Source organism: Micromonospora sp. NBC_00389, assembly GCF_036059255.1.
Taxonomy (GTDB): Bacteria; Actinomycetota; Actinomycetes; order Mycobacteriales; family Micromonosporaceae; genus Micromonospora.
Genome location: NZ_CP107947.1, coordinates 168,549 through 226,219 on the forward strand (window position 1 = coordinate 168,549; position 57,671 = coordinate 226,219).

Annotated in this window: 50 protein-coding genes and 1 pseudogene (2 of these 51 cut by a window edge); 17 read left to right on the forward strand and 34 right to left on the reverse strand. The window is 70.9% G+C overall.

Going from position 1 to position 57,671, the window contains the following annotated elements; genetic code table 11:
• A protein-coding gene (locus OG470_RS00855; protein ID WP_328419763.1) for a glycoside hydrolase family 6 protein crosses the window boundary here: on the reverse strand, positions 1-85 show its 5' portion. It extends 1,694 nt beyond the left edge of the window; only the first 85 of its 1,779 coding nucleotides appear in the window; its start codon is at positions 83-85; the stop codon falls past the left edge of the window.
• Positions 86-703: 618 nt separating this feature from the next.
• Here OG470_RS00855 and OG470_RS00860 point away from each other — a divergent pair.
• Together OG470_RS00860 and OG470_RS00865 are read left to right on the forward strand one after the other, a co-directional pair.
• Positions 704-1,711, forward strand: coding sequence for a hypothetical protein (locus OG470_RS00860; RefSeq protein ID WP_328419765.1), 1,008 nt, complete (start codon positions 704-706; stop codon positions 1,709-1,711).
• Between the two features lies 1 nt (position 1,712).
• Positions 1,713-2,420: a class F sortase gene (locus OG470_RS00865; RefSeq protein WP_328419767.1), complete on the forward strand. Its 708-nt coding sequence runs from the start codon at positions 1,713-1,715 to the stop codon at positions 2,418-2,420.
• 70 nt (positions 2,421-2,490) lie between these two features.
• Here the strand turns inward: OG470_RS00865 and OG470_RS00870 are convergent, their stop codons facing one another.
• Positions 2,491-7,572: an NAD-glutamate dehydrogenase gene (locus OG470_RS00870; RefSeq protein WP_328419769.1), complete on the reverse strand. Its 5,082-nt coding sequence runs from the start codon at positions 7,570-7,572 to the stop codon at positions 2,491-2,493.
• Between the two features lie 288 nt (positions 7,573-7,860).
• On the opposite strand from OG470_RS00870, the gene OG470_RS00875 reads away from it, so the two are divergent.
• Positions 7,861-9,828 (forward strand): penicillin-binding transpeptidase domain-containing protein, encoded by a 1,968-nt coding sequence (locus OG470_RS00875; protein WP_328419771.1) that lies wholly within the window; start codon positions 7,861-7,863, stop codon positions 9,826-9,828.
• Positions 9,829-10,028: 200 nt separating this feature from the next.
• Here OG470_RS00875 and OG470_RS00880 read toward each other — a convergent pair whose 3' ends face one another.
• The 7 genes from OG470_RS00880 to OG470_RS00910 all read right to left on the reverse strand — a co-directional run bounded on the left by OG470_RS00880 (position 10,029) and on the right by OG470_RS00910 (position 17,641).
• On the reverse strand, positions 10,029-11,345 hold the full coding sequence (locus OG470_RS00880) for an arginase family protein (RefSeq protein ID WP_442931026.1): 1,317 nt from the start codon (positions 11,343-11,345) through the stop codon (positions 10,029-10,031).
• A gap of 66 nt (positions 11,346-11,411) precedes the next feature.
• Positions 11,412-12,335, reverse strand: coding sequence for a tetratricopeptide repeat protein (locus OG470_RS00885; protein ID WP_328419773.1), 924 nt, complete (start codon positions 12,333-12,335; stop codon positions 11,412-11,414).
• 182 nt (positions 12,336-12,517) lie between these two features.
• Positions 12,518-14,206, reverse strand: a complete 1,689-nt coding sequence (locus tag OG470_RS00890; RefSeq protein WP_328419775.1) for an acyl-CoA mutase large subunit family protein — start codon at positions 14,204-14,206, stop codon at positions 12,518-12,520.
• A gap of 280 nt (positions 14,207-14,486) precedes the next feature.
• Positions 14,487-14,744, reverse strand: coding sequence for a hypothetical protein (locus tag OG470_RS00895; protein WP_328419777.1), 258 nt, complete (start codon positions 14,742-14,744; stop codon positions 14,487-14,489).
• A 112-nt stretch (positions 14,745-14,856) separates the two neighbouring features.
• A complete protein-coding gene (locus tag OG470_RS00900) occupies positions 14,857-15,267 on the reverse strand; it encodes an Asp23/Gls24 family envelope stress response protein (protein WP_328419779.1) in 411 nt (136 codons plus the stop codon).
• Positions 15,268-15,381: 114 nt separating this feature from the next.
• Complete coding sequence (gene meaB, locus OG470_RS00905; protein ID WP_328419781.1) at positions 15,382-16,386, reverse strand: methylmalonyl Co-A mutase-associated GTPase MeaB; 1,005 nt, start codon at positions 16,384-16,386, stop codon at positions 15,382-15,384.
• A gap of 55 nt (positions 16,387-16,441) precedes the next feature.
• A complete protein-coding gene (locus OG470_RS00910; RefSeq protein ID WP_328419783.1) occupies positions 16,442-17,641 on the reverse strand; it encodes an acetyl-CoA C-acetyltransferase in 1,200 nt (399 codons plus the stop codon).
• Between the two features lie 62 nt (positions 17,642-17,703).
• Here OG470_RS00910 and mce point away from each other — a divergent pair, with 62 nt between their 5' ends.
• From mce to OG470_RS00930, 4 genes are all read left to right on the forward strand, one after another.
• Positions 17,704-18,177 (forward strand): methylmalonyl-CoA epimerase, encoded by a 474-nt coding sequence (gene mce, locus OG470_RS00915; protein ID WP_328419785.1) that lies wholly within the window; start codon positions 17,704-17,706, stop codon positions 18,175-18,177.
• 377 nt (positions 18,178-18,554) lie between these two features.
• Positions 18,555-19,910: a crotonyl-CoA carboxylase/reductase gene (ccrA, locus tag OG470_RS00920; protein ID WP_328426059.1), complete on the forward strand. Its 1,356-nt coding sequence runs from the start codon at positions 18,555-18,557 to the stop codon at positions 19,908-19,910.
• Between the two features lie 285 nt (positions 19,911-20,195).
• Complete coding sequence (locus OG470_RS00925; RefSeq protein WP_328419787.1) at positions 20,196-21,458, forward strand: DivIVA domain-containing protein; 1,263 nt, start codon at positions 20,196-20,198, stop codon at positions 21,456-21,458.
• A 177-nt stretch (positions 21,459-21,635) separates the two neighbouring features.
• The gene (locus OG470_RS00930) at positions 21,636-23,891 is read left to right on the forward strand and encodes a hypothetical protein (RefSeq protein ID WP_328419789.1); all 2,256 of its coding nucleotides are present in this window, start codon (positions 21,636-21,638) and stop codon (positions 23,889-23,891) included.
• A gap of 124 nt (positions 23,892-24,015) precedes the next feature.
• Here OG470_RS00930 and OG470_RS00935 read toward each other — a convergent pair.
• Positions 24,016-24,373: pseudogene (locus tag OG470_RS00935) on the reverse strand (hypothetical protein).
• Positions 24,374-24,672: 299 nt separating this feature from the next.
• Between OG470_RS00935 and OG470_RS00940 the strand changes: the two are divergent.
• The 3 genes from OG470_RS00940 to OG470_RS00950 are packed head-to-tail and all read left to right on the forward strand — an operon-like array spanning position 24,673 to position 26,850.
• A complete protein-coding gene (locus tag OG470_RS00940; RefSeq protein ID WP_442931168.1) occupies positions 24,673-25,452 on the forward strand; it encodes a helix-turn-helix domain-containing protein in 780 nt (259 codons plus the stop codon).
• Positions 25,443-25,631 (forward strand): DUF397 domain-containing protein, encoded by a 189-nt coding sequence (locus OG470_RS00945; protein WP_328419793.1) that lies wholly within the window; start codon positions 25,443-25,445, stop codon positions 25,629-25,631. The genes OG470_RS00940 and OG470_RS00945 overlap by 10 nt, the downstream gene beginning before the upstream one ends.
• 13 nt (positions 25,632-25,644) lie before the next feature.
• Entirely contained in the window at positions 25,645-26,850 is a 1,206-nt protein-coding gene (locus OG470_RS00950; protein WP_442931027.1) for an AI-2E family transporter, read from the forward strand.
• A 13-nt stretch (positions 26,851-26,863) separates the two neighbouring features.
• Here the strand turns inward: OG470_RS00950 and OG470_RS00955 are convergent, their stop codons facing one another.
• From OG470_RS00955 to OG470_RS00975, 5 genes are all read right to left on the reverse strand, one after another.
• Positions 26,864-27,673: an alpha/beta hydrolase gene (locus OG470_RS00955; RefSeq protein ID WP_328419795.1), complete on the reverse strand. Its 810-nt coding sequence runs from the start codon at positions 27,671-27,673 to the stop codon at positions 26,864-26,866.
• A 66-nt stretch (positions 27,674-27,739) separates the two neighbouring features.
• A complete protein-coding gene (locus OG470_RS00960; RefSeq protein WP_328419797.1) occupies positions 27,740-28,063 on the reverse strand; it encodes a hypothetical protein in 324 nt (107 codons plus the stop codon).
• A 78-nt stretch (positions 28,064-28,141) separates the two neighbouring features.
• Complete coding sequence (locus OG470_RS00965) at positions 28,142-29,932, reverse strand: 3-hydroxyacyl-CoA dehydrogenase family protein (protein WP_328419799.1); 1,791 nt, start codon at positions 29,930-29,932, stop codon at positions 28,142-28,144.
• 147 nt (positions 29,933-30,079) lie between these two features.
• Entirely contained in the window at positions 30,080-31,144 is a 1,065-nt protein-coding gene (locus OG470_RS00970; RefSeq protein ID WP_328419801.1) for an alpha/beta hydrolase, read from the reverse strand.
• A gap of 97 nt (positions 31,145-31,241) precedes the next feature.
• On the reverse strand, positions 31,242-31,607 hold the full coding sequence (locus tag OG470_RS00975) for an FHA domain-containing protein (RefSeq protein WP_328419803.1): 366 nt from the start codon (positions 31,605-31,607) through the stop codon (positions 31,242-31,244).
• Positions 31,608-31,912: 305 nt separating this feature from the next.
• Between OG470_RS00975 and OG470_RS00980 the strand changes: the two genes are divergently transcribed.
• Entirely contained in the window at positions 31,913-33,403 is a 1,491-nt protein-coding gene (locus tag OG470_RS00980) for an aldehyde dehydrogenase family protein (RefSeq protein ID WP_328419805.1), read from the forward strand.
• A gap of 3 nt (positions 33,404-33,406) precedes the next feature.
• On the opposite strand, the gene nucS is transcribed toward OG470_RS00980, so the two are convergent.
• Positions 33,407-34,066, reverse strand: coding sequence for an endonuclease NucS (gene nucS, locus OG470_RS00985; RefSeq protein ID WP_328419807.1), 660 nt, complete (start codon positions 34,064-34,066; stop codon positions 33,407-33,409).
• A gap of 71 nt (positions 34,067-34,137) precedes the next feature.
• Between nucS and OG470_RS00990 the strand changes: the two genes are divergently transcribed.
• Positions 34,138-34,755: a DUF4126 domain-containing protein gene (locus OG470_RS00990; protein ID WP_328419809.1), complete on the forward strand. Its 618-nt coding sequence runs from the start codon at positions 34,138-34,140 to the stop codon at positions 34,753-34,755.
• A gap of 117 nt (positions 34,756-34,872) precedes the next feature.
• On the opposite strand, the gene OG470_RS00995 is transcribed toward OG470_RS00990, so the two are convergent.
• Positions 34,873-35,430 (reverse strand): hypothetical protein, encoded by a 558-nt coding sequence (locus tag OG470_RS00995; protein ID WP_328419811.1) that lies wholly within the window; start codon positions 35,428-35,430, stop codon positions 34,873-34,875.
• A 1,200-nt stretch (positions 35,431-36,630) separates the two neighbouring features.
• Between OG470_RS00995 and OG470_RS01000 the strand changes: the two genes are divergently transcribed.
• The gene (locus tag OG470_RS01000; protein WP_328419813.1) at positions 36,631-36,927 is read left to right on the forward strand and encodes a DUF1540 domain-containing protein; all 297 of its coding nucleotides are present in this window, start codon (positions 36,631-36,633) and stop codon (positions 36,925-36,927) included.
• Between the two features lie 18 nt (positions 36,928-36,945).
• On the opposite strand, the gene OG470_RS01005 is transcribed toward OG470_RS01000, so the two are convergent.
• On the reverse strand, positions 36,946-38,952 hold the full coding sequence (locus tag OG470_RS01005) for a protein meaA (RefSeq protein ID WP_328419815.1): 2,007 nt from the start codon (positions 38,950-38,952) through the stop codon (positions 36,946-36,948).
• 151 nt (positions 38,953-39,103) lie between these two features.
• Here OG470_RS01005 and OG470_RS01010 point away from each other — a divergent pair, with 151 nt between their 5' ends.
• Positions 39,104-39,955, forward strand: coding sequence for an ABC transporter ATP-binding protein (locus OG470_RS01010; RefSeq protein ID WP_328419817.1), 852 nt, complete (start codon positions 39,104-39,106; stop codon positions 39,953-39,955).
• Positions 39,952-40,797, forward strand: coding sequence for an ABC transporter permease (locus OG470_RS01015; RefSeq protein ID WP_328419819.1), 846 nt, complete (start codon positions 39,952-39,954; stop codon positions 40,795-40,797). Before OG470_RS01010 ends, OG470_RS01015 begins: the two co-directional genes overlap by 4 nt.
• Positions 40,798-40,850: 53 nt before the next feature.
• On the opposite strand, the gene OG470_RS01020 is transcribed toward OG470_RS01015, so the two are convergent.
• Positions 40,851-41,699: a 3-hydroxyacyl-CoA dehydrogenase family protein gene (locus OG470_RS01020; RefSeq protein ID WP_328419821.1), complete on the reverse strand. Its 849-nt coding sequence runs from the start codon at positions 41,697-41,699 to the stop codon at positions 40,851-40,853.
• A 109-nt stretch (positions 41,700-41,808) separates the two neighbouring features.
• Positions 41,809-43,248 (reverse strand): UDP-N-acetylglucosamine 1-carboxyvinyltransferase, encoded by a 1,440-nt coding sequence (murA, locus tag OG470_RS01025; protein WP_328419823.1) that lies wholly within the window; start codon positions 43,246-43,248, stop codon positions 41,809-41,811.
• Between murA and OG470_RS01030 the strand changes: the two genes are divergently transcribed.
• A complete protein-coding gene (locus tag OG470_RS01030) occupies positions 43,247-43,819 on the forward strand; it encodes a cob(I)yrinic acid a,c-diamide adenosyltransferase (protein WP_328419825.1) in 573 nt (190 codons plus the stop codon). The two genes, murA and OG470_RS01030, sit on opposite strands and share 2 nt — an antisense overlap.
• A 485-nt stretch (positions 43,820-44,304) precedes the next feature.
• Here OG470_RS01030 and OG470_RS01035 read toward each other — a convergent pair whose 3' ends face one another.
• The 13 genes from OG470_RS01035 to glyA all read right to left on the reverse strand — a co-directional run bounded on the left by OG470_RS01035 (position 44,305) and on the right by glyA (position 55,286).
• Positions 44,305-44,760: a DUF2550 domain-containing protein gene (locus OG470_RS01035; protein WP_328419827.1), complete on the reverse strand. Its 456-nt coding sequence runs from the start codon at positions 44,758-44,760 to the stop codon at positions 44,305-44,307.
• Positions 44,761-44,772: 12 nt separating this feature from the next.
• The gene (locus OG470_RS01040) at positions 44,773-45,054 is read right to left on the reverse strand and encodes a F0F1 ATP synthase subunit epsilon (RefSeq protein ID WP_328419830.1); all 282 of its coding nucleotides are present in this window, start codon (positions 45,052-45,054) and stop codon (positions 44,773-44,775) included.
• Between the two features lie 89 nt (positions 45,055-45,143).
• Positions 45,144-46,286: an LCP family protein gene (locus tag OG470_RS01045; RefSeq protein WP_328419832.1), complete on the reverse strand. Its 1,143-nt coding sequence runs from the start codon at positions 46,284-46,286 to the stop codon at positions 45,144-45,146.
• A 221-nt stretch (positions 46,287-46,507) separates the two neighbouring features.
• Positions 46,508-47,944, reverse strand: coding sequence for a F0F1 ATP synthase subunit beta (gene atpD / locus OG470_RS01050; protein ID WP_328419834.1), 1,437 nt, complete (start codon positions 47,942-47,944; stop codon positions 46,508-46,510).
• Positions 47,944-48,873, reverse strand: coding sequence for a F0F1 ATP synthase subunit gamma (locus OG470_RS01055; protein WP_328419836.1), 930 nt, complete (start codon positions 48,871-48,873; stop codon positions 47,944-47,946). Before OG470_RS01055 ends, atpD begins: the two co-directional genes overlap by 1 nt.
• Positions 48,874-48,877: 4 nt before the next feature.
• A complete protein-coding gene (gene atpA, locus OG470_RS01060; RefSeq protein WP_328419838.1) occupies positions 48,878-50,530 on the reverse strand; it encodes a F0F1 ATP synthase subunit alpha in 1,653 nt (550 codons plus the stop codon).
• Positions 50,531-50,647: 117 nt separating this feature from the next.
• Entirely contained in the window at positions 50,648-51,469 is an 822-nt protein-coding gene (locus OG470_RS01065) for a F0F1 ATP synthase subunit delta (protein WP_328419840.1), read from the reverse strand.
• The gene (locus OG470_RS01070; protein ID WP_328419842.1) at positions 51,469-52,008 is read right to left on the reverse strand and encodes a F0F1 ATP synthase subunit B; all 540 of its coding nucleotides are present in this window, start codon (positions 52,006-52,008) and stop codon (positions 51,469-51,471) included. Before OG470_RS01070 ends, OG470_RS01065 begins: the two co-directional genes overlap by 1 nt.
• A gap of 26 nt (positions 52,009-52,034) precedes the next feature.
• Positions 52,035-52,277: a F0F1 ATP synthase subunit C gene (locus OG470_RS01075; RefSeq protein WP_328419844.1), complete on the reverse strand. Its 243-nt coding sequence runs from the start codon at positions 52,275-52,277 to the stop codon at positions 52,035-52,037.
• A gap of 66 nt (positions 52,278-52,343) precedes the next feature.
• Positions 52,344-53,141 (reverse strand): F0F1 ATP synthase subunit A, encoded by a 798-nt coding sequence (gene atpB / locus OG470_RS01080; RefSeq protein WP_328419846.1) that lies wholly within the window; start codon positions 53,139-53,141, stop codon positions 52,344-52,346.
• Positions 53,142-53,152: 11 nt separating this feature from the next.
• The gene (locus OG470_RS01085; protein WP_030488045.1) at positions 53,153-53,389 is read right to left on the reverse strand and encodes an AtpZ/AtpI family protein; all 237 of its coding nucleotides are present in this window, start codon (positions 53,387-53,389) and stop codon (positions 53,153-53,155) included.
• A gap of 189 nt (positions 53,390-53,578) precedes the next feature.
• The gene (locus OG470_RS01090) at positions 53,579-54,004 is read right to left on the reverse strand and encodes a hypothetical protein (RefSeq protein ID WP_328419849.1); all 426 of its coding nucleotides are present in this window, start codon (positions 54,002-54,004) and stop codon (positions 53,579-53,581) included.
• Positions 53,997-55,286, reverse strand: a complete 1,290-nt coding sequence (gene glyA / locus OG470_RS01095) for a serine hydroxymethyltransferase (protein WP_328419851.1) — start codon at positions 55,284-55,286, stop codon at positions 53,997-53,999. The genes OG470_RS01090 and glyA overlap by 8 nt, the downstream gene beginning before the upstream one ends.
• A gap of 35 nt (positions 55,287-55,321) precedes the next feature.
• Between glyA and OG470_RS01100 the strand changes: the two genes are divergently transcribed.
• Entirely contained in the window at positions 55,322-56,785 is a 1,464-nt protein-coding gene (locus tag OG470_RS01100; protein ID WP_328419853.1) for an SDR family oxidoreductase, read from the forward strand.
• On the opposite strand, the gene OG470_RS01105 is transcribed toward OG470_RS01100, so the two are convergent.
• Positions 56,782-57,671, reverse strand: the 3' end of a protein-coding gene (locus OG470_RS01105; protein ID WP_328419855.1) for a transglycosylase domain-containing protein. It continues 1,225 nt past the right edge of the window; the window shows 890 of its 2,115 coding nt (coding positions 1,226-2,115); its start codon lies beyond the right edge, outside the window — the gene reads right to left on this strand; its stop codon occupies positions 56,782-56,784. The two genes, OG470_RS01100 and OG470_RS01105, sit on opposite strands and share 4 nt — an antisense overlap.

Here is a 57,671-nt window from a genome sequence, read left to right on the forward strand (position 1 = left end):
TCACCAACCCGCCGGCGACCAGGACGCCCGCGCCGGCGAGCGCGAGGGCCCGGCGTTGGCCGGACAGCCTTCTCCACACATTCATGCCACTGATCTCCTTGGGCGAGACCGGGCTCGCGTACGGCCCGGCGAGACGGCCCGGTGGGCGTCCTGGACGGACGGCCGCCGGCGCCAAACGGGATTCTTCGGGGGTGCCCGACCCGGACCGGGCGTGGTGGTGGTGGTGAACGACCGGCACGCGGCCGGGCGGTCAATCGGCGGCGGGATGTCGTCCGGTGGACCGGATGCCCTCGACTCCCTGCCTGCGCGGTGTGGCTCCCCGAACCGCGTGCGCCGATTCTTGCATGGGAGCGCTTCCATGGCAATGGCTCGATGCGTTCCCATGGTGAGGCCCGTGACCCGAGTCGGACGATACCGCCGAGCCGGGCCCGAGCGGCACGAGCGGCACCGTGCTCACCCCTACCGGATGAGCACGACGGGCAGGGCACAGCGAGCGCGGAACAGCGCGGGCCGCTCGCAACGGCGTGCCGCGCCTGAGACGGCACTCACTGCGGCGAAAGCCGCGCAGCGCTTCCTTTGCCACCTACCAACAGCAAACGCCAAAACACGAATCTTTCGCTTCAAAAGTCATGAAACGGTCTAACGTCGGTCGTAGCTCGGTTGTCGCCGGGCTCAGGACAACAGGGATGGAGTGACGCAGGTCATGGCTAAGAAGATGCTCGGGAAGGTCGTTGCGGGCGCCGCGCTCGGGAGCGCGTCGCTGCTGGTGCTCGCGCCGGGGATCGCGTTCGCTGACGGTCACCACGACGACGGCAAGGACCGTGACGGCAAGGTGTTCGCCAAGCCGCACGTGGTCAAGGCCGGCGACGAGGTCAAGCTCCTCGAGATCTGCTCGGAGCGACAGGAACACGCGTTCGTGTGGTCCAAGGTCACCGGCAAGGTCAAGCTCAAGCCGGTGCACGACGAGCACGGCAAGGACGACAAGGACAAGGACGAGCACGGCAAGGACGAGCACGGCAAGGACGACAAGGGCAAGGACCACGAAGGCAAGGACGAGCACGACAAGGACAAGGACAAGGACGAGCACGGCAAGGACGACAAGGGCAAGGACCACGACGGCAAGGACGAGAACGGCACGGGCAAGCCGCAGCCGCCCAACGGTGAGCGGTACGGCCAGGGCGGCGGCGCTGCCGCCGACGAGGGCAGCAAGGACTGGAAGGGCGAGGAGCACGGCCAGGACGCGGAGGACAGCCGCGACAAGAAGGACTGGGAGTCCAAGGACGAGGACAAGAAGGACCGGGACTCCAAGGACCACGACAAGAAGGACTGGGACTCCAAGGACCACGACAAGAAGGACTGGGACTCCAAGGACCACGACAAGAAGGACCGGGACTCCAAGGACCACGACAAGAAGGACCGGGACTCCAAGGACCACGACAAGAAGGACTGGGAGCACAAGAAGGACTTCGTCTACTACGGCGAGGCCAAGGTCGACAAGGACGCCCGTCCGGGTCGCCACGAGCTCAAGGGCTCGTGCGGCGAGGGTGAGCTCGTCGTCCTGCCCCGCGGCGGGGTCGACGGTGGTGACGGTGGCGCCAGCACCGGCACCGACCGTGGCCTGGCTACCGGTGGGGCGAGCCTGCTCGGCGCTGCCGCGCTGGGCGGGATCGTGCTGATGCGTCGTCGGCGGACCGATGGTTCGCTCGTCTGACGTGACGACGACACGGGCCGGCGGCCGTCACGGGAAACCGTGGCGCGCCGCCGGCGCGGCCGTCGCCGTCGTCACCCTGGCCATGATCGGCGCCGGCATGATCGGCGCCTCCCTGAAGACCACGCCCGCACCCCGCCCGCCGCAGCCACTGGCCCAGGCCGGTCCCGAGGTCACCGGGCCGACGGTCACCGCCACCGGCGTCCCTCCGGTCGACGGGGAATCCGTCGCGCAGGCAGAGGCTCCGGCCGGACTGGCCCGCTCCGCAGCGACCACGATCGAGATCCCCCGGATCGGCGTCAACGCGACGATCATGTCGCTGGGCACCAACCCGGACGGCACCGTCCAGGTCCCTCCGCTGAGCAAGGCCGACCAGGCCGGCTGGTACGAGCCTGGCGTGAGCCCCGGCGAGACCGGTAACGCGGTCATCGTCGGGCACGTGGACTCGGCGAAGCTCGGCCCGGCCGTCTTCTTCGACCTCGGCTCCCTCGTCCCGGGCGACAGGATCACCGTGGGGCGGGCGGACGGAAAACCGGTCGCCTTCCGGGTCGACTCGGTGAAGTCGTATCCGAAGACGTCCTTCCCCACCGAGCTGGTCTACGGGCCGAACGACCGGGCCGGTCTGCGCGTGGTGACCTGCGGCGGTCAGTTCGACGAGACCGTCAAGAGCTACCCGGACAACGTGGTCGTCTTCGCCACCCTGGTGGAATGACCAGCCAACACCAACGCGGTCCGGCCGGTCGGGGTTACCCGACCGGCCGGACCGCGTCCGGCGTACCGACTCAGGCTGCGGCGGAGGTCCGCACCAGGGTGCGGATCTGGCGCAGCAGCACGGACAGGGCGGCGAGATCCGCCCGCGACTCGTCGAACTCCCCCATGGCTCGGCGGGCCCGGTGGATCGAGGTGGCGTTCGACTGCTCCCACTGCTGCACCCGCTCGTGCGGCGGCAGCTCGTCCGGGGTCGAGTCGAGCACCTCCGCGGTGAGCGCGGCCAGCGCGGCGTACAGGTCGTAGCGCAGCGCCATCCGGGCCAACGTCTGCCAGCGGTCCTCCCGCGGCAGCAGGGAGATCTTCGACAGCAGCGAATCCACCCGGAACAGGTCGGAGAGCACGAAGTAGACCGAGGCCACCTCGCTGACGTCCCGCCCGCTGCCGGTCGCGGTCTCCACCACGTCCATCAGACCGAAGCTGTACATGAGCCGGGTCGCGCGTTCCGCCAGCTCCCGGGGCAGGCCACGCTCGGTCATCGAGTCGATGTGCGCCACGATGCCCTGCCGCTCGGTGCCGTAGAACAGCTCCTCCAGCCCCGGCAGCAGCCGGGCCACCCCGTCGCGCAGCCGGGCGATCTCGGCCGGCACGTCGATCGGCGAGCGCCGGTTGGACACCAGCCACCGCACCGCGCGGTCGAGCAGCCGCCGGGTGTCCAGGTAGACGCTGGTCTGCAGTTCCGGCGCAACCTTGTTGTCCAGCGCCTCGACCGCGTCCCACAGCTCGCGCAGCCCGAACACCTCGCTGACCACCACGTAGGCCCGGATCACGTCGGCCGCGCTGGCCGCGGTCTCCTCGACCACCCGGAAGACGAACGAGATGCCGCCCCGGTTGATCGCCTCGTTGACCAGCACGGTGGTGACGATGTCCCGGCGCAGCCGGTGCCGGCCCATCCGGTCGGCGAACCGCTCGCGCATCGGCGTCGGGAAGTAGTTGACCAGAACCTCGGTCGTCCACTCCTCGTCGGCCAGCCCCTCGGTGAGGATCTCCCGCTCCAGGACGATCTTCACGTACGCGAGCAGCACCGCGAACTCCGGCGCGGTCAGCCCCGACTCGCTGCGGACCGCCAGCTCCTCGTCCGGCGGCAACGCCTCCAGTGCCCGGTCCAACGCGCCCGAGCGCTCCAGGTCGTTGATCATCCGGCGGTGCACCGGGAGCAGCGAGGCGGCCTGGGCCTGGGCGTTGTTGATCGCCCGGGCCTGGTCGTAGTTGTCCCGCAGCACCAACTCCGCGACCTCGTCGGTCATCTCGGCCAGCAACTCGTCCCGCGCAGCCGTGGTCAGCTCCCCGTCGGCGACCGCGGTGTTCAGCAGGATCTTGATGTTCACCTCGTGGTCGGAGGTGTCCACGCCGGCCGCGTTGTCGATGAAGTCGGTGTAGATCCGGCCACCGGTCAACGCGTACTCGATCCGGCCGAGCTGGGTCCAGCCCAGGTTGCCGCCCTCGCCCGCCACCCGGCAGCGCAGGCTACGCCCGTCCACCCGGATCGCGTCGTTGGACTTGTCGCCCACTTCGGCGTTGGTCTGGCTCGACGCCTTGACGTAGGTGCCGATGCCGCCGTTCCAGAACAGGTCGACCGGCGCGGTGACGATCGCCTTCATCAGCTCCTGCGGCGAGATCTGCGTGACGTCGTCGTCCAAGCCGATCGCCGCGCGGACCTGCGGGGTGATCGGGATGGACTTGGCGGTACGCGAGAAGATGCCACCGCCGGCCGAGATCAGCTCCGGGTTGTAGTCCTCCCAGGATGATCGGGGCATTTCGAACAGCCGCCTGCGCTCGGCGTACGAGGTGGCCGCGTCCGGGGTCGGGTCGAGGAAGATGTGCCGGTGGTCGAAGGCGGCCACCAGCCGGATGTGCTCGGAGAGCAGCATCCCGTTACCGAACACGTCACCGGACATGTCGCCGACGCCGACCACGGTGAAGTCCTGGGTCTGGGTGTCCAGGCCCAGCTCCCGGAAGTGCCGCTTGACCGACTCCCAGGCGCCCCGGGCGGTGATGCCCATCCTCTTGTGGTCGTAGCCGGCCGAACCGCCGGAGGCGAACGCGTCACCCATCCAGAAGTTGTGGGTCTTGGAGATCTCGTTGGCGATGTCGGAGAACGTCGCGGTGCCCTTGTCCGCCGCCACGACCAGGTACGGATCGTCGCCGTCGTGCCGGACCACGTCCTCGGGCGGCACGATCTGCCCGCTGACGATGTTGTCGGTGACGTCCAGCATCGCGCCGACGAACGCCTGGTAGCAGGCGACCGCCTCGTCCCGGTCGCCCGGCTTCTGCTTCAGCACGAAGCCGCCCTTGGCACCCACCGGCACGATCACGGTGTTCTTCACCATCTGCGCCTTGACCAGGCCGAGCACCTCGGTGCGGAAGTCCTCCCGCCGGTCGGACCAGCGCAGCCCGCCCCGGGCCACCGGCCCGAACCGCAGGTGCACGCCCTCGAACCTGGGTGAGTAGACGAAGATCTCGAACTTCGGTCGCGGCGCCGGCAGGTCCGGGATGGCCTGCGGGTCGAGCTTGAAGGCCACGTACGCCTTCGGCCGTCCGTCGGCGCGCTTCTGGTAGAAGCTGGTCCGCAGGGTCGCCTCGATCAGCGTCAGGTACGAGCGCAGAATGCGGTCCTGGTCGAGGCTGGCCACGTCGTCCAGCGCGCCCCGGATCGTCTCCACCAGCTCACCGCTGCGCTGCTGACGCTGCTCGGTGCTCAGCTCGCCCGGCGCGAACCGGGTCTCGAAGAGCTCCACCAGCAGCGCGGCGAGCTTCGGGTACGCGATGAAGGTCTGCTCCATGTAGTCCTGCGAGAAGACCGTGCCGGCCTGCCGCAGGTACTTCGCGTACGCCCGCAGCACCACCACCTGCCGCCAGGTCAGCCCGCCGCGCAGCACCAGCTCGTTGAACCGGTCCACCTCGGCCTCGCCACGCCAGGCGGCCGCGAACGCGTTCTCCACGTGCGGGCGTACCTCGGCCAGCTCCTGGTGCGCCTCGGGCAGCATCAGGCCGAAGTCGTAGAGGTACACCCGGCCGTCGATCCGGTCCACCTCGTACGGGTGCTCGTCGACCACCCGGACACCGAGCGAGTGCAGCACCGGCAGTACGGCGGAGAGCATCATCGGCTCGCCGTACCGGTAGACCTTGAACCGGACGTCCATCGCCTCGGTCGGGTCCGCCCCCGGCACGCGGGTGCCGGGCCGGGGCGGGAGCTGCTTGCGGAACAGGTGCATCTCCAGCTGGCCGGGCTCCTCCAGCAGCTCCAGCTTGGCCAGGTCCTTCATCGCCTCGTACGGCGTGTGCCCGTCCTTGTAGCCCTCCGGGAACGCGTCGGCGTACCGGGCGAAGAGGTGCTTGGCCTGCTCGTCGCCGAGCTTGCGCTCCAGCACCAGCCGGTAGTCGTCGTCCCAGAGCCGGGTCGCGTCGGCCAGCTCCTCGGCGAGCAGGTCGGCGTCGATCTCACCGGGCGGCCGGGTGGGGTCGGTACGGACGATGAAGTGGACCCGGGCCAGCATCGACTCGGTCACCCGGGTGGTGTAGTCCACCCCGACACCGTTCAGCTCGCGCAGCAGGATGTCCTGCATGCGGAGCCGGTTCTGCGTGGTGAACCGGTCCCGGGGCAGGTAGATCAGGCAGGAGATGAACCGCCCGTACGCGTCCCGGCGCAGGAAGACCCGCAGCTGCCGCCGGCCCGCCATCCGCAGCACGCCGATCACCGCGTGGTACAGGTCGTCGGTCTTGATCTGGAACAGCTCGTCGCGCGGGTACGTCTCCAGGATCTGGAGCAGGTCCTTGCCGGAGTGGCTGCGCCGGCTCAGGCCGGAGCGGTCCAGCACCTCGGCCACCTTGCGGCGTACCACCGGCAGTTCCCGCACGCTGGTCCGGTACGCGGCGGTGGAGAACAGGCCCAGGAAGCGCCGCTCGCCGATCACCTCGCCGGCCTCGTTGAAGATCTTGAAGCCGATGTAGTCCAGGTACGCAGAGCGGTGCACGGTAGCGCGCGAGTTGGCCTTCGTGATGATCAGCAGGCGCTTCTCCAGCACCTTCTCGTGCGCCTCGGGCGTCATCGACGACAGCGACCGGGCCTCCGGCGAATCCGAACGCAGGATGCCCAGACCGGTGCCGAGCACCGCCTCCAGGGCCTTGCCGTCGACCATGTCCGCGCCGCCGCCACCGGCGGCGTCCACCAACCGGTACTCGCGGTAGCCGAGGAAGGTGAAGTGGTCCTGGGCGAGCCAGCGCAGCAACTCCACCGAGTCGGTGATGTCCTTCTCCGGCACCGGCGGACGGTTGTCCGAGGTGCGGGCCGAGGCCAGCTCGTCGGCGAGCGCGAGGGCCCGCTGACGCATCTTCGGCCAGTCCTCCACCGCCTCCCGCACGTCGGTGAGCACCCGTTGCAGCTCGCGGCGCAACCGATCCCGCTCGGCGGCGTCCCGGACCGGATCGATCTCGATCCGCATCCAACTCTCGATGATGTCACCGGCGATCGCGTCGTCCGGTTCGACGTCCGCGGAAACCTCGGTGAGCCGGCCCAGCGGCTCGCGCCGGACCACCACCAGCGGGTGCACCAGCAGGTGCACGTCCAGGTGGTACGAGTTGAGCAGCGCGGTCACCGAGTCGACCAGGAACGGCATGTCGTCGGTGACGAACTCGACGACAGTGTGGTGCTGGTCCGCGTGCGGTTCGTGGATCCGCAGCTTGAGCTCTCCCGGCACCCGTTGCTGGGCGAGGTCCCGGTGCGCGCGGGCCGCGTCGAGCATCTCCTCCGCCGTGAAGCCGACCAGCTCCTCGTCCGGGGCGAACCGCCAGAAGCGGCCTACCAGGGTCGCCGCGTCGTGATCGTCTCCGGCGAGCGCGACGGCCTGGGCTACCAGGCGCTCCGCGTTGGGCACCGGCTCGTCGAGCTCGGCGTCCTCCACATCGTCGGCCAACGCCTCTGTCGGCAGGCCCAGATCGTAGATCGTGTCGATACTCGACCCGGTCAGCCCGGTCGCTCCCGTGTCGAGGCGGCCGTAGCCGTCCCCGTCGGTCGCCGAATCGAAGCTGTCGTCGTCCCGGCCAGAGTCATCCTGCCGGAGGTCGGGTTCCGGTTTGATCGCCGGACGCCGGTCCATCGGTGCCACTCCCCTCGACCCACCACGTTGTGGGTCACTCAGCCCAAGCCTAGGCCCTGCCGTTCTGCACGATCGTCGGCGGACCACCGGCCAGACGTCCGGATCGGGACTCTGTCCTTTCACCCGTTGCGGGTCATGAGGTTGGCCGGTTGCGGGATACCCCGCCACGCGATGTTCATCACACCGGCACGGACCGTCTTTCCGCACGTAGGGCCGCATCACGGGACGTTGAGGACACCATCCGCGTACTACCGTGCAGGGCAGTCCGAGATTGGAAGGACCCGCTTCATGCCCCTGTCGTACCCCCGGCCCCACCGGCCGAACCATGCCCGCCGGCGCATCGCCGCCCTCACCGCGACCCTGGTCGCCGCCGGTCTCCTGGCCGCCTGCTCCGGCGACGACGGGCCGCAGCGCAGCGTCGACGCGTTTCTGGCCGGCTGGCGCAGTGGCGACCTCCAGGCGGTCGGCCTGGTCGACACGACCGGCGCCAAGGTGCCGGCGGCCGAGGTGAGCCGCGAGATCAAGGAGCTCTCCGGTGAGCTGGCGGCCACCCCGCCCACGCTGACCCGCCGGGGCGAGCCGAAGGTCACCGCCGACATCGCGACCGTGCCGATCCGGGTGGAGTGGACCCTGCCCGGTCAGACCCGCTGGGCGTACGACCGGGAGGTGCGGCTCGTCCAGGGCGACGACGACCAGTGGCAGGTGACGTGGGAGCCCCGGGTGCTGCACGAGCAGCTCACGAAGGGTGACCGGCTGGGTCTGCGCCGCGACACCGGTCCCCGGGCCGGACTGCTGGACGCCGCCGGGCAGCCGATCGTGTCACCGCGTCCGGTGATCCGGGTGGGCGTGCAGCCGAACGGGGTCGCCGACATCAATAAGCTGGTCAAGGATCTCGACGCGGCCTTCAAGGCGATCCGCCCGGCGCTGGTCCCCGCGATCGACCTGACCGATCTGCCCTCGCGGGTGGCGAAGGCCGAGCCGGGCGCCTTCGTCGAGGTGGTGTCGCTGCGCGAGGAGGCGTACCTCCAGATCAAGCCCCGGATCTACGACCTGCCCGGCACCAAGTTCCAGTCCGACAAGATCGACCTGGCGCCCACCCGGGAGTTCGCCCGGGCGCTGCTCGGCTCGGTCGATCAGGCGCAGGCCGACGACCTCGCCGCGCACCCGGACCGGTACGTCGCCGGCGACCTGGTCGGGCACGGCGGCTTGCAGGGCCGCTACGACGAGCGGCTGCGCGGCAACCCCGGGCTGACCGTGGTGGTCGAACGCCCGGACGAGGGCGGCAAGCTGGCACCCACCGGCACCGAGTTGTTCCGTCGGGAGCCGCAGCCCGGGCAGGCGCTGAAGACCACGCTGGACGTGGCCGCTCAGAACGCGGCCGACGGGGCACTGCGTGCGGAGCCCCGCCGATCGTCCCTGGTGGCGGTACGGATCAGCGACGGTGCGGTGCTCGCCGTGGCGAACGGCCCCGGGCCGGCCGGGGAGAACCTGGCCTTCACCGCCCAGGTGCCGCCGGGCTCCACGTTCAAGATGGTCAGCGCGCTGGGCCTGCTGGACCGGGGCGCGGTGACGCTGGACGGGCCGGTGAACTGCCCGAAGACCTTCACCGTCGACGGTCGCTCGTTCAAGAACTCGGACAATTTCCAGCTCGGCTCGGTGCCGTTCCGCACCGACTTCGCCAAGTCCTGCAACACCGCGTTCGCGGCGCTGGCGCCGAAGCTCGGCGGCGACGGGCTGGCCGCTGCCGGCCGCTCGCTGGGCCTGGAGGGGCAGTGGGACCTCGGCGCGGACGCGTTCACCGGCAAGGTGTCGACCGGCGGCAGCCCGGCCGAGCAGGCCGCCGCCTCGTTCGGGCAGGGCACCACGCTGGTCAGCCCGCTGGCCATGGCCGGCGCCACCGCCGCGGTCGCCCGAGGCCGGTTCGAGCAGCCGAAGCTGCTGATCGACCCGGCACCGGCCAAGCCCGCCGCAGCCGGCGAGCAGCTCAAGCCGGAATCGGTCGCGGCGCTGCGCACGATGATGCGCGAGGTGGTCACCGTCGGCACCGGCAGCGCGCTCAAGGACGTGCCGGGCGGCGAGGTGTACGGCAAGACCGGCACCGCCGAGTACGACGACAACCCGGCCCACACGCATGCCTGGTTCGTCGGTTGGCGGGGCGACGTCGCGTTCGCCGTCTTCGTGGAGAAGGGCGGCGCCAGCACCGCCTCGGCCGTGCCGATCGCCGAGCGCTTCCTGCGCGCCCTGCCGGCCCGCTGACCCGCCCAGGCACTGCGGTGATCCACTCGCGAGGTCGCTGATGTTGGGGTGTCCGAGCCACTGGACACCCCAACATCGCCGATATCGTCTCGATCACGGCCACCGGCCGCCCCCGCGTTGGGGCGGTCGGTGGGTCAGGCCGTGTCGACGTTGGGGCGGTCGGTAGGTCAGGCCGTGTCGGCGTTGGGGCGGCCGGTTGGTCAGGCCGTGTCGACGTTGGGGCGGTCGGTGGAGTCCGGGGCGGCTGGCGAGGGCCGCCGCAGCAGACCCGGGCCGGCCGATGCGGGCGGGCCGACCGGTTCCCGCTCGACCGGAGGCGCGACGCCCGCCGGCTCCGCGTGCACCGACGCCAGGGTGCCGAGCGGCTCCGGCTCGGCGGGGGCCGGAACGCCGCGCGGCCGGCCCGACGGGCGGACGCCGGAGGGGCCGTCGGCGGGCGAACCGGCAGCGGCGGCGAGGTCGAGCGCGGCGGACTGCGCCTCGTCGACGGGCGCGGGACGCGCTCCGTCGGGCCGCTCGGGGGCAACCGCTGGCCGCCCCTTCCCGCGCCGCGGGGTGGGGGCGGCGGGGCGGGCCGACAGCAACCGGGGCGGTACCGCCTCCGGGGCGGTGACCGGGGCCAGGCCGGCCACCACGGTGTTGACGATCTCGGCGGCGTAGGAGCCGTCCGGGTCGTAGTCGGGGTCGAAGACGGTCAGCTCGACGCCCAGGCAGTGCGGAGTGTCCACCAGGCCGGCGAGCAGGATCTCCAGCTCGGCGAAGGCGATCCCGCCCGGGTCGGGCGCGTCCACGGCGGGCATCACGGCCGGGTCGAGCACGTCCACGTCGATGTGCACCCAGTAGCCCGCGCAGTCGGCGAGTTGCTCGTGCGCCCACTGAGCCGTCCGGGCGGCGCCCTCGGCGCGCAGCGCGGGCACCGGCCGGGTGATGATCCCGGCCGCCTGGAGGTCGAGCCGGTACTCGTCCTGCGCCCGGATGCCGAGCACCACCACGTCGATGTCACGGAAGTAGGGTCGGCGTCCCTCCAGGGCGGCCAGGTCGGCCTGCCCCCGCCCGGTGACCAGGGCCAGGTCCTCGCCGGCCGCAGCACCCACGTAGGAGGCGTTGCCGGGGTGCCGGAAGTCGGAGTGCCCGTCCACGAAGACCAGCCCGATCCGCCCGCCGACCGCCTCACCGAGGCGGTGCATGGCCAGCGCCGAGCCGAGCAGCACCGAGCAGTCGCCGCCCAGCACCACCGGGAACTCGCCCCGGTCGATGATCGAGCCGATCCGCTCGGCGAGCGCCATCGAGTAGTCGGCGATCTCCCGGGCGTGGCACACCCCGTCGCCGGGCCGCCAGTCGCCCGGGTCGTACCGGGGCGGGGTGAGGCAGCCTGCGTCGCGGGCCCGCAGCCGGGCCAGCAGGTCGTGGTCCCGCAGCGCACCGGGCGCCTTGCCGCAGCCCGGGACCGAGGTGGACGTGGGCGGCCGCAGACCAAGATTTGTCGGCGCGTCGAGGACGGCGATCCGGCGCATCATGAGCTCCCGTCCTCGGTGGTCGGGCGGGCCGGCCGGAACGCCGGCCCGCGCTGGCGTGCTACGAACTCAGAACAGGGCGCTGGCCAGAGCCCGGCGCGCCGAGGCGACCGCCGGATCGTCGGGGCCGGCGATGGTGAACAGCGAGACCAGGTGCTGGCGTGCCGTCTCGCGGTCCTCGCCGGCGGTGCGCCGGACCAGGCCGACCAGCCGGGCGTACGCCTGCTCGGCCATGCCGCTGAGCACCTCGATGTCGGCGGCCAGCAGTTGGGCCGCAACGTCGTCGGGAGCGCTCTCGGCGGCGGCCAGCGCGGCGGTCGGGTCGGCGCCGGCCACCCGGCGGGCCACCCCGACCTGGGCCAGACCGGCCTCGGCCGCGGCATCCGCCGGGGAGTCGGCCAGGATCTTGCGGTACGCCCGCTCGGCGGCGTCCAGGTCGCCGCTCATCAGCGCGTCGTCCGCCTCGTCGAGGCGCGGGTCCTCCGGCTCGGCGACAGCCACGCCACCGGCCTTGAGCACGGCCTGGAGCCACTGGCGCAACTGCGCCTCGGGCACCACGCCGGAGAAAGCGTCGATCGGCTGGCCGCCGACCACCGCGTAGACCATGGGGATGCCCTGGACCCGGAACATCTGGGCGATCCGCGGACTTTCCTGCACGTCGACCCGGGCGAGCACCCACGCGCCGCCACTCTCGGCGGCCAGCCGCTCCAGCACCGGGGCGAACTCGTCGCTCTCCGGGAAGCCGGCCGCGCCGAAGAAGACGATGACCGGCAGGGCCATCGACCGTTCGAGCACGTCGGCCTGGATGGTGGCCTCGGTGACGTCGACGATGGCGGCGTTACCGCCAGCGGTGGGCGCGCCGGGGGCGCCTGCGGACGGGCCGCCCTGCGGGGGTGTGCCGGGACGGGTACTGGCTGGTGCGGGGCCGCGCAGCGTGCTGAGGTCGACCGCGCCGCGGGTGAAGATCGACGAGGTGATCCGTGGGTCGCTCATGGTTACCTAGTCTCGCACGTGAGCCCGCGATCTCAGCTCACCCGCAACCCCGACGTTGCAACTCTCACGCCCACCAACCTGCGCCGCCCCCAACCCCCGTGATCATGCACTTTCTGTCCCCGAGACGCGGCATATGTCGGGGCAGAAAATGCAAGATCACGGGGGGTCGGGGCGGTGGAGGGTCAGAAGCGGGCGGGTTCGCGGTAGGTGCCCCATTCGGCGCGCAGAGCGTCGCAGATCTCGCCGAGGGTGGCTTCGACGCGGACCGCGTCCAGCATGGCGGGGATCATGTTCTGGTCGGTGCGGCCGACCTCGACCATCCGGGCCACCGCCGCGCGGACCGCCGACTCGTCCCGGGCGCTCTTGCGCTCGGCGAGCACCCGGCGCTGCTCCAGCTCCACCTCGTGCGAGATGCGCAGGATCTCCAGCTCCTTGGCGACCGTGCCGGTGTGGCAGTTGACGCCGACGATCTTCTTGTCGCCCTTCTCCAGCGCCTGCTGGTAGACGAAGGCCGACTCGGCGATGTGCCCGGTGAACCAGCCGTCCTCGATGCCGCGCAGGATGCCGGAGGTCATCGGGCCGATCTGGTGCGGGCCCTCGCCGCCGAGCTGCCTGATCCGGGCGAAGATCTCCTCCGCCTCGGCCTCGATCTTGTCGGTGAGCGCCTCGACGTACCAGGAGCCGCCGAGCGGGTCGGCCACGTTGACCACACCGGTCTCCTCCATCAACACCTGCTGGGTACGCAGGGCGATCTCGGCGGACTCGTCGGTGGGCAGCGCCAGGGTCTCGTCCAGCGCGTTGGTGTGCAGCGAGTTGGTCCCGCCGAGCACCGCGGCCAGCGCCTCGACGGCGGTGCGTACGACGTTGTTGACCGGCTGCTGGGCGGTCAGCGACACCCCGGCGGTCTGCGTGTGGAACCGCAGCCAGAGGGCCTTCTCGCTGGTCGCGCCGTAGACCTCGCGCAGCCAGCGGGCCCAGATCCGGCGGGCAGCCCGGAACTTGGCGATCTCCTCGAAGAAGTCGACGTGCGAGTCGAAGAAGAAGCTCAGCCCCGGCGCGAAGACGTTGACGTCGAGCCCTCGGCTCAGCCCCAGCTCCACGTAGCCGAACCCGTCAGCCAGGGTGTACGCCAACTCCTGCGCGGCGGTCGAGCCGGCCTCGCGGATGTGGTAGCCGGAGACCGACAGCGGCTTGTAGCGCGGGATCTCCCCGGCGCAGTACTCCATCAGGTCGCCGATGAGGCGCAGGTGCGGCTCGGGGTCGAAGAGCCACTCCTTCTGCGCGATGTACTCCTTGAAGATGTCGGTCTGCAGGGTGCCATCCAGCTTGGACAGGTCGGCGCCCTGCCGCTCGGCGGCGACCAGGTACATGCAGAACACCGGCACGGCCGGGCCGGAAATGGTCATCGAGGTGGTGACGCTGGCCAGGTCGATGCCGTCGAAGAGCGCCTCCATGTCGGTGGCGGTGTCGATGGCGACGCCGCAGTGGCCGACCTCGCCGAGCGCCTGCGGGTCGTCCGAGTCGCGGCCCATCAGGGTCGGCATGTCGAACGCGACCGAGAGGCCACCACCGCCGGCACCGAGGATCATCTTGTAGCGCTCGTTGGTCTGCTGGGCGTTGCCGAAGCCGGCGAACTGCCGGATCGTCCAGGTCCGCCCGCGGTAGCCGGTCGGATGGAGACCCCGGGTGTACGGGTACTCGCCCGGCCAGCCGATCCGCTCGAAGCCCGGGTACGCGGCACCCTCCGGCGGTCCGTAGACCGGGTCGACCGGCATCCCGGAGAGCGTGGTGAAGTCCGCGTCCCGCTTACGCGCGGAGTCGTACCGGGCCTGCCAGCGTGCCCGTCCGGCGGCGATCTCGTCGGCGTCCATGCGCAGGGCTCCTCCTCGGGTCCTCGACTGCACATCGAGTGTAGAGCCCTCGCCTGAACGATCGCTAAGTCACGCCGTACCCGTGGGTAACGTGAGCTGGGCGGTTTCCATTCGACGGCAGGCCGAGTGCGTGGACCGAGTCGGTGAGGGTGCCGGCGCGACGGTGGCCGTTGCCACCGTCGCACCGGAATGAGAGGCCGCCGGTGGCACGGCGGGCGATTGTCATCCCCCTACGATGGCCACCTGCGGCCCACCGCCAGCCGAGGTCAGGAGACTGATCTCAGTAGCGGGTCTTCACGAGGAACTGGTAACCAAGCAACTTGGTGCCGTTGTAGTTGTACATCGGCCAGCACTGCTGGGGCGACGTCCACGACGAGACGTACGTCGGCCTCGCCGCTTTGCACGCCGACATCGTCGGGTACATCGGGCTGTTGTAGTCCGCAAGAGCGGGCGAGGCGGTGCCCAGCACCAAGCCGCCAGCCAAGGCGACAGCAGCGATGAGGGTGCGGGGGCGGGGGTGACGCGAGTTCTTCGCCATCCTTACTCCATTCCTGGTGAACCGTCCATTATGGATCTTGACACCAGGAGCTTAAGGCACCCACCGGGACGCGCACGCCGGGCGTCTACCTCTGCGGCCGCCCTGTCGGAGGTCAGGCCGTCGGAGCCGCGGCCCCGCCCATCTCCACGTCGTCGACCCGAATGTTGACCTCGTCGACCCGCAGCCCGTACGCCTCGACCGCCTCGGTGACCCGGGCCCGCACCTGGCCGGTCACCTCCGGCACCGGCTGGCCGGCCTGGATCACCAGCACCAGGTTGACCACAGCCGCGTTCCCGGTCACGTGGGCCGAGCAGCCCCGCCGGGCATCGCCCACCTCATCCAGCCCCACCTTGTCGAGGAACGAGTTGAAGAACCGGGCGACGTCCCCACCAAGCTCGGCCACCCCGGGCACCGCGCGGGCCGCCGCTACGGCGATCTTCTCGATCACCTCGTCGGAGACCTGCGTCGACCCACCGGCCGCCGCCGACACCGTGGTCAGCTCTCGCGTCGCCTCGTCACTCACGTCCCGCTCCCCTGCTCTTCGCGCCACCGCACTGGCACACGCCCGACCCCCACCGCCGTGGGGCGGTGCGAGCCTACAAGGGCGCCGGGATGTCGGGGTGTCCCTGGTGGACGGTCAGCGGGCGAGCTGGGAGAGCAGGGTATCCGCCGCCGCGTACGGGTCGAGCGCGCCCTCAGCCACCTTGGCGGCGAGCGTGGGCAGCTCCGTACCGTCGCGCAGTGAGCCGATCCGGGCACGGAGCACGCCGAGCGCGATGGCCTCGATCTCGGCGGCGGCCCGCGTCTCCTGGCGGTGGCGCAGCTCGCCGTGCTCGACCAGCCAGCCACGGTGCTTGTCGATCGCGGCGGCGATGTCGTCGATGCCCTCGCCCCGCGCGGCGACCGAGCGGACCACCTGCGGCCGCCACTGCCCCGGGCCGCGCTCACCGAGGGCGATCATGCCCTGGATGTCGCGGACCGTGGCGTCGACGCCGTCCCGGTCGGCCTTGTTGACCACGAACACGTCGGCGATCTCCAGGATGCCGGCCTTGACCGCCTGGATCGCGTCGCCCATGCCGGGGGCGAGCAGCACCAGCGTGGTGTCGGCCAGCGACGCGACCTCCACCTCAGCCTGGCCGACGCCGACGGTCTCCACCAGCACCACGTCGCAGCCGGCGCCCTCCAGCACCCGGACCGCCTGCGGCGTCGCGGCGGCCAGCCCGCCGAGGTGCCCACGGCTGGACATCGACCGGATGTAGACGCCCGGGTCGGTGGCGTGGTCCTGCATCCGCACCCGGTCGCCGAGGATCGCCCCGCCGGTGAACGGGCTGGACGGGTCGACCGCCAGCACGCCGACCCGGTGCCCGCGCGCCCGCAGCGCGCGGACCAGCTCATTGGTGGTGGTCGACTTGCCCACCCCGGGCGAACCGGTCAGCCCGACCACCTGGGCCTGCCCGGCGTAGGGCGCGAGCGCCGCCGCGATCTCCGGCAGCAGATCGTCGCCGTTCTCCACCAGCGTGATCAGCCGGGCCACCGCGCGGGGGTCGCCCGCGCGGGCCCGCTCGACCAGCAGCGGTACGTCCCGGCTACGGCGCACCGACGAGGCGCCCGGCGCCGGAACGTGCTCGACCGCTTCGCTCACTGTGCCATTTTCGTTCACGACTGCGGGGCTCGCAGAACCGGCTCGCTCCTCGCGCTCACTGGTTGGTCTCAGCCTTACCCGGAACATGGATGATCAGGGCGTCGCCCTGGCCACCGCCGCCGCAGAGCGCCGCCGCGCCGGTGCCGCCGCCACGCCGCCTCAGCTCCAGCGCGAGGGTGAGCACCAGCCGGGCACCGGACATGCCGATCGGGTGCCCCAGCGCGATGGCACCACCGTTGACGTTGACCTTGTCCGGGTTGATCCCGAGGTCACGGGTGGACTGCACGCCGACCTGGGCGAAAGCCTCGTTGATCTCGATGAGGTCCAGGTCCTCGACGCTCAGGCCGCCCTTCTTCAGGGCGTGGTTGATCGCGTTGGACGGCTGCGAGTGCAGGGAGTTGTCCGGGCCCGCCACGTTGCCGTGCGCGCCGATCTCGGCCAGCCAGGTCAGCCCCAGCTCCTTGGCCTTGGCCTTGCTCATCACGACCACCGCGGCGGCGCCGTCGGAGATCGGCGAGGAGCTGCCGGCGGTGATTGTGCCGTCCTTGGCGAAGGCGGGACGCAGCTTGGCCAGCGACTCGACGGTGGTGTCCGGGCGGATCCCCTCGTCCTCGTTGATCACCAGCGGGTCGCCCTTGCGCTGCGGGATCACCACCGGGGTGATCTCCTCGGCGAAGTGGCCGTTCTTCTGCGCGGCCGCGGCCCGCTGGTGGCTGGCCGCGGCGAAGGCGTCCTGCTCGCTGCGGGAGATGCCGTGCTTCGTGCCGAGCCGCTCGGTGGACTCACCCATGGAGCAGCAGTCCCAGGCGTCGCTGAGCCCGTCGTGCGCCATGTGGTCCTTGATCACCACGTCGCCGTACTTGTAGCCGGAGCGCTGGCCGAGCAGCAGGTGCGGGGCGTTGGTCATCGACTCCATGCCACCGGCCACCACGACGTCGAACTCGCCGGCCCGGATCAGCTGGTCGGCCAGGGCGATGGCGTCCAGGCCGGAGAGGCAGACCTTGTTGATGGTCAGCGCCGGCACGGACATCGGCACGCCGGCCTCGACCGCCGCCTGCCGGGCCGGGATCTGACCCGCACCGGCCTGGAGGACCTGACCCATGATCACGTACTGGACCTGGTCCGGGCTGATACCGGCCCGCTCCAGCGCTGCCTTGATCGCGATCCCGCCGAGCTTCGTGGCCGGGAGGTCCTTGAGGTTGCCCAGCAGCCGCCCCATCGGGGTCCGCGCGCCGCTGACGATCACCGAAGCCATGCCTGCCTCCGAGGGGGGTGCCGAGCTGTACGCCTTAACGATTGTTCGGTCAGACTAACGCCATGGCTGAGAACTCCCCCGCCGAGCCCGGTGCGGACTACGTCACAGACATCGGGCTTCGCAAGATTGACCACGTCGGGATCGCCGTGGCCGACCTGGACGCCGCGATCGACTTCTACCAGCGGACGTTCGGGATGCGCTGCGTACACATCGAGACCAACGCCGAGCAGGGCGTCCGGGAAGCGATGCTGGCCGTCGGGCCGACCGCCGAGGGCGGCTGCGTGCAGTTGCTCGCCCCGCTCACCCCCGAGTCGACGATCGCCAAGTTCCTGGACCGCAACGGGCCGGGCGTGCAGCAGGTCGCGTACACCGTGGTGGACATCGACGTGGCCTGCGCGGCGCTGCGCGCGCGGGGGATGCGGCTGCTCTACGACGCCCCACGGCGCGGGACCGCGGACTCGCGGATCAACTTCGTGCACCCCAAGGACGCCGGCGGCGTCCTGGTCGAACTCGTCGAACCCGCCGCCTCGCACTGAGCCCCCACGCCCCACGCGGCGCCGCTCGCTGGCGGCCGGGGCTCTGATCAACTCCAGATCGCCGATGTGGCGGTGTCGCGATCGTCCGGACACCGCCACATCGGCGAAATGGAGACGATCGAGCGTCGCGGGGACCGCGCAACGGGCCCGAGAGCGCGTGGGTGCGCGGTTGGCGGGGCCGCCGGACACCTTCACGCATCGGCCGATGCAGTTTTTCACAGATGACTTCCGGCTTTAGCTACCGTTCAGTAACGTCCCGGCCCACAGGAGCGCGACCGGTGCCGGATGTGTCGAATGCCGACATGGCGGTCGTGCCCACCGGCGCCGACGATGGCAGCACCCGGGCCCGTGCGGGTGCGGACGAACCGGAGGTCACCGTGCAGGACATCCTCGAAGCAATCATGGCGGCGGAGGAATCGAGCGACCCGGACCGCGAACTGGCCGGCCTCGCCGGGCTGCCCGTACCGGAGAGCTACCGGGGCGTGGTCGTCCGCGCCGAAGAGGCCCGGATGTTCGACGGCATGGCCACCCGGGACAAGGACCCCCGCAAGGCGCTGCACGTGCAGGAGGTGCCGACACCGGAGCTCGGGCCGGGCGAGGCGCTGATCGCGGTGATGGCCAGCGCGATCAACTACAACACGGTGTGGACCAGCATCTTCGAGCCGCTGCCCACCTTCAAGTTCCTCCAGCGGTACGGCCGGATCTCCGAGCTGACCCGCCGCCACGACCTGCCGTACCACGTGGTCGGCTCGGACGCGGCCGGCGTGGTGCTGCGCACCGGCCCCGGGGTGACCCGGTGGGCCGCTGGCGACGAGGTCGTCGCGCACTGCCTCTCCGTCGAGCTGGAGGACGCGGCCGGACACGACGACACCATGCTCGACCCACAGCAACGGATCTGGGGCTTCGAGACGAACTTCGGCGGGCTGGCCGAACTGGCCGTGGTCAAGGCCAACCAGCTGATGCCCAAGCCGCGCCACCTGAGCTGGGAGGAGGCGGCCAGCCCAGGGCTGGTCAACTCCACCGCGTACCGGCAGCTCGTCTCGCACCACGGGGCCAACATGAAACAGGGCGACGTGGTGCTGATCTGGGGCGCCTCCGGCGGCCTCGGCGGGTACGCCACCCAGATGGCGCTGAACGGCGGCGCCATCCCGGTCTGCGTCGTCTCGTCGCCGGAGAAGGCCGAGCTGTGCCGCCGGATGGGCGCGGAGCTGGTCATCGACCGGGCGGCCGAGGGCTTCCGGTTCTGGAAGGACGAGGAGACCCAGGACCCGGACGAGTGGAAGCGCCTGGGCGAGCGGATCCGCGAGCTGACCGGGGGTGAGGACCCGGACATCGTCTTCGAGCACCCCGGCCGGGAGACCTTCGGCGCGAGCGTCTACGTGGCCCGGCGCGGCGGCACCATCGTCACCTGTGCCTCCACCAGCGGCTTCCAGCACCAGTACGACAACCGCTACCTCTGGATGCACCTCAAGAGGATCGTCGGCAGCCACTTCGCCAACTACCACGAGGCGTGGCAGGCCAACCGCCTGGTCGCGCTCGGCAAGGTGCACCCGACGGTGTCCCGCACCTACCCGCTGGAGCAGACCGGCCAGGCGGCGTACGAGGTGCACCGCAACGCCCACCAGGGCAAAGTCGGAGTGCGCTGCCTCGCCCCCGCCGACGGGCTGGGCGTCCGTGACGGGGAGTTGCGGGCCCGGCACGAGGACGCGATCAACCGGTTCCGGGGGCACTGACCGGGCCGCAGGCCGGACGGACGAGCACCGGATGGCCATTGCGGTGAACGGCCATTGTTCTTCCACCCTATTTGTGGGATACCCAGCCGGATCGAACAAAGGGCCACGGGCACGTCCCGTGGCCCTTTTTCGTGTCACTCTCCGTGGCGTCCGACCCGCCCGGGACCTGCCAAGATCGCCGATTGGTCCGGCCTCGCCGATTGCGGGAGTTGACCATGTAAAGAGGACACGAAAGCTGCGCACCGCTCTTGCGAAGCACCCTGGGGCGTCTGCCAGTATGTCCCAATGCCCCAGCAGCAGTCCTCCCCTCTCGCGTTCTTCGATAACGCGAACTCGCAGCCAGATTTCACCGTTGGCCTGCGCGGATACAACACTCACCAGGTCGACGACTTCCTCGGCCGGATGACGGCCGCGCTGACCCAGTCCGAGCAGGCCCGTGCCGAGGCCGAGCAGCGGATGAACGACGCTCAGCGTCGCCTCCGCCAGGCCGAGCAGCGCATGAGTGCGCTGGAGCAGAAGCTCACCGACACGAACAAGCAGCTCGAAGAGAACAACCGGCCCACCCTCTCCGGGCTCGGCACCCGCGTCGAGCAGATCCTCCGGCTCGCCGAGGAGCAGGCCAACGACCACCGCAACGAGGCCAAGCGCGAGTCTGAGGGCATCCTCTCCGCCGCCCGCCTCGAGGCCCGTGAGATCACGGACAAGGCCCGCGCCGAGGCCGCCGCGATGAAGGCGAGCGCCGAGCGCGAGGCCGGCAACCTGCGCACCGCCGCCGAGCGCGAGGCCGCCGAGGTCCGGGTGCAGGCCCGCCGCGAGGCCGACACGCTGCGCGCCGACGCCGACCGCGAGACCAAGCAGCTTCGTACCGTCACCGCACACGAGGTGGCCGAGCTGAAGTCGACCGTCGAGCGGGAGGTGGCCACCCTCCGGGCCACCGCCGAGCGGGAGATCACCCAGCAGCGGGCCAAGGCCGCCCGCGAGGCCGAGGAGAAGCGCGCCGAGGCGACCAAGCTGCTCACCGACGCACGGGACAAGCGCGACAAGGACCTCCAGGCCCTGGAGCTCCAGCTCGCCGAGCGGCGGGAGAAGGCCGAGCGCGAAGAGTCCGAGCGGCACGCCGCCCAGGTCGCGCAGACCCAGAAGATGGTCAGCGAGGCCGAGCAGCGGGCCCGCGCCGCGCAGGAGCGCGCCAAGGAGATCGAGCAGCGCGCTGAGGCCCGCCGGGTCGAGTCGGAGCGCAGCGCAGCCGAGACGCTCGACAAGGCGAAGGCGCACTCGGAGAAGACGCTCAACGAGGCCAAGGCCGAGTCGCAGCGCCTGCTCACCGAGGCCCGCACCGAGGCGGAGCTGACCACTCAGGCCGCCCGCCGCGAGGTCGAGGACCTCACCCGGCAGAAGGACGCGGTCACCTCGCAGCTCGGTCAGATGCTCTCCGGGCTCGCCGGCATCGTCCCCGGCATGCCAGCCGCGGCCGCTCCGGCGGCCAAGCCGGAGGCCAAGAAGGCCGACGGCGGTCAGGAGCGGGCGACAGCGGAGACTGCCGGCTGACGCCAGGCGTCAGGTTGGGGCAACGACGGCGCGAGGTGACACCGGGTAACCGCTGTGACCTCGCGCCGTGTGCGTTTCCCGCCCCTTGGCATCACCCGTTGCGTCCGGAGTGAAGTAGGTCCCATAAGGGGCGTCCGTATCGCCCCAGCAGGGGCCGTTGCGTGTGAGGATGGGGGCATGTCGCACGGCGAGGAACTGTTCGCACTCGGCGGGGACGTGACCACGGAGCCCAGCTTCGAGTCCGCTCTGCGGGGATACGAGAAGAAACAGGTCGACCGGTACGTCGCGCGTGCCGAGCACGAGATCGCGACCCTCGCCGCCGAACGGGAACAGGCATACACACAGATCCACAAGCTCGCCGGCCAGGTCGAGGTGCTTCAGCGGGACCTCGTCCAGGTGCGCAAGCAGATGAACGTGGTGGACCGGGCCTCGTTCCGGCACCTCGGCCCCCGGGTCGAGTCGATCCTCGCCCTCGCCGAGGAGCAGGGCGAGGAGATCCTGTCCGCGGCGAACGAGGAGATCGAGGCCCGCCGCGCCGCCGCCGAGCACATCATCGATGAGGCCCGCGAGCAGGCCGCGCGGGCACTGAAGGACTTCGAGATCACCCTCGCCGCACGACGCGCGGAGGAGGAGCGGCACAGCGCCGCCCGGCGCGCCGAGGCGGAAGAGACTCTGCAGTCGGCCAAGGACGAGTCGGCGCAGTTGCGCAAGACGGCGCAGGACGCGCTGGCGAAGGCCCAGCAGGAGGCCACCCAGCTGCGGGACACCGCCAAGGAGATCCACACCCGGGCCCAGCAGGAGGCCACCAAGCTGCGCGAGGCGGCCCGCGAGACGCTGACCACCGCCCGGCAGGAGGCCAGCGAGCTGCGCGAGGCCGCGAAGGAGGTGCACGCCAAGGCCCTGCAGGAGGCCAAGCGGCTCACCGACACCGCGACCGAGGCCGGCCGGGCCACTCACGCCAAGGCGCAGCAGGAGGCCAAGCAGATCATCGACGACGCGTCGATGGCCGGCCGGGCCACCCGGGCGAAGGCCCAGCAGGAGGCGGAGCGGCTGATAACGCAGGCCACCGAGTCGGCCAAGCGCAGCCGGGGCGAGACCGAAGCGTACGTGCAGCGGATGCGCAGCGAGACCGAGGCGTACGTGCAGCACGCCCGGGCGCAGACCCAGCAGGAGCTGGGCGCCTGGCGGGCCGGCGTGGAACAGGAGGTCAACTCCCGGCGGGAGACGGCCGACCGGGAGCTGGCCCAGCGGCGGTCCACTGCCGAGCAGGAGTTCGCCAAGCGTCGCGACGAGCTGGAAAAGCAGTACAAGTCCCGCCAGCACGAGCTGGAGACCGGTTTCACCAGCCGTCAGGAGGAGCTGGAGACCACCTTCAGCAGCCGCCAGCAGGAACTGGAGACGGGCTTCATCACCCGGCGCGACACACTGGAGACCGAGTACACCACCCGCAAGAACGAGGTCGAGCAGGGCGCCGACGCGATCCGCCAGGCGGCCGAGCAGGATGCGCTGACCATGCGCCGGCAGGCCGAGGAAGAGTCCGCCGAGATGCTGAGCCGGGCCGAGACCGAGGCGGGCGACAAGCGCCGCGAGGCCGACGAGCATGTCGCGGCCTCCCGCCGCCAGTTCGAGGAGTACGCGGCCACCACCCAGCAGCACCTGGCCACCACCCAGCAGCATCTGGCTGCCACTCAGCAGGAGTCGGCGGCCGGCCGGCAGCAGCTCGCCCAGGTGATGCTGGAGATCGCCCAGGCCCAGCAGCAGCTCGCCGACCTGCGGCAGGAAACCTGGAAGTCCCGGCAGGAGTCCGACGAGCTCCAGCGGCAGATGGCCGAGCTGCGGTTGCAGAGCGTCACCGTCCCGACCGTCGACGGGGCCGCGAGCGCGCCGGCCACGCGCGACGGAGCGACGGCGAGCGCGCCGGCCACGCGCGACGGAGCGACGGCGAGCGCGCCGACCAGCGGAGACGGCTCGACCGCACCGGTTGCTGGAGACGGTCCGACCGCGCCGGTCGCTGGAGACCGTCCGACCGCGCCGGTCGCTGGAGACGGCCTGACCGCACCGGTTGCTGGGGACGGCCGCGTGACCGCCCCGGCCACGGCGATCACCGAGGCTGCCCCGGCGACCGCCGGAGCCGCCGCGAACGGGTTCAAGGCCGAGCCTGCCGACGCCCGGCAGCCGGCGAACGCCGAGGCCGAGCCCGCCGAGCAGTCCACGACCCGGCCGGTGGCCGAGCCGTTGACCACCGTCGACGGCGGGGCGGCCAGCGCCGGGGTGGACGGCGAGCCGACCGTGGCCGCCGTTCCGGGTGAGGGTGGCCGGGGCGCCAAGCCGACCAAGATCACCAGCACCGGCGAGAACGGCAAGCGGCCGACCAAGCCGACCACCGACGAGCGCAGTGCCAAGCCCAGCAAGGTCACCGTCGAGAAGGACTGACCCGCACGGCAACAGCCCGGCCCCGACCGCGTCGCTGTCGAGCTGCCCCAGATCTGGTTGTCGAGCTGCCCCAGATCTGGGGCAGCTCGACAGGGCGTCGGAACAGCATCGGGCACCGGCCTGATCAGCCGGGCTGGCACGGCAGGTCAGGGCCCGGAGGCGGGTCGATGACCGGGCGGCGGAACGGGCCCCACGCCACGAAGCGTTCGAACAGCTCCCGAGGGGTCGGCCCGTCGTAGGGGTTGAGCTGGTACAGGTCGTGTGCCGCCTCGTGATAGAGCCCGGCCAGGTAGATGGTCAGGGGCCGCCGGGTCCGCGTCGAACTCCGCCTTGAGCAGCAACCGGGCCTCCGCGCACGGCCACGGCCGGCCGTCGGCCCGGCAGCACCACATCGGCCGCAGCGGGGTGTGCGGCGTCCGTTCACCGCAGGCTCGGGGATGTGCGGGGTACGGCCCGAGCCGCGGGTGCGGCAGCCCGGCCATCGACGTACGCGCCCGCGACCGTCGGGGCCAGCCGGGGCGGCTTGAGCTGGGCATGGGGTACCTCCTCGACTGGGGACGGGAACGCGCCGCCGGGTGCGCGGGCCCGGTGGGGTGACAACCGGAGCTGCCGACGGCGAACCGGTAGGTGACAGTCTGCTGATCACACCGCTACGGTCGGAAGGCGTCGGCGCGTCCGACGGCGAGGCTGCGTCGGTTGCGCGGCCCGCCGGGCGGGCCGGTGGAGACGACCCCCGACCTGCGGAGGCACTGTGGAAGGCGACGCCGCGCCGACGGCCGACATGATCCGCGCCCAACTGCGCCGGCTGCGCACCGCCGCTGGGATGAGTCAGGAGGACTTCGGCCGGCTGGTGCACTACTCCGGTTCGATGGTGTCCGCGCTGGAGCTGGGTCAGCGCCCGCTGGACCGGCTCTTCCTGGCCCGCGCCGACGAGGTGCTGGCCACCGGCGGCCTGCTGGTCTACCTGCTCAAGCTCGCCGAGCGGGACGGCCAGCCAAGCTGGTTCCGGCCCTGGCTGGACGCCGAGCGCAGCGCCCGCCAGTTGCGCTGCTTCCAGCCCACGCTGATCCCCGGCCTGCTCCAGACCGAGAACTACGCCCGCGCCGTCATTCGCTGCGATGACCTGCTCAGCGACGACGAGGTGGAGCGACGGGTGCACGCCCGGCTTGACCGACAGTCGCTGCTGGTCCAGCCGGAGCCGCCGCAGTTCATCGCGGTCGTCGACGAGTTGGTGCTGCGGCGTGCCGGGGAGGACGTCCGAGGGCTGATGGTCGAGCAGATCACTCATCTGGTCGCCAGCCTGGAACGGCCGCACGTCAGCCTGCACATCATTCCGGCCGAGGTCGGGCTGCACGTCGGCCTGTCGGGGCCGTTCAATCTGGCCCGTGGCGCCGACGGTGGTTGGGTGGGACACATGGAACACCAGATTGACGGCCTCGTGGTAGATGGCGACCATGAGGTGGCCACACTGCTGGCGCGCTGGGAAATGATCAGGAATGGTGCCCTGTCCCGCCGGCAGTCGATCGAGCTGATGAAGGAAGTCGTGACCACATGGACCTGACCGGTGCCCGGTGGCGCACATCCAGCCGGAGCGGCAACGGAGAGTGCGTCGAGGTGGCGGACAATCTTCCCGGGGTGGTGGGCGTGCGGGACAGCAAGGACCGAACCGGCCCGGTGCTGGTCTTCGCGCCGGCCGCCTGGCGGGCGTTCGTCGCCCTCGCCCGCCGACCCACCGCCTGACCCGGAGGTCCTGTTGCCGCAGAACGGCCCGCCGACCGAGAACCCGGACGCGACGCCCGGTCGCCCGCCGGCCAGTCCCCCGCCGATCACTCCCTCGCCAACCGAGACGCCACGCCCGGTGCCGATCCCCGACCCGGGCGTCGACCCGGACGAGCCGCCGGCCGTCCCGTCCGGAAAGTTCGGCACGCCGGGGCGTCCGCTTCGGCGCAACAGCTTCCTGATCGGCTTCACCGGCGCGGTCGGCGTGCTGCTGGCGTACACCCTTTATCTGGGGGTCCGCAACGCCGGCGGCATCCTGGTGCTGGTGGTGATCGCGCTCTTCCTCGCGGTCGGCCTCAACCCGGCGGTGGTCCGGCTGCGCCGCTGGAAGCTGCCGCACGGCCTGGCGGTCGCGTTGGTGGCGCTGACGGTGGTGCTGCTGCTCTGCGGCGGCGTGGTGGCGCTGGTACCGCCGATCGTGACCCAGTCCGGGCAGTTCATCGACCAGATCCCCAGCCTGGTCGAGGACCTGCGCCGCAACCCGACGGTCAATGACCTGGTGGAGCGGTACGACGTGATGGAGCGGGTGCAGAGCGCGGCCAACGCCCAGACGGTGGGCCGGGCGCTGGGCGGGGTGCTCGGCGGCGCCCAACTGATCTTCGGCACGGTGTTCCGGACGCTGACCGTGCTGGTGCTGACCATCTACTTCCTGGCCTACTTCAACCGGCTGCGCTCCCTGGGCTACGCGCTGGTGCCGCGCTCACGCCGGGAGCGCGTGCAGCTGATCGGTGACGAGATCCTGGCCAAGGTCGGCGCGTACATGGTCGGCGCGTTGAGCATCGCGGTGCTGGCCGGCGCGACCACCTTCGTGTTCGCGTTGATCGTCGGGCTGCCGTACCCCTTCGCGCTGGCCGTGGTGGTGGCGGTGACCGACCTGATCCCGCAGATCGGTGCCACCCTGGGCGCGGTGGTCGTGAGCCTGGTCGGTTTCGCCACCAGCCTGCCGGTGGGTATCGCCTGCGTGGTGTTCTTCCTCATCTACCAGCAGGTGGAGAACTATCTGATCTACCCGAAGGTGATGCGGCGCTCGGTCGAGGTCAACGAGGTGGCCGCCCTGCTGGCCGCGCTGCTCGGGGTGGCGCTGCTGGGCGTGGTGGGCGCGCTGATCGCCATCCCCACGGTGGCCGCGCTGCAACTGATCCTGCGCGAGGTGGTGCTCCCCCGGCAGGAGACCCGCTGACCGGCCCCTGGGGTCAGTCGGCCTGGCCGGCGAGCGGCCCGGGGACGGGGACGTCGGCGAACGACGCCACCGTCCGGTCGGCGTACGCGCTGACGTCGCCGGCTTCCATCGGGCCGTCCCAGGTGGTCGGCAGCGGCACCGTGACCGCCGGGTTGACCCGACGGACGATCTCGTCGAGCACCCTCTCCGCGTCGCCGACCCAGAGGTGTTTGGCGCCCGGCACCCCCACCACCTCGGCCTGCGGCACCGCGGCGAACCGCTCCTCGGCCTCCGCCGGGCGCAGGTAGTCGTCGAACTCCGGCACCAGGGCCACCAGCGGCCGACCGGAGGCGGCCCAGGTGGCCAGGTCTTCGGGGGCCGAGAAGCGCAGCGGCGGGGAGAGCAGGATCGCGCCGGCGATCGCCGGGTCGCAGCCGTACTTGAGCGCCAGGTCGGTGCCGAACGACCAGCCGACCAGCCAGATGTTCGGCAGTTCGGCGAACTCCGCGTACTCGATGGCGGCAGCCACGTCGAAGCGCTCGCCGACGGCCCCGTCGAAGGCCCCCTCGCTGGTGCCGCGCACGCTGCTGGTCCCCCGGGTGTTGAACCGGAGCACGGCCACGTCGGCCAGCGCGGGCAGCCGCCAGGCCGCCTTGCGGAACACGTGGCTGTCCATCATCCCGCCGTGGGTCGGCAGCGGGTGCAGACAGACCAGGGTGGCCACCGGCGGCCGGTCGGCCGGCACGGCCAACTCGCCGACCAGCCGCAGACCATCGGCGGTGTGCAGCTCGATGTCCTCCCGGCGGCCGGGCAGGATCGACGACGCGCGGATCGCTGTGCTCACCGCTCAAGTCTGTCGCGAAGTCACCGCCGCCGCCCGCCCAGGCACGAACAGGGTGATCCAGGTCGCTCAGTAGCGCGGAGTGCCCCGGCCGCGCTGCACCGCCGGGCCACGCCGGTCGCGAGCGCGCCAGCAGCCGCTGTGCCAGTGCCGCCGGTCGGTGAGGTCACCAAGGCCGTCCGCAGGCCAGGCCACCAGGTGCGCCACGCCGGGCCGAATCTCCTGGTTACAGCCGGGGCAACGGTACGTCTTGACCGACGCCTCCGCGCCGATCCCGCGTACCTGCCAGGCGCCGTCGGTCCACTGCTGCACCGAGGCGACGCCCTGCCGGACCCGGTCGTCGTCCAGGTTGGCGTTCTCGTCCCGGCGGGGGCGATTGCGACGGGGGCTCACAGTCACCAAGCGTACGGTCCGACGGGCGGGACGGCCCCACGGCCGTCCCGCCCGACGGCTGAGATCGGCGTTGACCCGTCAGCGGTGCGAGTGGTCGCGGAAGCCCCGGCGGGTCTTGCGGCCCAGGTAGCCGGCGGTGACCAGGTGCTCCAGCAGCGGCGCGGGCGCGAAGCCCGGCTCGCGCAGCTCCAGGTACAGCTCCCGCTGGATGGCCAGCGAGACGTCCAACCCGACCACGTCGAGCAGGTCGAACGGGCCCATCGGGTAGCCGCAGCCCAGCTTCATGGCGTGGTCGATGTCGTCGGCCGTGGAGTAGCTGGCCTCCAGCATCTTCACCGCGTCGTTGAGGTACGGGAAGAGCAGCGCGTTGACGATGAACCCGGACCGGTCGCCGCAGACCACGGCGGTCTTGCCCAGCGCGGCGCAGACCGCCCGGGCGGTCGCGGTGGTCTCCGGGGAGGTGCGGATGGTGCGGACCACCTCGACCAGCGGCATGATCGGCGCCGGGTTGAAGAAGTGCAGCCCCACCACGTCGGCCGGCCGGTGGGTGGCCATCGCCACGTCGATCACCGGCAGGGACGAGGTGGTGGTGGCCAGCACCACGCCCGGCTTGCAGATCTCGTCGAGGCTGGCGAAGAGCGCCTTCTTCACGCTCAACTCCTCGACCACGGCCTCGACCACCAGGTCGACGTCGGCGAGGTGGTCGAGCGCGGCCGACCAGCTGATCCGGCCCAGCGCGGCGTCCCGGTCGGCCTCGGCGAGCTTGCCGCGCACCACGCCCTTGTTCAGCGAGGTCTTCACCGCCTCGCAGACCTTTGCGGACTTCTCCGCGCCCCGGGTCACCGAGACGACCTCGTAGCCGGCCTTCGCGAAGACCTCGATGATCCCGGTGGCCATCGTCCCCGAGCCGACCACGCCAACCTTGGTGATGGCCCGCGCGCCGTCGGCGAGCGCGACCTCCGAGGCCAGCGGCGTCGCCTCGTCCGGTACGACCACCGGCGAGCCGGGCCGCTCGTAGGTGTAGAAGCCCCGGCCGGACTTCCGGCCGAGCAGCCCCGCCGTCACCATCTGCTTGAGCAGCGGCACCGGGGCGTGCCGGCGGTCCCGCCCGCCGCGCCGGTACATGGTGTCCAGGATCTCGTACGCGGTGTCCAGGCCGATCAGGTCCATCAGCGCCAGCGGGCCCATCGGCAGGCCGCAGCCGAGCTTCATGGCGGCGTCGATGTCCTCTCGGGTCGCGTAGTGCGACTCGAACATGCCGACCGCGTGGTTGAGGTAGCCGAAGAGCAGCGCGTTGGCGATGAAGCCGGCGCGGTCGTTGATGGTGACGTCGACCTTGCCGAGCCGGGCGCAGAGCGCCTCCACGTCGGCGACCACCTCGGGCGCGGTGACCACGGTGCGGACCACCTCGACCAGCTTCATCACCGGCGCGGGGTTGAAGAAGTGGATGCCGATCACCTGGTTGGGCCGGGTGGTGGCCACCGAGATCTCGGTGACGCTCAGCGACGAGGTGTTGGTGGCCAGGATGGTTTCCGGCCGGCAGACCCGGTCCAGCTCCGCGAAGATCCGCTGCTTAAGGTCCAGGTGCTCGGGCACCGCCTCGATGACCAGGTCGACGGAGTGCAGCGCGTCCAGCCCGACCGCGAAGTGCACCCGCTCGTGCAGGGCGTCCCGGTCCGCCGCGGCGAGCTTGCCCTTGGCCACCGCACGGTCGGTGGAGCCGGTGAGGGTGACCCGGCCACGCTCCAGCGCCGGCTCGGAGATCTCGACCGCCACCACGTCGATGCCATTGCGGGCGAAGACCTCGACGATGCCGGCACCCATGGTGCCCAGCCCCACAACGCCTACGGTGCTGAACTCGCGCGCCACGACCGGCCTCCCCAGACAGTCCGCACGACCACTGAACGGCCGCTAAGGTTATGCGCGCGAGTCTGCCACGTGACGCACAGTTGTCGAGGCGCCGTGGCATATTTCACCCACGACGACACCGTCTGACCGGGTTGCCGAGGCTCCGCTTCAGCTCGCCGGGACAGTGGTCAGCGCCAGCAGCTCCGAGACGAACGCCGCCGGCCGCTCCAGGTGCGGACTGTGCCCACAGCCGGGCAGCACCACCTCGTGGTACGCGCCACCGGCCGCCGCGTACCGCTCCAGCACCGCCCGGGTCTGGCCGATCATCGGCTGCGCCGGGCAGTTCTCCTCACCAGGCCAGCCGGGCACCACACCCAGCGAGCCCAGGTACGCCAGGTCGAACAGCGAGGTGTCCGACACGATCACGTCGGCGTCGCCGCGTACCCAGGTGACCGGGGGCTTGTCGGCGACGGCCACCAGCTCGTCGGCGAGCCGGAACCAGGTCGGCGCGAGCGCGTTGAGCACCCCGCGCTCCCCCGGCGCCATGCCCGGCCAGTTCTCCGAGGACGCCGCCGTGCCGGGGTAGTTGTCGTCCCCGGTCGCGGTGGAGAGCAGGCTGTCCAGCAGCAGTTCCTCGTCCGCGCCCAGCGACGCCGGATCAGCCACGTAGGTGGCCCGCAGCACGGCGCGTGGGCTGGTCTGGGCGTCCGGGCTCCGGTCGTGGGCGGCCAGCCGGGCGACGAAGTCAGCGTTGGCCGTGCCGGCGCCGGTCCCCGCGAAGTCGGCGGTGGTCGGTGTACCGACCAGGTCGCGGGTGCCACCGAAGCCGTACGGGGAGACCGGCGCGGCGAGCAGCAGCGCTCCCACCCGGTGTGGGTGGTCGACCAGCAGCCGCATCGCCACGCCCCCGCCGAGGGAGTGCCCGACCACCACTGGGCGGGCGTCGGCGGTGCCGAAGAGCGTCGGGTCGTCCAGCAGCGCGGCCACGTCGTCGGCGAAGTCCGTCAGCCCTCGGGTGGCGTTCACCGGGGCGGTCTCGGAGTCGCCGTAGCCGCGCAGGTCCGGGGCGACCACCCGCAGCGTCGGCGGCAGCCGCCGGACCAGCGGCTCCCAGAACAGCGCGGACGAGCAGTTGCCGTGGATCAGCAGCACCGGGATGCCGTCTGGCGGGCCTGCCACCCGTACCGCCTGGGTGATGCCGTTCGCCGTCACGGTCCGCTGCTCGGTCTCCATTCGCGGGATGGTGCCACGCCCGCCGACGCCGGTCCATGTGCCAGCCACCCATCCGCGGTCCGCCGCGAATGTGGCCCACCGGCATCCGAGTGAGGGGTCAGCGGCGCGCGGAGGGCGGTGTGGCCAGGGGCAGAGGCAGCGTCGGCCGGATGTCGCGCCGGGACGGGCCGAAGCTGAGCCCGACCGGATCGGTGTGGGCCACCCCCGGGTCGAACAGGCGCAGCTCGGTGCGGCCGATCCGGATCAGGTCGCCGTCGGAGAGTCGTTCCACCTCGGTGATCCGGCAGTCGTTGAGCCAGGTGCCGTTGGTGGAGCCCAGGTCCCGGAGCGAGGCGCCCTCCGGGGCCAGCCACACCTCCGCGTGCCGACGGCTCAGGTGCGGGTCGTTGATGACCACATGACCGGTCGGGGCGCGACCGATCACCTGCGGCTCGGCCCGCAGTCGAAAGCTCGCCCCGCGCATCGGCCCACCTGCGACCGTCAACAGTGGCCTCAGTTCCGGATGTTCGTCCATCGACAGTCATCCCTCCACCCACACCGTCACTCCGCGCGTCAGCCTGCCACCAGACGGTAATCGTCAATATTGACCGGCCGGTCAGCTCCGCGCCACCGCCCGGCCACCTCCCGTTCGACGATTCGGACGGGCGACATCCGGCCCCAAGGCCCCGAACTGCTCTGATCAACGAGTGGGCGGGTCGATGCGACTCCCGTCCCGCCGGCCCGAATCAGGGCCTACCGGCGAGTAATCTCCGGGTCTAGACTTCCGCCATGACGGCTGTTCATGTCCCGGGCACCCCGGTCATCGATGCGGGCCTGCTGGTGTCCACCAGCCCGGCCACCGGCGCCGAGGCCGGTCGCTTCCCCGTCGCCACCGACGTGCGGCAGGCCGTTGACCGCGCCCGCGCCGCGGGCGAGTGGTGGGCCGGCCTGGGCTTCACCGGCCGTCGGGCGCGGCTGCTGCGCTGGCGCGCCCTGCTCGCCAAGCGGATCGAGCAGCTCGCCGAGCTGATGCACCTCGAGGGCGGCAAGCCCGTCGCCGACGCCATCGTCGAGATCGTCACCGCGATCGAGCACGTCGACTGGGCCGCCCGCAACGCCGGCCGGGTGCTCGGCCCGCGCCGGGTGCGGTCCCGGCTCATCCTCGCCGAGTTCTCCGGGCACCTCGAATACCAGCCGTACGGCGTGGTCGGCGTCCTCGCGCCGTGGAACTATCCGGTCCTCACCCCGATCGGCTCCGCGGCGTACGCCCTCGCCGCCGGCAACGCCGTGGTGTTCAAGCCGAGCGAGTACACGCCGGCAATCGGCCAGTGGCTGGTGGACAGCTTCGCCGAGGTCGTCCCCGAGCAGCCCGTGTTCACCGCCGTGCACGGGCTGGGCGACGTGGGCGCCGCGCTGTGCCGCTCCGGGGTGAACAAGGTGGCCTTCACCGGCTCCACGGCGACCGGCCGGAAGGTGATGGCCGCCTGCGCCGAGACGCTGACCCCGGTGGTCATCGAGGGCGGCGGCAAGGACGCCATGATCGTCGACAGCGACGCCGACCTGGACGCCGCCGCAACGGCGTGCGTCTGGGGCGGCATGACCAACGCCGGCCAGACCTGCATCGGCATCGAGCGGGTGTACGCCGTCGACCCGATCTTCGACGCCTTCGTCGACAAGGTGGTGGCCCGTGCGGGCCGGCTGACCGTTGGGCCGGACGGCGAGGACATCGGCCCGATCACCATGCCCGGTCAGATCGACGTGATCCGCCGCCACATCGAGGACGCGGTCAGCTCCGGTGGGCGCGCCGTGCTCGGCGGCCCGAGTGCGGTGCAGCCGCCGTACGTGCACCCGACCGTGCTCGTGGACGTACCGGAAGAGTCGGCCGCCGTCCGCGAGGAGACCTTCGGGCCGACGCTGACCATCAGCCGGGTCCGCGACGCCGACGAGGCCGTCGCCCGGGCCAACGCGCTGCCGTACGGGCTCGGTGGTTCGGTCTTCGGCCGGCGCCGCGCGGTGACCATCGCCCGACGGCTGCGCTCCGGGATGGCGTCGGTCAACTCCACCCTGACCTTCGCCGGGATGTCCACCCTGCCGTTCGGCGGGGTCGGCGACTCCGGCTTCGGGCGGATCCACGGCGAGGACGGCTTGCGCGAGTTCGGCCGGACAAAGGCGATCACCCGCCGGCGAGCCCGGTCACTGCTGCCGTCGATGACCTTCGAGCGGACCCCGGCCGACGTCGCCCGACTGGTCAAGACCATCAAGATGCTGTACGGGCGGTGACTCTCAGAAGAGGGTCAGCTCGTCCTTCTCGATGCCCCGCAGCTTGTCGTAATCCACCACCACGCACCGGATGCCCCGGTCGGCGGCGAGCACCCGCGCCTGCGGCTTGATCTCCTGCGCGGCGAAGACCCCGGCGACCGGGGTGAGCAGCGGGTCGCGGTTCATCAACTCGAGATAGCGGGTGAGCTGCTCCACCCCGTCGATCTCACCGCGCCGTTTGACCTCGACGGCGACCGCGCCCTGGTTGGCGTCCCGGCAGAGCAGGTCGACCGGACCGATCGCCGTCATGTACTCGCGGCGGACCAGCGTGTACCCCTCGCCCAACGTGCCCGGGTTGGCCGCCAGCAACTCCTGCAGGTGCGCCTCCACCCCGTCCTTGCGCAGGCCGGGATCCAGCCCCAGCTCGTACGAGGTGTCCTGGAAGATCTCCTCCAGGGTGATCCGCAGCTCCTCGCCGGCCTTGTTGACCACCCGCCACACACCGGGGGCCTCCTCCAGCCGACACGGCGGGCTCATCCAGTTCAACGGCTTGTACGCCCGGTCGTCGGCATGGATCGACACCGACCCGTCCGCCTTCACCATCAGGAGCCTGGTGGCCAGCGGCAGGTGAGCCGAGAGCCGTCCGACGTAGTCCACAGAGCACTTCGCAATGACCAACCGCACCCGACGAGGGTAGCCGAGCACCCACCGGTCGCCAGCGAGCGGCACTGGCGCGTCGATGCGATGCTGAGACCGTGCTCGAAGTCCTCACCGGTACCGGACTCGCCGCGTCGGCGGGGCTGAACGCCTACATCCCCCTGCTCACCCTCTGTCTGCTCGCCCGCTACACCGACCTGATCGACCTGCCCAGCGGCTGGACGTGGCTCGGCAACGGCTGGGTCATCGTCATCCTGGCCGCCCTGCTCGCCGTGGAGATGGTGGCGGACAAGGTGCCGGTGGTCGACCACGTCAACGACGTGGTGCAGACCGTGGTCCGACCCACCGCCGGCGGCCTGGCCTTCGGCGCCGGATCATCGTCGGAGACGGTGACGGTCAGCGACCCGGCGAGCTTCTTCTCGTCCCACCAGTGGGTGCCGGTGGTCGTCGGCGTTCTGCTCGCGTTCGGCGTACACCTGCTCAAGTCCGCCGCGCGGCCGGTGGTCAACGCCACCACCGCCGGGTTCGGTGCCCCGGTGGCCAGCACCGCCGAGGACGCCACCAGCGTGTTGGTCTCACTGGCGGCGATCCTCCTGCCGGTGTTGGTGCTCGCCTTCCTGCTCGGCCTCGTGGCGTTCGTCTACTGGTTCCTGCGCCGGCGCTCCGAACGTTGCCGGGAACGCCAGGCAGCCCGCGCCGCCGGCTTCCGCGTCTGACGGCTGGCGCGCCCAGGTTCGCCTGTTGTCCAGGTTCGTCGTGACCCTGGACATGCCGCTGGCCGGCACCCCGGGTTGGGGGTGCCGGCCAGCGGTCGGTTCATGCGGTGCTGTGAGTCAGCTGTTCCAGTACTGGCCGACCAGGTCGGTGGCCTGCTTCTCCCACTGGGCGTAGGCGTCCGGGTAGGCCGACACCTGCACGGTCTGCGCGGCGTCGGTCAGCGGCATGTCCTGCCACCCGTCGACCTGCTTCAAACCCTTCAGGAACGCGGTGGTCGAGTACTCAGGATCGGTGATCTGCTCCGGCGCACCCCAACCACTGGACGGCCGCTGCTGGAACAAGCCCAGCGAGTCGTGGTCGTTCATGTCGCCGAGGTGGCCGAGGTTCTCCAGCTTCGACTCCTGCAGACTCGTCGCGATCGAGATGACCGCCGCCCGCTCCGGCAGACCAGCCTTCTTCGTCGCGGCGATGATCGCCTTCACGTTGGCGGTCTGCTCACCGTTCAAGTCGATGCGGGACTGCTCACCCTGCGGCGAGACCGACTGCACGGCCACGGCGGCGGGCTTGGTGTCGACGGGGGTGGCGGCGTGGGCGGCGATCGGACCGGCGAACACACCACCGGCGAAGGCCAGACCAGCAACGGACAGCACACTCTTACGCATGATCGTGTTCATGGGGGTAGCTCCTTCACGGGGGTAAACACCCAGCCGACCGGGGGATCGGCGTTACAGGGTGCGAGCACCTCGTCCGGCGCTAACAAACAACAAGGGGAAAAGTCTTTTCGGCGGCCTACAAGCGGGGGGCTCGTGGCGCCGGGTCTGTGTGTAACGACCGCCGGGCCGACATCATTCCGGGCTGGCCCATCCGCCGGCACCCTGTCGAGCGGGGCGCGGGGGCGGTCGTTCGGGGATCTATAACGACCGGGCTTGGCCTGGCATTCCAACCTCGGGGGTTGGGGCGGCGGGCCGGTGGTGCTGCGATCGTCAGGGTATGTAACGACCCCGGGCCGGCCCCCATTCCACCGCACGGGTGCAGCCAGTCACACCCCAGAGACCCCCGATAACGGACATTCGGCGCCCGGATCGCCCACCGCTCCCGGCGTCAGCCGGACATTCGACGCACGCCGGCCACGCCCCGGCCTTCAACGCACGCCCGGCCACCGCCCCGGCGTCAGACCGGGCCGGATGGCCATGGTCAACTCCAGATCGCCGACATGGGGGCATCACCGCGCCGGGATACCGCGACATCGCCGACACCGAGTCGATCACCCCGAAACCGCGCGACCCGGCCCGGGGTCGACAACACCGGTGATACCTCACAGGCATATTTATGCCTCACAGGTATCACGCCAACAACAGCGACCGACCGGAAGGCGAGGGTTGGGGTTGGGGCTGGGCTGGGGCTGGGGCTGGGGCCGCGTCCAGGCGATCGGGACAGAGGGCGACCACCGACGCGCGATCGGAGCAGACGGCGACCACCGACGCGCGATCGGGACATGCGGTGACCATCGACGCGGCGATGGACTGGCCGCACCCAACCGTGGGTCGGGAAAGACGACCACTCCCAGGGCGGACCCGCCTGCCGGCGCAGGCATCAGGACCGACGACGACAGCCGACACGGGGTGGAGCCCGCCGTCCAGCGCAGGAACCAGAAAGCGACGGCGACCACCGACAGGGTGGGGCCCGCCGTGCCCGGCGCAGGGATCAAGCCTGACCGCCCGGAGCCGGGCACGGCGGGCCCCACCCCACCAACGACGCAAGCCCACCATCGGGGCAGACGCCACCCCCGGAGGCAAGGGGCAGGCAGCACGCCATAGCCAGCCCAGGAAGCCGACAAAAGCCTAGGATCGGGGCAAGAGTCCGAGGAGGTTGGCATGACCACAGCGATCGAGATGCCCCGAGTTCAGGAGTGCGTGGTGGCTGCCTGCGCGTACAACAACGCCGGCGACTGCCACGCCTACGCGATCACGATCGGCAGCATGGATCACGCCCACTGCCACACCTTCGTCGAGTCACCGGTCCGGGGCGGCGTGGAGAGTCTGATCGCCCAGGTGGGTGCCTGCCAGCGTTCCGACTGCCAGCACAACGAGCAGTTGGAGTGCCACGCGCCGTCGATCAGGGTCGGGCCGGACAACGACCTGGCCGACTGTATGACCTACGTCGGCCGCTGACCTGCCAAACCCACCCGCTCAGGGCAGGTCGTTGGCGCGACGGATGACCGTCACCAGGTCGTCGATGATGCTGGTGAGGGCGAAGTCCTTCGGGGTGAAGACCCGGGCCACCCCGGCGGCCCGCAGCGTGTCGGCGTCGCCTGCGGGGATGATGCCGCCAACGACCACCGGCAGGTCCGCCCGGCCGGCGGCGCGCAGCCCGTCGAGCACCGCCGGTACGGCGGCCAGGTGCGAGCCGGAGAGCACGGAGAGCCCGACCAGGTCGACGTCCTCCTCCACGGCGGCGGCGACGATCTGCCCGGCGGTCAGCCGGATGCCCTGGTAGACGACCTCGAAGCCGGCGTCGCGGGCGCGTACCGCGATCTGTTCGGCCCCGTTGGAGTGCCCGTCCAGGCCGGGCTTGCCGACCAGCAGCCGCAGCCGGCCGCTGCCCAGCTCGCGGGCGGTGGCGGTGACCCGCTCGCGGACGTCCGCGAGGCCGGGGTCGCCGCCGGTCCCGGTGGCGCCGGCCAACCCGGTGGGCGCTCGGTACTCGCCGAAGACCTGGCGCAGCGCGCTGGCCCACTCGCCGGTGGTCACCCCGACCCGCACGCACTCCAGGGTGGCCGGCATCAGGTTCGTAGTGATCGCGGCGTCCGCACGGAGCCGGGCCAGGGCCGCGTCGACGGCCGCACCGTCCCGGTCGGCTCGCCACCGGCGTACGCCCTCGGCGGCGGCGGCCTCGACCGCAGGGTCCACCTGCTCGACCGCTTCCGCTCCGGCCCCGGTGAGCGGGGAGGGCTCGGTCTCGGCGAACCGGTTGACCCCGACCACCACATCGGCGCCGGACTCTATCCGGCGGCGACGCTCGGCCAGCGAGGTGACCAGCGCGCTCTTGAGGTAGCCGGTCTCCACGGCGGCGACCACACCGCCCAGCTCCAGCACCTTGTCCAGCTCGACCCGGGCTCCGGTGACGATCTCGTCGACCAGCGCGGTCATCACGTGCGAGCCGGCGAAGAGGTCGGGGTATTCGAGCAGGTCCGACTCGTACGCCAGGACCTGCTGCATCCGCAGCGACCACTGCTGGTCCCACGGGCGGGGCAGGCCGAGTGCCTCGTTCCAGGCGGGCAGTTGCACGGCGCGGGCCCGGGCGTCGCGGGACATCGTCACGCCGAGCATCTCCAGCACGATGCGTTGGATGTTGTTCTCCGGCTGCGCCTCGGTCAGGCCGAGCGAGTTGACCTGCACGCCGTAGCGGAACCGGCGCTGCTTGGCCTCGGTGACCCCGTACCGGTCGCGGGTGATCTCGTCCCAGAGCACGCCGAACGCGCGCATCTTGGCGATCTCCTCGACGAAGCGCACCCCGGCGTTGACGAAGAACGAGATCCGCTGCACCACGTCGCCCATCCGCTCGGCGGGCACCTGGCCAGAGTCGCGCACGGCGTCGAGCACGGCGACGGCGGTGGCCAGCGCGAAGCCGACCTCCTGCACCGGCGTGGCACCGGCCTCCTGGAGGTGGTACGAGCAGATGTTGACCGGGTTCCAGCGCGGCATCTCGCGCAGCGTGTACGCCACCACGTCGGCGGTGAGCCGCAGCGACGCAGCCGGCGGGAAGATGTACGTCCCCCGGGACAGGTATTCCTTGATGATGTCGTTCTGGGTGGTGCCGGCGCAGCGGGCCAGCTCGGCGTCCTGCTCCAGCCCCACGGTGCCGTACAGGGCGAGCAGCCACATCGCCGGGGCGTTGATGGTCATCGAGGTGTTCATCTCGGCCAGCGGGAGGCCGTCGAAGAGCGCCCGCATGTCGCCGAGGTGGGCCACCGGCACGCCGACCCGGCCGACCTCACCGGCGGCCAGTTCGTGGTCGGGGTCGTACCCGGTCTGGGTGGGCAGGTCGAAGGCGACCGAGAGCCCGGTCTGCCCCTTCGCCAGGTTGCGGCGGAAGAGGGCGTTGGTCGCGGCGGCCGAGGAGTGGCCGGCGTAGGTGCGCATCACCCACGGGCGGTCCCGCTCGGGCAGCCGCCCCGAAAGTGCCTTCTCGTCCATGGCCGGAGTTTAAGTTACCGTTCAGTAAAACGGGCTGTGGAAAACCACACAGGTCCATGTCGCGGACGTCCGGGTGCGAAGTGCCCGCAGTGGCGCGGATCGACACACCCCGGGCGCCGCTCCGCCCCAGCAAGGACGCACACTGGACGCCATGGATGACGAGCTGGCCATCTCCGTCCGGGGGTTGCGCAAGGCGTACGGCGGCAACGTGGCGGTGGCGGGCGTGGACCTCGACGTCCACCGTGGCGAGGTGTTCGCTCTGCTCGGCCCGAACGGTGCCGGCAAGACCACCACGGTGGAGATCCTGGAGGGCTACCGGCGCCGGGATGCCGGCGAGGTCTCCGTGCTCGGCGCGGACCCGGCCCATCCGGACCCGGGCTGGCGATCCCGGGTGGGCATCGTGCTCCAGGGCACCGGCGAGTTCGACGAGCTGACCGTGGCCGAGGTGATCCGGCACTTCTCCGGCTTCTACCCCGACGCCGACGACCCGGACAAGGTGATCGAGCGGGTCGGGCTGGCCGGTAAGGCGAAGGCCCGCACGCACACCCTCTCCGGCGGGCAGAAGCGCCGCCTCGACGTGGCGCTCGGCATCATCGGCCGCCCCGAGCTGCTCTTCCTCGACGAGCCGACCACCGGCTTCGACCCGGAGGCGCGCCGCGAGTTCTGGGAGCTGATCCGCGACCTCGCCGCGGCCGGCACCACCATCGTGCTGACCACCCACTACCTGGACGAGGCGGAGGCGCTGGCCGACCGGGTCGGCGTGATCAGCGGCGGCCGGTTGGTCGAGGTGGCCGCGCCGAACCGGCTGGGCAACCGGCAGGAGGCGCTGGCGACGGTCTCCTGGCGTACCCCGGACGGGACGCCGGAGAGCGCGCAGAGTGCCACGCCGACGGCCCTGGTGGCCGAGCTGGCCGCGCGCTACGGCGGCGAGGTCCCCGGGCTCACCGTGACCCGGCCGACCCTGGAGGACGTCTACCTCACGATGATCGGACACGCGCGATGACGACCACGACGAAGCCGGCGACGCCGGTCGCCGCGACCCCGGGCCGCCAGCCGGGCGTCGCCGCGCTCGCCCTGCGGCAGGGCCGGCTGGAGATCACCCAGTTCCTACGTAGCCGGGAGTCCGTGGTCTTCACGATGGGCTTCCCGATCATCATGATCCTGATCTTCGCTTCGATCTTCAGCGGGGAGATCGGCGGCGGGGTCAAGTACACCCAGTACTTCATCACCGGCATGATCGCGACCGGCCTGATGACCGTGAGCTTCCAGAACCTCGGCATCTGGATCCCGATCGAGCGGGACCGGGGCGTGCTCAAGCGCTACCGCGGCACGCCGATGCCCAAGTGGGTGTGGTTCGCCGGCAAGGTGATCATGGTGGTGGCGATCGGCATCGCCGAGACCGCGCTGCTGCTGGCGGTCGCGGTGGGGCTGTTCGACCTCGACCTGCCCGGCACCGCCGGGAAGTGGTTCACCTTCGGCTGGGTCTCCGTGCTCGGTGTCACCGCCTGCACCCTGTGCGGCATCGCCATCTCGTCGCTGGCCCGCACCGCCCGCAGCGGCTCGGCGGTGGTCACCCCGGTGGCCCTGGTGCTCCAGTTCGTCTCCGGCGTGTTCTTCATCTTCACCGACCTGCCCACCTGGATGCAGCAGCTGGCCGCGCTGTTCCCGCTCAAGTGGATGTGCCAGGGGCTGCGATCGGTCTTCCTGCCGTCCAGCTTCGGCTCCCAGGAGCCGGGCGGCTCGTTCGAGCTGGGCCGGGTCGCGCTGATGCTGGCCCTGTGGTGCGTGATCGGCCTGGTTCTCTGCCTGACCACCTTCCGCTGGACCACCAAGCGCGACGGCTGACGCTGAAAAAAGGGGGGCGGGCGCACAGCGCCCGCCCCCTTTCCATGTCCCGCTCAGTACGTGTAGAAGCCCTTGCCGGTCTTGCGGCCCAGGTCGCCGGCGGTGACCATCCGCTGGAGCAGCTCCGGCGGGAAGAACTTCTCGTCCGCCGTGTCGGTGTAGATGTTCTTCGAGGCGTGCAGCAGCACGTCCACGCCGGTCAGGTCGGTGGTGGCCAGCGGGCCCATAGCGTGCCCGAAGCCCAGCCGGCAGGCGGTGTCCAGGTCCTCCGCGGACACCACGCCGGACTCGACCAGCTTGACCGCCTCCACCACCAGGGCGGAGATCAGCCGGGTGGTGACGAAGCCGGCGATGTCCCGGTTGACCACCACGACCGTCTTGCCGATCTCCTCGGCGAAGGCCCGCACGGTGGCCAGCGTGGCGTCACTGGTCTTGTAGCCGCGGACCAGCTCGCAGAGCTGCATCATCGGCACCGGGGAGAAGAAGTGCGTGCCGACGACCGCCTCGGGCCGCTCGGTGACCGCGGCGATCTGGGTGACCGGGATGGCCGAGGTGTTGGTGGCGAGCACCGCGTCGGCCTTGCAGATCTTGTCCAGGGCGCGGAACACCTCGTGCTTGATCTCCAGCCGCTCGAAGACCGCCTCGACCACGATGTCCGCGTCCGCCGCCGCCTCCAGGTCGGTGGTCGGGGTGATCCGGGCGAGCGTCGCCTCGACCTCGGACGCCTCGATCCGGCCCTTCTCGGCGAACTTCTCCAGCGACTTCCGGATGCCGCCGAGCCCCCGGGTGGTGGCCGCCTCGTCCAGATCGCGCAGCGTCACCTGCCAGCCCGCCTGCGCCGCCACCTGGGCGATGCCGGAGCCCATCAGCCCGGCCCCGACGACCGCGAGTCGACCCGCCATCTACTTCTCCCTCGCTGCGATTGAGTGCCTCCCTGCACCCTAGTCGGCGAGCCTGAACGACGGCTAAGGGGCTGTCGGGAGACCCCGCAGCCCCTGGGCCATGTCGGCGTCAGATCTCCAGCGCCGGTTCCTCCGGCGTGGTGCCCCGCTCGACGGCCACCCCGAGCGCGCGCAGGTCGGCCACGAAGTCCGGGTAACCCCGGTCGACGTGGTGCACGTGGGAGACCTCGGTGAGCCCGTCCGCGCAGAGCCCCGCGATGATCAACCCCGCTCCGGCGCGGATGTCGGTGGCCCGCACCGGTGCCCCGGAGAGCCGATCCCGGCCCCGGACCACCGCGTGGTGCCCGTCGGTCTTGATGTCCGCGCCAAGGCGGGCCATCTCGTTGGCGAACATGAACCGGCCGTCGAAGATGTTCTCGGTGATCAAGGAGGCGCCGTCGCTCACGGCGGCCAGCCCGATCGCCATCGGCAGCAGATCGGTGGCGAAGCCGGGGTACGGCAGCGTCACCACGTCCACCGCCCGGGGCCGGTCGTCCATCCGTACCCGGAAGCTGTCTCCCCGCGTCTCGACCAGGCCGCCGGCCGCCACCACCTTGTCCAGCGCGACCTCCAGGTAGGCCGGGTCGAGCCCGGTCACCGTCACGTCGCCGCGGGTCATCGCCGCACCGAACGCCCAGGTGCCGGCGACAATCCGGTCCCCCACCGTGGCGTGCCGCACCGGGCGCAGCCCGGGCACCCCGGTGATCCGCAGGGTGGACGTGCCGGCACCGGAGATCCGCGCGCCCATCTGGTTGAGCATGGTGCAGATGTCGACGATCTCCGGCTCGCGCGCCGCGTTGTCGATCACCGTGGTGCCCTGGGCCAGCACCGCCGCCATCACCAGGTTCTCGGTCGCGCCCACGCTGGGGAAGTCCAGCACGATGTCCGCGCCGCGCAGCCCGTGCGGGGCGGCGGCGATGACGAACCCGTGCTCACCGGAGATGTCCGCGCCCATCCGGGTCAGCCCGGAGACGTGCATGTCCAACCCACGCGAGCCGATCGCGTCGCCGCCCGGGTGGGCCACCCGCACGTACCCCCGGCGGGCCAGCAGGGGGCCGAGCACGCAGATCGACGCGCGCAGCCGGCGGACCAGGTCGTAGTCCGCGTCCGCACCCGGCTGCTCGGGTACGTCGATGGTCACCGACCGGGACCGGGCCACCCCACCTCGGGCGACCATCGGGTCGACGGGGTCGTCCTCGTCGAACCGAACCTCGCAGCCCAGCCGGCGCAGCACCTCCCCCATGATCGCGATGTCGGTGATCCGCGGGACGTTGGTGATCACGCTGCGGCCCGGGGCGAGCAGAGCCGCGGCCATCAGCTTCAACGCCGAGTTCTTGGCACCGACGACGTGCACGGTGCCGGTCAGCCGGGCGTCACCGCGTACCCGGATGACATCGACGTCGTTGACCGCCGGATCGCCCGCGTCGCCGGGGCCCACCACCGCGGGCCAGCCGGCGGTGTCCGGCCGCGCCGGGATCGTCAGGTCCGGTATCCGTAGGCTGTGCGTCATGGCCGTCCACCTCACGCGCATCTACACCAAGGCCGGCGATGCCGGCATGACCAGGCTGAGCAACAACGAACAGGTGCCGAAGAGCGATCCGCGGATCGCCGCGTACGCCGACGTCGACGAGTGCAACGCGGCGATCGGTGTCGCGCTCGCCCTGGGCCAGCTCGACGAGGAACTGCGGGCCGTGCTGGGCTCGGTGCAGAACGACCTCTTCGACGTGGGCGCCGACCTGTCCAACCCGGTCGAGCCGGAGCCGAAGTATCCGCCGCTGCGGGTGACCGAGGAGTACGTCGAGCGCCTCGAGGGCTGGTGCGACGAATACAACGCGCGCCTGAGCAACCTCGACTCCTTTATCCTCCCCGGCGGCACCGCGGGCGCGGCGCTGCTACACGTGGCGCGGACCATCGCCCGGCGTGCCGAACGGGCAGCGTGGGCGCTGGTCAGCCACGATCCGGAGCGGACCAGCACGCTCCCGGCAAAGTATCTCAACCGGCTCTCCGATCTGCTCTTTATCCTGTCAAGAACGGCAAATCCGGCTGGAGATGTGCTATGGGTGCCGGGCGGGAAGCGCTGAACGTCGGCGCGCTGCACCACGTCGAGGTATGGGTTCCCGATCTCGGGGCGGCCACGCGTAGCTAGGCGAGCTGGGCTGGACGGCTCCACCAGGACTGGCCGGCCGGTCGCTCCTGGCGCCTCGGCCACTACCTGGCACTGGAGCGCACGCCGGCGCTCTCCGGTCCGCGGCATGACCGGCTCGCCCCCGCGCTGAACCATCTGGCCTTCCACGCCGGTCCGCCGGCGGGCCGGTGATCGACTCCAGGTCGGCGATATCGGGGTATCCAGGGCAGCGGGACACCCCAACATCGCCGATACCGTGTCGATCATTCCCGACGGAGACCCGGATAGCCGGCCGCCACCGGTCTCGGCAGGGTGAAAAGCGGCGCCTGGACGACGCACAGCGCCTCGGCAGGGTTTCCGGGGAGCCCGCCCGGCGGAGGGATCAAGCCTGACCGCCCGGAGCCGGGCAGGCTCCCCGGAAACCCCCACGGCGAGAGGGAACTAGGCAGCAGGCCAATCTTGGGAGGCCATACGCGGCGAGACCGCCCCCGGAGGGGCGGCCTCGAGCCAGGAGAGGAATCCGGTCACTGTCGACCGCGCCATGGCGATCTCTACCGGTGCGTGGTGACTGGTACAGCGGAGGATCACCCAGTCGGCCGGCATGGAGAGGCGTTCCTGACCCTCCGGCAACCGGCGGCGCTCCACCGCGAGCCCTTTACGGGAGAGCACCCGCTTGGGCCGCAGCGCGAAGCTGAACATCCGGTACCAGCGCAGCTCGTCGCCAGCGAACCGGCCGAAGCCCGGCGACCAGCCGCGGCCGTCGAGCATGGTGGAGACCCGGACACTGAGCCGGATGATGCCACCGCTCCGGGTGACCAGGGCTCGCCGGACGAAGAGAATGAGGAGCGCGCCGAGGATGACTGCGACGCCGATCCCGAATCCCTCGACGATCTCCATCCCCGGTACGGCTCAGTGACTCTGCGCGGAGACCGGGGTCGCGCTCTCGGCCAGGACGATGACACCGTCGGCGCTCACCGAGAGGAAGCCGCCGGCCACCTCGTAGGAGACCTGCTGACCACCGGCGAGCTTGATGCGTACCTGGCCGGGCTCGGCGAGCTGGCCGAGCAGCGGCGCGTGCCCCGGCAGCACGCCGAGCTCACCCTCGGTCGTCCGGGCGACGACCATCTCGGCCTCACCGGACCAGACTTTCTCCTCGACGGCGACGAGCTCGACGTGAAGCTGCTGTGCCACGCTGTCTCCTTGCTGCGGCGACGGATTGCCGAAAGTCTAGTCGGGTGGCCGACGCGCACCCAAGGCGGGTGGGGAGAGCTGCGCCACGGCTACTTGGTCTTGTTCTGGAACTCCGGGTGCTCCAGCAGGAACGGGTCCAGTTGTTCATTGTGCAGGGCGGTGAAGAAGTCCGGTACGCCTGCCTGGAACTGCTCACCCTTGTATTTCGACCCGTCGTAGACGGGACCACCGGGCAGCTTGATCATCTGGATGGTGTTCGGCCGGATGTCCTTCAGGGCGAGCCCGAAGTCGACCACGCTGTTGCCCCGACCGTTGAAGATCAGCGACTGGCCGGCGGCGCGGAGCACCTTGTCCAGCTTGAGCGGGTTGGCCACCACGTCGGCGCTGAACGCCTGCCCGACCATCGCCTTGACGAACTGCTGCTGGTGGCGCTGCCGGCCGTAGTCGGCGTCCGGGACACCGTTCTTCGGGTAGCGCTGCCGGACGTAGTCCAGGGCCTGCCACCCGCTCAGGTGGTGGTTGCCCTTCTTGTAGACCGCCTGCGGGCCGACGTAGCCCTCGCCGCGCGTGTTGCCGGGCCGCGGCGTGCCGTCCGGCTGCTTGTGCTCGGACCTCACTTCGCGCTCGACGTACATGTCGACGCCGCCCATCGCGTCGACGATCTTCTGGAAGCCGGTGAAGTTGATGATCGCGCCGCCGTCGAAGCGCTTGATGCCGGTCACCGTCTGCACCGTGGTGGCCAGCAACTCGAAGCCGCGCGCCGCGTCGGGTTTCCCGCCGGGCACCCGGCTGCCGAACGACATGGCCGCGTTGATCTTGTCCTTGGTGCCGTTGAAGTCCGACTTGCGGAACGGCGGGATGTCGACGTAGAGGTCGCGAGGCAGCGAGAAGAGGTACGCCCGGTCCATCGTTGCCGGCACATGCAGCACCATGATCGAGTCGGCCAGTGGCAACGCCGTCGCATTACGTGGGTCGATACCGACCAGCAGGATGTTGAGCGGGCCCTTGATCTCGGACTTCTTCGCCTGGGCCCCGGCCGCCTGGTCGCCGAAGAGGTCGGCCTTGCCGACCGCGCCCTCGTAGCGGGCCATCAGCACCTCGGTGCCGACCAGCACCGCCCCGCTGAGCATGGTCAGCACCGTGCCGAACACCGTGCAGATCCTGGCCCAGCGCGGCACACCCCGCCAGATGGACGACTTGCGGCCACTCTTGCTGGCCTTACCCACGAGCATCTCCGTTCGTTACGCCCACGAGAAGGAGACGGGCGCACGTCGCCGAAAGGTTGCAAAGATCAACGCTCGTTCAAGTGAACGTGCGGAAGAACCGTATCTCGGGTGGCGCGCAACCGACGACCGCGAGAAACGGACTGCGGCGATGGTAAGGCCTGAAGATGAACAAAAGACTGCCCCGGCATTGCCGGGGCAGTCTTTTGGGTCAGCTCTGGTCGGAGCTGTCAGTCCTTCATCAGTTCCTCGGCCTTGCGCTCCAGGTCCTCAAGACCGCCGCACATGAAGAACGCCTGCTCGGGGAAGTGGTCGTACTCCCCCTCGCTGATCTTGCGGAACGCCTCGATGGTCTCCTTGATCGGGACCGTCGAGCCCGGCACGCCGGTGAACTGCTCCGCAGCGTAGGTGTTCTGCGACAGGAAGCGCTCGATCCGCCGCGCGCGCTGCACGGTGATCTTGTCTTCCTCGGAGAGCTCCTCGATGCCGAGGATGGCGATGATGTCCTGCAGGTCGCGGTAGCGCTGCAGGATCCGCTTGACCTCGGTGGCGACCTGGAAGTGCTCGGCGCCGACGAACTCCGGGGCGAGGATCCGGGACGAGGACGCCAGCGGGTCCACGGCCGGGTAGATGCCCTTGTCGGAGATCGACCGCTCCAGGTTGGTGGTCGCGTCCAGGTGGGCGAACGTGGTGGCCGGGGCGGGGTCGGTGTAGTCGTCCGCCGGCACGTAGATCGCCTGCATGGAGGTGATGGCCTGGCCCCGGACGGAGGTGATCCGCTCCTGGAGCTCGCCCATCTCGTCGGCCAGGGTCGGCTGGTAACCCACCGCGCTCGGCATCCGGCCGAGCAGGGTGGAGACCTCCGAACCCGCCTGGGTGAAGCGGAAGATGTTGTCGATGAAGAGCAGCACCTCCTGCTTCTTCACGTCACGGAAGTACTCGGCCATGGTCAGCGCGGAGAGCGCCACCCGCAGCCGGGTGCCCGGCGGCTCGTCCATCTGGCCGTAGACCAGCGCGGTCTTGTCGATAACGCCGGACTCGGTCATCTCGGCGATGAGGTCGTTGCCCTCACGGGTGCGCTCACCCACGCCGGCGAAGACCGAGGTACCACCGAAGTTACGGGCCACTCGGGTGATCATCTCCTGGATGAGCACCGTCTTGCCCACACCCGCGCCGCCGAACAGGCCGATCTTGCCGCCCTTGACGTACGGGGCGAGCAGGTCGATGACCTTGATGCCGGTCTCCAGCATCTCGGTCTTCGGCTCCAGGTCGGCGAAGGCCGGGGCCTTGCGGTGGATGCCCCACCGGTCGTCGGCCTGGATGGTCTCGCCCTCGGTGAGGTTGAGGCACTCGCCGATCGCGTTGAACACGTGCCCCTTCACCGCGTCGCCCACCGGCACGGTGATCGGCTCGCCGCGGTCACGCACCACCGCGCCGCGGACGAGGCCGTCCGTCGGCTGCATCGAGATGGCGCGGACCAGGTTGTCACCCAGGTGCTGGGCGACCTCCAGGGTCAGCGTCTTCTCACCGCCGGACAGGTGCACGTCCACGTTCAGGGCGTTGAACAGGGCCGGCATGGCGTCGCGCGGGAACTCGGCGTCGACGACCGGGCCGATGACCCGGACCACGCGACCCGTGGCCGTCTTGGTCTCTACTGGTGCAGTCATCACACTTCACTTCCCGACGCGGCCAGCGCGTTGGCGCCGCCGACGATCTCGCTGATCTCCTGGGTGATCCCGGCCTGCCGGGCCGAGTTCATCTCACGCGTGTACTTGTCGATCATTTCTTCGGCGTTGTCGGTGGCGCTCTTCATCGCCCGCCGCCGTGCCGCCGACTCACTCGCCGCCGACTCGATCAACGCCGCGTAGATCCGCGTGTTGATGTACCTCGGCAGGAGCGCGTCAAGCAGCGCCTCCGCCTCCGGCTCGAACTCGTACGCCGGCAGCAGCCCCTCGGAGCGCGGCCGGTCCTCGACCTGCATCGGCCCGATGACCTTGGTGACCGGGGTCTGCGTCATCAGCGACTGGAACTCGGTGTAGACGATGTGCAACTCGTCGACGCCGAGCACCCCGTCCGCACCGGCGCTGCCGTCGACGTCGTCCGCACCGGCCGTGAACGCCTTGATCAGCGTCTCACCGACCGTACGGGCGTCCTCGAACGACGGCTGCTCGCTGAACCCGGTCCAGTTCGCCTCCATCGGCCGACCGCGGAACCGGTAGAACCCGACGCCCTTACGCCCGATGACGTAGAGCACCGGCTCCTTGCCGTCCGCCCGGAGCCGCGCGATCAGCGACTCCGCCTTCCTGATCGCGTTGGAGCTGTAGCCGCCGGCCAGGCCACGGTCGCTGGTGACCAGCAGGACGCCCGCCCGCTGGACCCGCTCGCGCGGGGTCAGCAGCGGGTGGTCGATCCGCGCGTTGGACGCCAGCGCCGTGAGCACCCCGGTGATGGCCTGGGCGTACGGCAGGGACGCCTGCACCCGGGCCTGGGCCTTGGCGATCCGGCTCGTCGCCACGAGCTCCATCGCCTTGGTGATCTTCTTCATCGACTTCGCCGAGCGGATTCGTTGACGAAGAACGCGTACCTGAGCCGCCACGGGATCAGCTCTCGGCCGGGCGGTCGGTCGTGCCGTCGCGGAAGCGGGTCACCGTCTCGCGGTTCTCCTCGCCCTCCAGCGGCGCGGCCGGCGCGTCGTTGATCCGACGCTCGTCGGCCTTGCCGAGGAAGACCTGCTTGAACTCGCTGATCGCGGTGTCCAGGGAGCCGATGATCTCATCGTTCCACTGGTTGTCGGCGATCCCGGCCAGCACACCCGCGTGCTTGTGCCGCAGGTACTGGAGGAACTCCGACTCGAAGCGCCGGACCTCACCCACCGGGATGTCGTCCAGCTTGCCCTCGACGCCGGCCCAGACCGAGACGACCTGCTCCTGCACCGGGTACGGCGAGTAGTTCGGCTGCTTGAGCAGCTCGACCAGCCGCGAACCGCGGTCCAGCTGGGCCCGGGAGGCCCGGTCCAGGTCGGAGGCGAAGGCGGCGAACGCCTCCAGCTCGCGGTACTGGGCCAGGTTGAGCCGCAGCGAACCGGCGACCTTCTTCATCGGCTTCACCTGCGCGGCGCCACCGACCCGGGAGACCGAGGTGCCGACGTTGATCGCCGGACGGACGCCCTGGTTGAACAGGTCGGTCTCCAGGAAGATCTGGCCGTCGGTGATCGAGATGACGTTGGTCGGGATGAAGGCCGAGATGTCGTTGGCCTTCGTCTCGATGATCGGCAGACCGGTCATCGAGCCGCCACCCAGCTCGTCGGAGAGCTTCGCGCAGCGCTCCAGCAGGCGGGAGTGCAGGTAGAAGACGTCACCCGGGTACGCCTCACGGCCCGGCGGGCGACGCAGCAGCAGCGACACGGCCCGGTACGCCTCGGCCTGCTTGCTCAGGTCGTCGAAGACGATCAGGACGTGCTTGCCGCCGTACATCCAGTGCTGCCCAATGGACGAGCCGGTGTACGGGGCGAGGTACTTGAAGCCGGCCGGGTCGGAGGCCGGGGAGGCGACGATGGTGGTGTACTCCATCGCGCCCGCCTCCTCCAGCTGGCCCTTGATCGAGGCGATCGTGGAGGCCTTCTGGCCGATGGCGACGTAGATGCAGCGAACCTGCTTCTTCGGGTCGCCGGTGCGCCAGTTGTCCCGCTGGTTGAGGATGGCGTCCAGGGCGACCGTGGTCTTGCCGGTCTTCCGGTCACCGATGATCAGCTGCCGCTGACCCCGACCGATCGGGGTCATCGCGTCGATGGCCTTGATGCCGGTCTGCAGCGGCTCGTCAACGGACTGCCGGGCCATCACGTTCGGAGCCTGCAGCTCCAGCTCGCGGAAGCCCTCGTTGGGGATGTCACCGAGCCCGTCGATCGGCTGGGCGAGCGCGTTGACCACGCGGCCGAGGAAGGCGTCGCCGACCGGGACGGAGAGGACCCGTTCGGTGCGCTTGACGCGCTGCCCCTCCTCCAGCTTGGCGGAGTCACCGAGAACGACGACACCGATCTCCCGGACGTCGAGGTTCAACGCCACGCCGAGCGTGCCGTCCTCGAACTCCAGGAGCTCGTTGGTCATGGTCGAGGGCAGGCCCTCGACGTGGGCGATTCCGTCGCCGGTGTCGGCGACGGTGCCGACCTCCTCGCGGGAGACGTCGGACGAGTAGGAGGAGACGTAGCGCTCCAGGGCGCCGCGGATCTCCTCCGTCGAGATGGTCAGCTCGGCCATCCTCTGCTTCCTTAAAATTCAGGGGCCCGGGATACCTAGTACCGACCGGTCCGAATGGCGTCTGTCAATCCGGGCGCTGCGCGGCGGAGCCGCCCCAACGTTGGGCGGCGGAGCTGCTCAGCGCTTCGCGAGCGCGTTGCGGGTCTCGTTGAGCCGACGCAGGATGGTGCCGTCGTACAGGTCGGAGCCGACCCGCACGCTCATGCCACCCAGGACGTCGGGGTCCACCGTCTGCCTGACGGAGACCTCTCGACCGTATATCGCGGTGAGGCTCGCACCCAGCCGCCGCTCGTCCTCGTCACTCAACGGGGCCGCGACGGTCACGTACGCCACCTGCCGGTCGCGTCGCTCGGCGGCGAGCTCGACCAGCCGGGTGAGCGCCCCGATGAAGGAGCGTCCGCCGAACCCGCCCAGCGCCACCTCGACGAGGCGGACGGTCACCGGACGAGCCTTGTCGGCGAGCAGCTCGCGAGCCAGGGAGGCCCGCTGCTCGACCGGGGCGACCGGGTCGGCCAGCGCGTTGCTCAGCGCCGACTGACCCGCCACGACCTGGCCGAAGCGGAACAGCTCGTCCTCGACCTCGCCGAGGTCGCCGGCCTTGTCGGCGCTGGCCAGCAGCGCCTCCACGCCCAGCCGCTCGGCGCCGTCGAGCAACTCCGACGGTGCCGACCAACGGCCGGAGACCAGCGACACGAGCAGGTCGAGCGCGTCGACGCCGATCCGGCCGCCCAGCATGTCACCGAGCAGAGCGCCGCGGTCCTCGCCGGAACGGGCCGGCTCGGACAGCGCCCGGCGCAGCCGCGGCTCACGCCGCAGCAGGGTGGCGACGGAGAGGACGGCGTCAGCGGTGGAGGCCACCGCCGACGGCTCCGCGCCGCGGACGTACGCGTCGAGGCTCTCGGCCGCGATCTTGTACGACTCCCGGCTGGCGGCCTGCATCAGCGGGCCCCCGTGCTCTCAAGACCGCTCAGGAACCGGTCGACGGTGCCCTTGCGCCGCGCCTCGTCGGCCAGCGACTCGCCGACGATCTTGCTGGCCAGGTCCACCGCGATGGTGCCGACCTCGGTGCGCAGCTCGCGCACGATGGTGGCCCGCTCGGCGGCGAGCTGATCCTTGCCGGCCGCGATGATCCGGTCGGATTCCTCCCGCGCCTTGGCGAGAACGTCCTGCCGGATCCCCTCGGCGTCGGCCCGGGCGTCGTCGCGGATCTTGGCGGCGTCGGTCCGGGCTTCGGCGAGCTGGGCACGGTACTGCTCGAGCAGCTGGTTCGCCTCGGCCTGGGCGGCCTCGGCGCGCTTGATGCCACCCTCGATCGCGTCGACCCGAGCCTGGAACGTCTGCTCCATGCGGGGGAAGACGAACTTCATCAGCACGAAGCAGAGCACAGCGAAGGCGACCGTACCGACCACGATCTCCTGCCAGAGCGGGATGATCGGGTTGTGGGTCGACTCACCACCCTCAGCGGCGAGGAAATACATGGTTACCTCCCAGTCGAGGGGCGGAATCAGCTAGCAGTGCCGGCCCAGATGAAGCCGAAGGCGATGCCCAGCAGCGCGAGCGCCTCGATGACGGCGAAGCCGATCCAGACGTACGGCAGGGTCATCCGGGACGACTCCGGCTGGCGGGCGGTCGACTGGATGTAGGCGGCGAAGACCAGGCCAACGCCGATGCCCGGGCCGATGGCGGCGAGGCCGTAGCCGATGGCAGCGGTGCTACCGGTGACCTCGGCGAGAACGCTAGCGTCCATTGGTGTGGTTCCTCCTGGGTATCACGCGTGACTCTCACGCGGGACGACAACGGATGGTGCGGTGGATCAGTGCTCTTCGGCGAGCGCGCCCTGCACGTAGCTGGCGGTGAGGACGGTGAAGACGTAGGCCTGCAGGCAGATCACCAGGAACTCAAGGAAGGTGAGCGCGATGGTCATCACCCAGGAGAGCACCGAGACCGGAGCCAGCCAGGCGTTGGCGCTCAGCATGGCGAAGCCGCCGAGCGTGAAGACCAGCAGGAGCATGTGGCCGGCGAACATGTTCGCGAAAAGACGAACCGCGAGCGAGAACGGCCGGACGAGGAAGGTCGAGAAGAACTCGATCGGGATCAGCAGCGGCAGGATGTACCAGGGTGCCGGCGGGATCAGGGAGTTCCGCACGTACTTCTTGAAGCCGTGGTGCTTGATGCCGATGTAGTTGAACAGCACGTAGCTGATCACCGCGAGGATCGCCGGGAAGGCGATGTGCGAGTTCGGCGAGATCTGGAAGAACGGGATGATCGCGAACGCGTTCGTCAGCAGCACGAAGCAGAACAGCGACGTGAAGTACGGCGCGAACCGCACCCCCGCGTGCCCGATCATGTCGACCGCGATGTTGTTCCGTACGAAGCCGTAGATCGACTCGGCGAACCACTGCTTCTTGGTCGGCACCAGTTGCGGGTTCCGGTAGCTCGCCAGGAAGAAGATGATCAGGACGCCGACCGCGATCCAGACCATCGCCGTGATCTTGGTGAACCAGTATGAGTCGTGCGCACCCCAGGGCAGGATGCTGGGCAGGTAAAAGTCCTCCACACTGGGTGGGAATGCCGCCTGGCCCGCTGCCAGAACGTTCGCCTGTCCGAACACCGCGTCCCTTCCTAAGTAGGCGTGCCGAGCCGGCGGACGACGAGGATGATTCCCCCGGCCATGCCGAGCACGACGCCGATCCCGGTGGCGACGCCGCCGGTGTCGAGCCACTGGTCAACCAGCCAGCCGATGAAACCCCACACGAGCATGCCTCCGATGAGGTAGCTGAGCGCGGTCCAACCCTGACCGGCGCCGGACGGAATGTCGTCCGGTTCGCCGGCGGGACGGGGGGTTTGGTCACCAGCCATGACGGGGCGAACGATATCAGCCGGGAAGACGAGGCTGTGCCTCACCCCCCGCACAACCGTCGTTGTGTGGGCATCTCGGGGGCGCCGTCGTCTGTGGGCACGCTACTCCCCTTCCGCCCATGAGAGAATGACCGATGGCCGACAGCTTGTCGCGCGTCCGATGGATGGGACGAGCGGCCGATTGCCAGGTCAGCTACGCGATCGTCGGGCGTGCACGGTGGTCAACCACCAGATGTGCACCGCCGTCCACACTGCCACGCCGGCGACGATGCCGAGGCAGAGCGGGACCAACCCGGGCCAGCCCGTCGACGCCACCGCCACCATCACCACACCCAGCAGGGTGAACTTCAGCGCGTACAGGCCCAGCCCGAGCGGCAGCATCAGCTGTGGGTTGATCCGGTCCGCCCAGGCCAGCACCACGGTGGTGAGGGTGTAGCTGAAGACCGTGACACCGACACCGGCCGCCGCGCCGAACGCGGCCGTCATGCCGCCGGTCACCCCGCCGACCACTGCGGCCAGCGCGGCCAGCGCCACCGACGCGGTCAGGAGCACCGGCAGGTGCCGCAGCCGCCAGCGCCGGTCGGCGTCGGGCTCGACCACCCCGGGCTCAGCCACGGGGGTACGCCGGGAACGCGGCAACCAACTCGGCCACCTCGGCACCGATCCGGGCCAGCTCGTCCGCGCCGCCCGGCACGCCGGGATCGGCGCGTACCGCCCGGGCGATCAGGCCGGCGACCTGCCGCAGCTCCCCCTCCCGCATGCCCTGGGTGGTGACGGCGGGCGTGCCCACCCGGATGCCGGAGGCGACCATCGGCGGCTGCGGGTCGTACGGGATCGCGTTTTTGTTCAGGGTGATCGACGCGGCATCGCAGCGACTCTCGGCCTCGGCGCCGGTGACCCCCACCTCGCGCAGGTCGATCAGGGCGAGGTGGGTGTCGGTGCCGCCGGACACCGGGCGCATCCCCTCGGCGGCCAGCCCGGCGGCGAGCGCCTGGGCGTTGCGGACCACCTGACCGGCGTACGTCTGGAACTCGGGCTGGGCGGCCTCACGCAGCGCGACCGCCTTGGCCGCGACCGCGTGCATCAACGGGCCGCCCTGGGTGAACGGGAAGACCGCCTTGTCGATCCGCTGGGCCAGCGACTCCCGGCAGAGGATCATGCCCCCGCGTGGGCCGCGCAGCACCTTGTGGGTGGTGGCGCAGACGACGTCGGCGTACGGCACCGGGGACGGGATCGCCCGCCCGGCGACCAGGCCGATGAAGTGCGCCGCGTCCACCATCAGGTACGCACCGACCTCGTCGGCGATCTCCCGGAACCGGGCGAAGTCGATCAGCCGGGAGTAGGCGGTGGCGCCGCAAATGATCATCTTGGGCCGGTGCGTCAGGGCCAGGTCCCGTACCTCGTCGTAGTCGATCAGCTCGGTGTCCCGCCGGACGGTGTACCCGACCGTGGCGAACCACTTGCCGGAGAAGTTCACCCGACTGCCGTGCGTCAGGTGCCCGCCGTGCGGCAGGTCCATCGCCAGCACCGTGTCCCCCGGCTGCACCAACGCGGCGTACGCGGCCAGGTTGGCGCTAGCCCCGGAGTGCGGCTGGAGGTTGGCGTGCTCGGCGCCGAAGAGCTCCTTCGCCCGGGCGATGCCGATCTCCTCGGCCCGGTCGACCTCGGCGCAGCCACCGTAGTAGCGCCGACCCGGGTAGCCCTCGGCGTACTTGTTGGTCAGCGTCGAACCGAGCGCGGCCAGCACCGCTGGCGAGGTCAGGTTCTCGCTCGCGATCAGCTGCAGGCCGCTGCGCAGCCGGTCCAACTCGCCGAGGACCACCCCGGCGATCTCCGGGTCGGTGGCCCTGAGCTGCGCGAAATCCGGCCCCCAGAAGGTGCTCGTCTCGGTGTCCACAGCGAAGGAGTCTAGGGGGCCGCACACTGGGAACCGTGAGATGCCTGGTCACCGGAGCCACGGGATACATCGGCGGGCGGCTGACGCCGCTGCTGCTCGCCGACGGGCACACCGTGCGCTGCCTGGCGCGGAAGGCCGTGCGGCTGCGCGACGTGCCCTGGGCGTCGGCGGCCGAGATCATCGAGGGGGACCTGAGCCGGCCGGAGACGCTGCCCGCCGTGTTCGCCGACGTGGACGTCGCCTACTTCCTGGTGCACTCGCTGGGCCGGGCCGACTTCGAGGCGACCGACCGCACGGCGGCGACCAACTTCGCGGCGGCGGCCCGCGAGGCCGGCGTACGCCGGATCATCTACCTGGGCGGCCCGGAGCCGGCGTCGCACGAGGAGGTGCCCTCCCCGCACCTGCGGTCCCGGGCCGAGGTGGGCCGGATCCTGCTGTCCAGCGGAGTGCCCACGGCGGTGCTCCGGGCCGCGGTGATCATCGGCTCCGGCTCGGCGTCGTTCGAGATGCTGCGCTACCTGACCGAGCGACTGCCCGCCATGGTCACCCCACGCTGGGTGAGCAACCGGATCCAGCCGATCGCGGTCCGCGACGTGCTGCGCTACCTGGCTGGCTGCACCGCGCTGCCGGCGGAGGTCAACCGGGGCTTCGACATCGGCGGGCCCGACGTGCTCACCTTCGGCGACATGATGCAGCGCTACGCCTCGGTGGCCGGGCTGCGCCGGCGGGTCATCGTGCCGGTCCGCCTGCTCACCCCGTCGCTCTCGTCGCACTGGGTCGGCCTGATCACCCCGGTGCCGAACGCCATCGCCCGCCCGCTGGTGGACAGCCTGGTCCAAGAGGCGGTCACGCACGAACACGACATCGCCCGGTACGTGCCCGACCCGCCGGGCGGCCTGATCGGCTTCGACCAGGCCGTCGCGCTGGCGCTGGCCAAGGTGCGCGACGCCCAGGTGGAGACCCGTTGGTCGACCGCGAGCGGCCCGGACGCGCCCGCCGAGCCGCTGCCCAGCGACCCGGCCTGGTCCGGCGGCACCGCCTACACCGACGTCCGGGAACAGGCGGTGAACGCGCCACCGGAGGCGCTCTGGCGGGTCATCGAGGGCGTCGGCGGCGAGCACGGCTGGTACTCGTTTCCGCTCGCCTGGTCGGTTCGCGGCTGGCTGGACCGGCTGATCGGCGGGGTCGGGCTGCGTCGCGGCCGGCGCGACCCGCACCGCCTGCAGGTCGGCGAGGCGCTGGACTTCTGGCGGGTCGAGGAGATCATCCCGGGCGAGTTGCTGCGGCTGCGCGCCGAGATGCGGCTGCCCGGCCGGGCCTGGCTGGAGATGCGGGTGCTGCCGACCGACGACGGACGCAGCCGCTACCACCAGCGCGCCGTCTTCCTGCCGCGCGGGTTGGCCGGGCACACCTACTGGGGGTCGGTGGCCCCGTTCCACGCCGTGGTCTTCGGCGGAATGGCCCGCAACATCGCCCGCAACGCCGAACACCTGGGTTAGTTGCCGGTTCGGGGTTCGGTGACCTGGAAGGCGGCCCGTTCGCTCGGCGGGACGAAGTCCCGCACCGGCTGGCCGCGCAGGCCGATGGCGAGCACCTCGCCGACGGCATCCACCATCTGGGCCTGCACCGCCTGACCGACGGCGTCGCGTGGGTTGTCCGGGTTGGCAGCCATCGAGGCGACCGCGAGCTGCGGGGTGAACGCCACCACCGTCTCCACCTCGTACCGATCCGAGCTGCCGGTCTTGCCCGCCACCGGACGGCCGAGCTTGGCCCGGAAGTCGCCCGCGGTGGCGCCGTCGCAACGTCCGTACATCGACTGGTCGCCGACCGGGCAGCGAGCCGCGTCGGTGGCCGCCCGGGCCACGTCGGTGTCGATCACCTGCCGGCAGTCCGGCTTGGCGGCGTCGACCGGCCGGCCGGCCGAGTCGGTGATCGAGACCACCGGCAGCGGCGCGCACCAGGTCCCCTCGGCCGCCACCGTGGCGTACGCAGTGGCCAGGTCGAGTGGGGTGGTCGCGGCCACGCCCAGGGTGAACGGGCCCCAGTTCTTCGCCCCGTACCGGGCCAGCCGGGCATCGGAGTCGGCGCGCAGCACGATGCCGAGCCGCTCGGCCATCTCCACCACCCGGTCGGCGCCCACCTGCTCGGTGAGCCAGGCGAAGTAGGTGTTCACCGAGCGCCCGAACGCGGTCCACATGGTGCGCCGGCCGTCCATCACCGAGGGGCTGGAGTTCTCCGGGCACCAGCGGCCGTCGCAGCTCGCCTCACCGGTCGCCGCGTAGCGGGTGACCAGCCGGCTCGGCGAGTCGAAGTCGGTCGACAGCGGCAGGCCGGACTCCAGCGCGGCCAGCATGGTGAAGAGCTTGAACGTGGACCCACCCTGGT

Coding starts and splice junctions, on each gene's coding strand:
- atpA (WP_328419838.1), bottom strand. CDS start 50,530: ATGGCCGAGCTGACCATCTCGACGGAGGAGATCCGCGGCGCCCTGGAG.
- OG470_RS00980 (WP_328419805.1), top strand. CDS start 31,913: ATGACGGCTGTTCATGTCCCGGGCACCCCGGTCATCGATGCGGGCCTG.
- OG470_RS01015 (WP_328419819.1), top strand. CDS start 39,952: ATGACGACCACGACGAAGCCGGCGACGCCGGTCGCCGCGACCCCGGGC.
- OG470_RS00910 (WP_328419783.1), bottom strand. CDS start 17,641: ATGGCTTCGGTGATCGTCAGCGGCGCGCGGACCCCGATGGGGCGGCTG.
- OG470_RS01010 (WP_328419817.1), top strand. CDS start 39,104: ATGGATGACGAGCTGGCCATCTCCGTCCGGGGGTTGCGCAAGGCGTAC.
- OG470_RS01070 (WP_328419842.1), bottom strand. CDS start 52,008: ATGTATTTCCTCGCCGCTGAGGGTGGTGAGTCGACCCACAACCCGATC.
- OG470_RS00870 (WP_328419769.1), bottom strand. CDS start 7,572: ATGGACCGGCGTCCGGCGATCAAACCGGAACCCGACCTCCGGCAGGAT.
- OG470_RS00940 (WP_442931168.1), top strand. CDS start 24,673: ATGATCCGCGCCCAACTGCGCCGGCTGCGCACCGCCGCTGGGATGAGT.
- OG470_RS01005 (WP_328419815.1), bottom strand. CDS start 38,952: ATGGACGAGAAGGCACTTTCGGGGCGGCTGCCCGAGCGGGACCGCCCG.
- OG470_RS00945 (WP_328419793.1), top strand. CDS start 25,443: ATGGACCTGACCGGTGCCCGGTGGCGCACATCCAGCCGGAGCGGCAAC.
- OG470_RS00880 (WP_442931026.1), bottom strand. CDS start 11,345: ATGATGCGCCGGATCGCCGTCCTCGACGCGCCGACAAATCTTGGTCTG.
- OG470_RS00895 (WP_328419777.1), bottom strand. CDS start 14,744: ATGGCGAAGAACTCGCGTCACCCCCGCCCCCGCACCCTCATCGCTGCT.
- OG470_RS00930 (WP_328419789.1), top strand. CDS start 21,636: ATGTCGCACGGCGAGGAACTGTTCGCACTCGGCGGGGACGTGACCACG.
- OG470_RS00975 (WP_328419803.1), bottom strand. CDS start 31,607: ATGCGCGGGGCGAGCTTTCGACTGCGGGCCGAGCCGCAGGTGATCGGT.
- OG470_RS01085 (WP_030488045.1), bottom strand. CDS start 53,389: ATGGCTGGTGACCAAACCCCCCGTCCCGCCGGCGAACCGGACGACATT.
- atpD (WP_328419834.1), bottom strand. CDS start 47,944: ATGACTGCACCAGTAGAGACCAAGACGGCCACGGGTCGCGTGGTCCGG.
- OG470_RS00875 (WP_328419771.1), top strand. CDS start 7,861: ATGCCCCTGTCGTACCCCCGGCCCCACCGGCCGAACCATGCCCGCCGG.
- OG470_RS00890 (WP_328419775.1), bottom strand. CDS start 14,206: ATGGACGCCGACGAGATCGCCGCCGGACGGGCACGCTGGCAGGCCCGG.
- OG470_RS00970 (WP_328419801.1), bottom strand. CDS start 31,144: ATGGAGACCGAGCAGCGGACCGTGACGGCGAACGGCATCACCCAGGCG.
- OG470_RS00925 (WP_328419787.1), top strand. CDS start 20,196: ATGCCCCAGCAGCAGTCCTCCCCTCTCGCGTTCTTCGATAACGCGAAC.
- OG470_RS01035 (WP_328419827.1), bottom strand. CDS start 44,760: ATGGAGATCGTCGAGGGATTCGGGATCGGCGTCGCAGTCATCCTCGGC.
- OG470_RS01030 (WP_328419825.1), top strand. CDS start 43,247: ATGGCCGTCCACCTCACGCGCATCTACACCAAGGCCGGCGATGCCGGC.
- OG470_RS01020 (WP_328419821.1), bottom strand. CDS start 41,699: ATGGCGGGTCGACTCGCGGTCGTCGGGGCCGGGCTGATGGGCTCCGGC.
- OG470_RS01045 (WP_328419832.1), bottom strand. CDS start 46,286: ATGCTCGTGGGTAAGGCCAGCAAGAGTGGCCGCAAGTCGTCCATCTGG.
- OG470_RS01075 (WP_328419844.1), bottom strand. CDS start 52,277: ATGGACGCTAGCGTTCTCGCCGAGGTCACCGGTAGCACCGCTGCCATC.
- OG470_RS01000 (WP_328419813.1), top strand. CDS start 36,631: ATGACCACAGCGATCGAGATGCCCCGAGTTCAGGAGTGCGTGGTGGCT.
- OG470_RS01065 (WP_328419840.1), bottom strand. CDS start 51,469: ATGCAGGCCGCCAGCCGGGAGTCGTACAAGATCGCGGCCGAGAGCCTC.
- murA (WP_328419823.1), bottom strand. CDS start 43,248: ATGACGCACAGCCTACGGATACCGGACCTGACGATCCCGGCGCGGCCG.
- OG470_RS00885 (WP_328419773.1), bottom strand. CDS start 12,335: ATGAGCGACCCACGGATCACCTCGTCGATCTTCACCCGCGGCGCGGTC.
- mce (WP_328419785.1), top strand. CDS start 17,704: ATGGCTGAGAACTCCCCCGCCGAGCCCGGTGCGGACTACGTCACAGAC.
- OG470_RS00995 (WP_328419811.1), bottom strand. CDS start 35,430: ATGAACACGATCATGCGTAAGAGTGTGCTGTCCGTTGCTGGTCTGGCC.
- OG470_RS00860 (WP_328419765.1), top strand. CDS start 704: ATGGCTAAGAAGATGCTCGGGAAGGTCGTTGCGGGCGCCGCGCTCGGG.